Here is a 56,875-nt window from a genome sequence, read left to right as displayed (position 1 = left end):
CACGAGGCGCAGCAGCGCGCCACCCGCGCCCGCGAGCGCCGGGGCCTGCGCGTCGGTGAGCTCCTCCGGCCGTACGTCGTGCGCCACCGGCACGACGACCGCCACCGCCTTGCGGCGCGGGCTCAACCGCACCGGAAACCCGGCGACGCTGGTCCGGTAGGGAGGATTGGGGCCGGCCCCCAGACGAGGCCGGCCCAGCTCAGGTAGCGCTCGATCCGGGCGTGCAGCTCGGCCTCGGTGGCGCCGGGCAGGGTGCGCAGGGCAGGAGGGAGCGCGGCGCCGGCCGTGGCGGGCTGGATCCCGTCACGAGCGGGAGGCCGACGCGCGCTCATGCGGCGAACGTAGCGGCGGTGGCTGCCGTACGGTCGGGATGTTGCTTGTGAGTCCCGGCCGCGCAATCCGCCTCCGCTGAGGTGCTCAGGTCTCGACGCCCGCCGGCGCCAGGTCCGGGTGGCGGCACCACCAGCGCGCGACCGACCGCATCGTGGCGGGCAGCGACGGGTCTGCGGCCACGTCGCGCAGCATCCCGTGGTTCTGCGTGCTGCCGGCGGCGTACACGAGGTGGTCCAAAACCGCGGCCACGCCCGGCGACGGCATGCGGTGCCAGGCCGCCCGGTGGTGTGCCAGCGCGCGCCGCCAGAACGCGTCCGCGCTGCGGCCCGGCATGTGCGTCAGCGCCCGGGCGGCGCTCACCCGTACGCTCGCCGGCAGCCCGGGGGAGACGAGCAGCCGCTCGCCGAGCGGGCGCTCGGCGGGGCTGCCCAGGATCGTCAGCGCCTCCAGGTGCACCGGGGCGGTTACCTCGTCGCGCATCACCTCCGGCCGGCGCAACTCGGCGGCGAGCTGCCGGCCGAGCGGTCGCCCGTACGGGCTGAGCGCCAGCCACTGGGCGGCGAAGAACCGCCGGCTCACGTCCGGCTGGTGCAGCAGGTCTTCCACCAGCGCGCCCAGGACCGGGTCGCCGTCCGGCACGGTCGCCGCCGCCCGGCTCGCGTGCAGCCGCCCGGTACGCGACACCGCCGCGACCGAGCGGTGGGCGTCCGCGGCCCGGCGCAGCTGCTCCCGCGCGGCCCGGTGCGGGTGGGGCACGATCCGCAGCAGCTCGGCCGCCATCACCCGCAGCGTGCCGTGCAACTGCGGCAGCGTCACCAGCTCGGTGGCGTGCGTGACCAGCGTGTCCAGGTGCCGCCCGCGGAAGTGGCCGAGCTTGAGCTTCTGCAGGCTCACCACGGCGGCCCGGTGCTGCGCCTCGCCGCCGCTGGCCGCCTGGAACTGGCGCAGCACGAGCCCGCTGGCGCTCTCCTCCCGGACGCCGTCGAGGGTGAGCAGGATGTCGCCGCAACCGGGGTTGGTCGGGTCGGCCAGCAGCCCGGCGCAGGTCGCGATCGCGATCCGCCCGCCGCTCGGGTGGCCGAGCAGCCGGAAGAGCGCCTCCTGACGGCGCAGCCAGGCGTGGCCCTCGCTGACGTACAGCTCGGTGGCGAGGCGCCCGGTGAGCTGCTCCCAGTCCCGGTCGCGCAGGCACGGGTACCGCCAGCCGGACAGCAGCGCGGTCAGGTCGTCCCAGTCGCGGCTGTGCATCGGCGCGGGCGAGTCGGCGCGCTCCACGAGGTCGAGCAGCCGCCGCTGGCGTACCGCCTCGTCGGGCACCGCCGGACGGCCGAGCGGTGGCGCGCCGATGACGCCCTGCTCGAAGCGGACGGTGCTGTCGACGAGCGTGACCAGGCTGCGCCGGCCCAGACCCAGCAGCCGCTCGTAGCCGCGCAGCACGCGATAGGTGACCGGCGTCTGCCCGGTCTCCCAGCGCGTGACCTGGCTGGGGTTGATGCCGCCCGCGACCTCACCCTCGATCCCGCTGGGGAACGCCGCGGCGAACCGGCGCCCGTTGCGCAGCACGGGATCCTGCGCATGCCGTCGCAGCGAGCGCAGCAACCAGGCGATCCGGAACCGTGTGGACACTAAGGACACCGTATCCGTGTCGCCTTCCGCCCCCTTCCCCGGTTCGGAAAAGTCCTGGAGATTTGAGGTTAGGTTCAGGATCAGATTCTGAGCTACCGCGATGTCCGTCGTGGTCCGTGCCGTCGCTCCCGCGGCCTCACCCTGCGCGGTCCACAACCGACCCGGCAGGTGGTGCCGGTGGGTTCGCGGCGGCGTACGACGTGGGGTTCGGTCCCGAAGCGCTTTGCTCTGCTTCTCTGCAGGAAACACTTGAGCGGACCGCTATGCGGACGCCGGACCGCGTCGCGGCAGCTCAACATCTTTTGATTTCTTCACCCTCACCGCGAGACGTCTCACGCCAACTCTGCCTTGAAGCCCTGCCGCCACGACGGATAGCGCAGCGTCCAGCCGAGCTCCCGCTTGGCCTTGGCGTTGGAGAAGCCGCGCCCCTCGGTCATGACCGCCACCGCGACCTGCCCGGCCAGCGGCCGGGCCAGCCACGCGGGGACCCGCATCGGCGGCTTCGCCCCCGCACACTCCGCCAGGTAGGGCAGCCACTGGTTGGCCGGTGCCGGCTCGTCGTCGACGATATTGAACAGGCCCCGGGCCTGCTGCTCCACGGCCAGGACGGTGGCGCTGGCCGCGTCGTCGAGGTGCACGAACGAGGTGTGGCCGCGCCCGCCCCCGACGACCGGGAATTGCCGCTTGCGCACGGGCTCGACCAGGTCGTCGGTGGCGCCCGGCCCGTAGAGCCAGCCGTACCGCAGGACCGCGCCGTCCGCCTTGCCCACCACGTCCTCGAGGTGCCGGATCGCCACCATCCCGGGGTGCGCCGGCGTCCCTTCGTGCAGGTCCAGCGGGTCCTCCTCGGTCTTGACCCAACCGCCCTCGCGGATCCCGTTCCAGCCGGCGTAGCTCTGCGCGACGAAATGGGGCACGCCGGTCGCCTCGGCCGCGGCCAGCAGGTTGTCCGTCGCCTCGGTGCGCAGCCGGTTGGTGGTGGCGAACCACCGATCCATGTGCTTCATGTCCGCCTTGCCGGCGTGCGTCACGGAAATCGCGGTCATCTGGTGCACGATCACGTCCGGCCGGGCCGCGGCCACCGCCGCGCTGACCGACGCCGCGTCCAGCCCGTCCATCACGACGCCCTCCGCGCCCAACCGCGCCAGCAGGCCCAGCTTGGCCGCGCCCGTCGTCGTAGCCGTCACCTGGTGGCCCCGGTCCACCAGTTGCGGCACGAGCCGTTGCCCCAGGACCCCGGTTCCACCTGCCACGAATACCCGCATGACCAACACCTTCTCCGTCTCAAGAACTTGTCCTTCAGCTCTGAGACGAGGCAGCCCGGCCATCTGTGATGTGAGCCGGGCCACCCCTCCGTGATCAAGGCGTCCTTCAAGTCGCTAGAACGACTTGAAGGACGCCTTGATCACGGGTTAGGCGAGGCTGGCGACGCCGCGAGGCAGGAAGCGTTGGCCGGTCACTCGCTCGGACGTGCCGGTGCGGTCCAGGTACGGGGTGATGCCGCCCAGGTGGAACGGCCACCCGCCGCCCAGGATCAGGCACAGGTCGATGTCCTGCGCCTCGGCGACCACGCCCTCGTCGAGCATGAGCCGGATCTCCTGGGCGAGCGCGTCGAGCGCACGCTGGCGTACCTGCTCGGCGGTCGACGGCTGGTCGCCCACCGCGAGCAGCGCAGCGACCTCCTGGTCGACCTCGTTGTCGACCAGGAGGGGCCGGCCGGCCTCGGCGAGCCGCTTGAGGTTGTCGCTGACCGCGAACCGGTCCGGGAACGCGGCGTGCAGGATGCCGCCCACGTGGTACGCCACCGCCGGCCCGACGAGCTGGAGCAGCGGGAGCGGGCGCATGGGCAGGCCCAGCGGGTCGAGCGCCTCGTTCGCCACGTCCAGCGGGGTGCCCTCGTCCACGGCCGCGAAGATCTCGCCGAGGAAGCGGGTCAGCAGCCGGTTGAACACGAACGCGGGCGCGTCCTTGACCAGCACGCAGGACTTGCGCAGCTGCTTGCCCACCGCGAACGCGGTGGCCAGCGTGGCGTCGTCGGTGCGGTCGGCGCGGATGATCTCCAGCAGCGGCATGACCGCCACCGGGTTGAAGAAGTGGAACCCGACGACCCGCTCGGGGTGCTCCAGGTCGGCGGCCATCGCGGTCACCGAGAGCGAGGAGGTGTTGGTCGCCAGCACCGTCTCCGGCGAGACGATCTTTTCCACCTCGGCCCAGACCTGCTTCTTGACGCCGAGCTCCTCGAAGACCGCCTCGATCACCAGGTCGGCGTCGGCGAAGGCGCCCTTGTCCACCGAGCCGGTCACCAGGCCGCGCAGCTTGGCCGCCTTGCCCGCGTCCAGCCGGCCCTTGGAGGCGAGCTTGTCGATCTCGGCGTGCACGTACGCCACGCCCTTGTCGACCCGGGTCTGGTCCAGGTCGGTGAGGACGACCGGCACCTCGAGGCGGCGGGCGAAGAGCAGCCCGATCTGGCCCGCCATCAGCCCGGCGCCGACGACGCCGACCTTGGTCACGTCGCGGGCCAGCGCGGGCGACGGCGCACCGGCCGGTCGCTTCGCGCGCCGCTGGACCAGGTCGAAGGCGTACAGGCCGCTGCGCAGCTCCTCGCTCAGCACCAGGTCGGCCAGGGCCTCGTCCTCGGCGGCCGTGCCGTCGGCGAACGGCGCGTCCTTGGCGAGCGCGAGCAGGTCAAGCGCCCGGTACGCGGACGGCACCGCGCCGTGCAGCCGCTCGTCCAGCGTCTTGCGGGCGAAGAACAGCACGCCGTCCCACATGTCCTTGTCGACCTCGGGCCGGGTGACGGTCACCTCCCCGCGTACGACGCCGGCCGCCCACTCCAGGGACCGCTCCAGGAAGTCGGCCGCCTCGAGGAGCACGTCGGCGATGCCCAGCTCGGCCACCTGCGCCGGCCTGAGCATCTTGTTCTGCATCAGCGGGTTCTGGATGATCACCTGGGCCGCGGCCGGGATGCCGATCAGGTTGGGCAGCAGTTGGGTGCCGCCCCAGCCGGGCACCAGGCCGAGCAGGACCTCGGGCAGCCCGACCGCCGCGGCGCCGCCGGACACCGTCCGGTAGTGGCAGTGCAGCGCCAGCTCCAGGCCGCCGCCCATGGCCGCGCCGTTCACGAACGCGAACGTCGGCACCGCGCTGTCCTTCAGCCGCGCGAACACCTTGTGGCCGAGCCGGCCGACCTCCAGGGCCTGCTCGCGGTCGGTCACCAGCGGCAGGCCGGTGAGGTCCGCGCCGACACAGAAGATGTACGGCTTGCCGGTCACCGCGATGAACGCCGGGTTGGCGGCCAGCGCCTCGGTGATGGCGGCGTCCAGGCTGGCCAGCCCGCCCGGGCCGAAGGAGTTGGGCTTCTTGTGGTCGAAGCCGTTGTCCAATGTGATCAGTGCGGCCCGCTTGTCGAGGCCGGGCACGTCGACGAAGCGCAGGAGCGACTTGGTGACGACCTCGTTCGGAAACTCCGTGCTCACTTGCCCTCCCACGCCGGGTTCTCCCAGATGACCGTGCCGCCCATGCCGATGCCGATGCACATGGCCGTCAGGCCGTACCGCACCTCGGGGTGCTCGGCGAACTGCCGCGCGAGCTGGGTCATCAGCCGTACGCCGGAGGACGCCAGCGGGTGGCCGACCGAGATCGCGCCGCCCCACGGGTTGACCCGCGGGTCGTCGTCGGCGATGCCGAAGTGGTCGAGGAACGCCAGCACCTGCACGGCGAACGCCTCGTTCAGCTCGAAGAGGCCGATGTCCTCGATGGACAGCCCGGCGATGCGGAGCGCCTTCTCCGTCGACGGGATCGGGCCGTACCCCATGATCTCCGGCTCGACGCCGACGAAGCCGTACGACACCAGGCGCATCCCCACCGGCAGGCCCAGCTCGCGGGCGACGTCCTCGGCGGCGAGCAGGCTGGCGGTGGCGCCGTCGTTGAGGCCGGCGGCGTTGCCCGCGGTCACCTTGCCGTGCGCGCGGAACGGCGTCTTCAGCGTGGCCAGCTTTTCCAGGCTGGTCTCGCGGGGCGCCTCGTCGACGGTGGCGAGACCCCACCCGGTCTCCGGGTCGCGCACGGCCACCGTGACCAGGTCGGGCTGGATCTTGCCGTCGGCGTACGCCTTGGCGGTCCGCTCCTGCGACGCGAGGCCGAACGCGTCCGCGCGGGCCTTTGTGATCTGCGGCACCCGGTCGTGCAGGTTCTCCGCGGTGGCGCCCATGACGAGCGCGGAGGGGTCGACCAGCTTCTCGGTCAGGATGCGCGGGTTGGGGTCGACGCCCTCGCCCATCGGGTGCCGGCCCATGTGCTCGACGCCGCCCGCGATCGCCACGTCGTACGCGCCCATGGCGATGCCGCCGGCGACGGTGGTGACCGCGGTCATCGCGCCGGCGCACATCCGGTCGATGGCGTACCCGGGAACGGTCTTGGGCAGGCCGGCGAGCAGGGCCGCGGTGCGGCCGATGGTCAGCCCCTGGTCGCCGATCTGCGTGGTGGCCGCGATGGCCACCTCGTCGACGCGCTCGGGCGGGAGCTGGGGGTTGCGCCGCAGCAGCTCGCGGATGCAGCGGATGACCAGGTCGTCGGCGCGGGTGTTGGCGTACATGCCGCCCGCCTTGCCGAACGGGGTGCGGACGCCGTCGACGAAGACGACATCCCGGACTTGACGGGGCACGACGGGCCTCCTCGTGGGGTTTTACGTCTGCCCGGGATGCTACTCGTCGGTAACTAGGGTTGCGCTGTGGTACGGGTCACTCGGGGTCGCGGAGCGCTCCGGCCAGCTTTTCTCCGATCAGGCCCACCTGCCAGGCCCGCGCGCCGTAGCCGCGCAGCGTCGCGGAGACCGTCTCCGGGGAGATCTCCTCGGGCGGCGTCCAGGCGAGCCGCCGTACGGAGTCCGGCGTGATCAGGTTTTCCGGCGGCAAGGTGTACGCGCCGGCGGTCGTGGTGACCACCTCGCGGCACCGGGCCAGGCGCGCCGCCGCGATGGGATCCCGCTCGGCCCACCGGTGCGGGGGTGGCGGACCGTCGAGCGGCGGGTTGACCGGCAGGGCGTCGTCGGCCAGCGCACGGGCCTCGGCCAGCGCGTCGATCCAGGTGCGGGCCAGCCGGCGTACCGAGCGGCCACCGAACCCGGGCAGGGTCAGCAGCGTCCGCTCGTCCTTGGGATCCAACTCGGCGGCGGCGATGATCGCCGCGTCGGGCAGGACCCGGCCGGGTGCCGAGTCACGCCGGGAGGCGATCTCGTCCCGGGCGTACCACATCGCCCGTACCCGGGCCTGCGCCCGCGCCCCGCGGATGCGGTGGATGCCGGACGTGCGCCGCCAGGGGTCCGGGCGCGGCCGCGGCGGCTGCGCACCCCACGCCACCAGCGCGGCGAACTCCTCGGCCGCCCACTGGTCCTTGCCCTGCGCCGCGAGCTCGGCGGCGAGCTTGTCGCGCAGGTCGGCAAGGAGCTCCACGTCCAGCGCGGCGTACGTCAGCCACGACTCCGGCAGCGGCCGGCTGGACCAGTCCGCCGCCGAATGATGCTTTTCGAGGGTGTAGCCAAGTAGCTGTTCGGTCAGTGCCGCCAACCCGACTCGCTCGAATCCGGCTAGCCGAGCGGCCAATTCGGTGTCAAATAGGCGACGTGGTCGCAGGCCGAGATCGGCCAGGCAGGGCAGGTCCTGGCTGGCGGCGTGCAGCACCCATTCGGCGTCCGCGATGGCCTCGTCGAGCGTGCGCAGATCGCCGAGCGGCAAGGGGTCGATCAGCACGGTGCCGGCGCCGGCCCGGCGCAGCTGCACCAGGTACGCGCGCTGCGTGTACCGGTAGCCGGACGCGCGCTCGGCGTCCACCGCCACCGGCCCCGTGCCCGCGGCGAAACGCGCCACGACCTCGGCAAGCTCGTGCGGTGTCGCCACCGGTGTCGGGGTGCCGTCGCGGGGTGCGGTGAGCGGAACGGGCCCGCCAGGCGTTGGGTCGGGCCCCACGTTCTCGGGTGCCGGAAGCTGCCGGCTGTGTGGTCCGTCCCCTGCTTGGCGTTGCGCGGCCCGACGGCGCAGGGGTGGTTCGTCGGTCACCCGACAACCGTAGTGTGATCGCCGGCCGGCAACGAGCAGCCGGTGCCCGGCGCGTCTCCTGGGTCACGTGACAGCATGAAGGAGACAAATGTCGTTTCCGACGGGTACGGCCGCCGGGTTGTGTCGGGATGCGACCGTGGAACGCGTGTCTCAGGGGAGGGCGAGATCTCGATGGCCGCTGGGTATGACCCACTGTCCGCGCAGCCCGGAGCACCGCTGCCTGGACCACGCCACTCGGTCGACGACGTGATGAGCGTGTCACCGGGTACGGCCGGGCCGGCGTCGGGCCCACCCGACGACGCGATGTACCGGCCGGGCGGCGACACCATGTACCGGCCCGGGCCGTTGCCGCCCGTCGGGTCGCCCGTACCGTCCCCGGGCTATTCGCCCGCGGCGTTCCCCGCGCCCGCGTACCCCCTCTCGGCGCCGCCGATGTCCGCGCTGCCGGCGGAACCGTACGGCGGCCCGCCGCCGCGTGCCCGTGGCCGTGGCCGGTGGACCTGGCCCGGCCTCGCGGCGCTGGCCATGGTCGTCGTCCTCAGCGCCGTGGCCGGCTGGCAGGCGGTCCAGATCCGCGACCTGCAGGGCCGGGTCGTCGACGGCGAAAAGCAGGTGGCCGACGCGCAGGCCGCCGACAAGACCCGCATCGACTCCATCGAGGAGCGCACGACCGACCTGGAGACCGAGGCGGGCAAGGCGTTCAACCCGGAGGCGATCTCGTCCGAGGTGCTGCCCAGCGTCTTCCGCGTATCGGCCGGCCAGTTCACCGGTACGGCGTTCGCGGTCGGGAAGCAGACCGGGTCGACGACGAACCTCTTCACGAACTACCACGTCGTCGAGTCGGTCTGGGAGGCCGGCCAGCGCGAGGTCTTCATCGAGCGCAAGGACCAGCGGTGGCCCGCCACGATCGTCAAGGTCGACGAGGAGGACGACGTCGCCCAGCTGCGAACGAACAACAAGTTCACCGGGCTGACGATGGCGACCGAGGCGGTCAAGTCCGGCCAGCAGATCGTGGTGATCGGCGCCCCGCTCGGGCTGGAGGACACCGTGACCACCGGCGTCGTGAGCGCCATCCGCAAGGACGAGGACGGCACCGGCACGGTGATCCAGTTCGACGCGCCCATCAACCCCGGTAACTCGGGCGGCCCGGTGATCAACGCGGCCAAGCAGGTGGTCGGCATCGCGACCGCCAAGGCCCGGGACGCGGAGGGCATCGGCCTGGCGGTGCCGATCAAGACCGCTTGCGACGACTTCAAGATCTGCTGATTCGTGCCCCTCGCGCGTCGCTCCGGCGCGCGCCCACCTTCCGCGCCGCTCAGGCGTGGCACCTGGAGGAACGATGTCCTACCCCCCGAGCGCTCCGGGCGGTCCTTACCCGCCGCCGGGAAGCGTCCCGCCGGACCCGCCGACGCAGCCGATGCCGGCCGGCAACGAGCAGGCGTACACCATCCCGACGGGGTCGGTCCCCGCCGCGGCGTACCCGCCGCCGGACCCGACCGCCGCGTACCAGCAGCCGGAGCCCACCTCGGTCCCGCCCGCGCCGCAGCCCCCGTACGGCGTGCCCGCCCAACCGGCGCCCGCCTCTCCGGCTCCGGGGTACGCCACCGGCTACCCGCCCGCCGCTCCGGGGTACGCCCCGGCCGCTCCTGGGTACCCCCCGGCCGCCCCGGGGTACGCCCCGGCCGCCCCCGGATACGCCCCGGGCGCCGCCGCGATCCCGCAGCCCGCCGCGGCGCCGCCGGTCTCGGCCGCGCCGTACCCGCCGGCCGGCTACGACGCCACCCCGGGATACGCCGCCGCCCCCGGGTACGACCCGGCATCCGCCCCGCCGGCCGGACCGCCGCTGTCCGCGCCCCCGCTGTCCGGGGTGCCCTACTCCGGCCCGCCGATGTCCGGCTCGCCCTACGGCTCCCCGTACGGCGCCGTCACCCCGCCGCCCAAGCGGGGCCAGGCCACCCTGATCCTGGGCATCGTGGCCGTGCTGCTCTTCATCCTCGGCGGCGTCATGACCGGGCTGTTCATCAGCAAGTCCAGCGACCTGACCGCCACCGAAAAGACGATGAACGAGCAGGTCAGCACGCGTGACAGCGAGATCTCCGCGAAGACCACCGAGATCGACAACCTCAAGCGCGACCTGCAGGCGGCCCAGGACAAGGCGGGTCAGCTCGAAACCGACCTGACCGGCACCCAGAACGCCAAGGACCAGACCGAGAAGGAAAAGGCGGCGATCGCGAGCTGCCTCAACGCGGTCACGGCATTCCTCGACGCGCTGGCGTCCGGCAACACGGCGAGCGCCGAACGCGCCGCCAACGCCCTGGAAAAGCCTTGCAACGAGGCCGAAAAGTACCTCTAGCCCTTTTCCTCCCGTCCCTCCGGCCCGTCCCCTGACACGCCCGCTCGCGCTCCACATCGCCGCGCGCGCCGCTCTCCTCGTCGATCAACGCTTTGTGCGTCGATCAGGGGCAGGCCGCGTCGATCAAGGGCTGGTGCGTCGATCAAGGGCTGGCTCGTCGATCAAGGGCTGGTGCGTCGATCAAGGGCGAATGGTCGTGGTTTGATCTCCGATCCGCGGCCGTTTGCCCTTGATCGACGGGGAATTCCTTGATCGATGCCCGCGGTGGGCGGTGGTGCGGGCTCGGATAGGCCGTGCGCGACTGGGCAGCGCCGCTCGCGCGGCGGCCGTGCCACGGCCTTCGTACGGCCCAGGGTTTCTGCGCGCACGCCGCGCACGCCGCGCCTGTCCACGCACGTCGCGCACGTCGCGCGCGGGCGCGTCGATTAAGGCTTTGTGCGTCGATCAAGGGCGAATGGTCGTGCTTTGATCTCCGATCCACGACCGTTTGCCCTTGATCGACGCGAAGGTCCTTGATCGACGCCCGCGCCGGCTGGCGCCGGGCCGGCGTCCGTGCCGGGCCGGCGTCCGTGCCGGGCCGGCGTCCGCGCTGGGCTGGCGCGCGCGGGCAGGGCCGGGCGGGTGCGGGTAGGCGCGCGTGGGGGCGTGGAAGTTAGGCGGTGACGCGGCGTTCGTGGAGGGCGGTTACGCCGGGTGGTGGGAGGCCCGCGGTGGAGGCGAGCAGCGCGCACCACGCCAGCAGGTGGGCGCCGAGGTCGTCGCCGACGGGTGTCCAGGAGGCCCGGATCTCGATGTCGGCGGCCGCGGGCGGGCCGGCCAGGTCGCCGAACCGCGTCGAGGTGGTCTGGGTGATGGTGCCGCCGACCGCCGTGTACGTGGCGTCCTCGGCTTCGAGCGCGTCGGTGAGCCAGGTCCAGCCCACGGCGGGCAGCAGCGGGTCGGCCGCGAGGTCGGTCTCCAGTTCGGCGGTGACGTACGTGACCAGGCGCAACGTGCCGTCCCACGCCTCGTGGCCGGCCGGGTCGTGCAGCAGGATCAGCCGCCCGGTGGCGACCTCGTCGCCGTCCTTCATGACGAGCCCGCTCAGCGCGTAGGCGTACGGGGCGAGCCGCTGCGGGGCGGCCACCTCCTCCAGGAGGATCTCCGCGCGCGGCGTCACGGCCTTCAACCCGGCCACGGCCCGCGTGAAGGTCTCCGGATACCCGGTGGGGGACGCCATAGTTCGCAGCCTAAGCCGATCACGGCCAGCGCGGGGGACCGCCGCGCCGACGGGCCGGGTCGCCGTGGCACCATGGCCGACGATGACAACCACGAATCCAACCGAATCGGCGTTCGTCCGGGCCTGCCGCGGCGAGTCCGTGCCACACACGCCGGTGTGGTTCATGCGGCAGGCGGGACGGTCGTTGCCGGAGTACCGGAAGGTGCGGGCCGGCATCCCGATGCTCGAGTCGTGCCGCCGCCCGGACCTCGTGGCCGAGATCACCCTCCAGCCGGTACGCCGGCACGGCGTCGACGCCGCGATCCTCTTCAGCGACATCGTGGTGCCGGTGGCGGCGGCCGGTGTCGACCTCGACATCGTGCCGGGCACCGGGCCGGTGGTGGCCGATCCGATCCGTACCCCGGAAGATCTTGATCGGCTCCGTGCGATCACGGCGGCGGATGTCTCCTATGTGGACGAGGCGGTGCGGCTGCTGGTCGCCGAGCTGGGCGGCACGCCGCTGATCGGGTTCGCGGGGGCGCCGTTCACGCTGGCCAGCTATCTCGTCGAGGGCGGGCCGTCGCGCACGCACGCGAAGACCAAGACCATGATGTACGGCCAGCCGGAGCTCTGGCACGCCCTGTGCGCGCGGCTTGCCGAGATCACGCTGGAGTTCCTGCGGGTGCAGGTGGCCGCGGGCGTGTCCGCCGTGCAGCTGTTCGACTCGTGGGCCGGCGCGCTGTCCGAGGCCGACTACCGGCGCTACGTGCTGCCGCACTCGACGTACGTGTTGAACGGGCTGGCCGGCACCGTGCCGCGGATCCACTTCGGCGTGGGCACCGCGCAGCTGCTCGGCGCGATGGGCGAGGCCGGGGCCGACGTGGTGGGCGTGGACTGGCGTACCCCGCTGGATGCCGCGGTGCCGCTGATCGGGCCGGGCAGGTCGGTGCAGGGCAACCTGGACCCGTGCGCGCTCTTCGCGCCGTGGCCGGTGGTGGAGGCCGAGGTGCGGCGGGTGCTCGCCGAGGGCCGGGCCGCCTCCGGGCACATCTTCAACCTGGGCCACGGCGTGCTGCCGGAGACCGATCCGGACGTGTTGGGCCGGGTTGTGGACCTAATCCACGAGGCGAGCGCGGCTAGCCAGGCGTAGCGACTGCCAACTGCCGTCGGCGTGCCAGCCGCCGTCCACCGACAGGGCGGCACCGTTGATGAACGCCGCCCGCCCGGGATCGGCCAGGAAGGACACCGCCTGGGCGACGTCGTCCGGAGTGGCGAAGCGTCCCATGGGAACGTGGTCGGTGATGTCCGCGTCGCCGTACGCGCCCTCGGCCTGGGAGGCGACGTCCATCTCGGTCTTGACCCAGCCGGGGCAGACGGCGTTGACCCGTACGCCGCGCCCGCCCCACTCGGCGGCCAGCGTGCGGGTCAGCCCGATGAGGCCGTGCTTGCTGGCGTTGTACGCGGCGCGGTCGGCCACGCCGCGCAGCCCCGCCACCGAGGCGATGTTGACGATCGCGCCCGCGCCGGCGGCCAGCATCCGCCGGCCGAACTCCCGGCTGAGCAGGAACGGCCCGGTCAGGTTGACGTCGAGCACCGTGCGCCAGTCGTCGAGCGTGGTCTGCTCCAGCGGCGTGATGAACGCGACGCCGGCGTTGTTGACCAGCACGTCCACCCGCCCGAAGCGCTCATCGACCGCCGCGGCGAACGCGGTCACGTCGGCCTCGGAACTCACGTCTCCGGTCCAGGCGAGATCCGCGGTCACCGGCTGCCGGTCGAGGAGCGCCAGGGCGTACCCCTCGGCGGCCAGCACCTCCGCCACCCGCCGCCCGATCCCTCGTGCCGCCCCGGTCACCACCGCCACGCGTTGCTCAGTCACCCCCGAAGCCTAGGGTGGGCGGCGAAGAACGCCCAGATCAGATCCGTGGCGACCACGCCGGCGTCGGGGGCCGCGAGCTGCCCTTGGGTGGCGCCCGGCCAGCTGTGCCCCATGTCCGGCAGCCGGTAGACGACCACCTCGCTGCCGTCCTCGCAGGGCGCCGTGGTCCGCGAGGCCGTCGCCGAGCCGCGGACCGGGGCCGGGCGGGACGGCGTGCAGCCCACCCGTTCCTGCCACGCCTGGATGCCGCCGTCGAACTGGTCGGCGAACCGGTCCTGCGCGCCGATGAACGTCAGCACCGACACCGGGCTCTTCGGCGCGTAGCTCGCCTCCGTCGGTTTCGTGCCGATGAACCCGCCGCTGACCGGCGCGATCGCCGCGAAGGTGTCGGGCAGTTCGACGGCCAGCTTGAAGCTCATGTCGCCGCCGTTGGAGATGCCGGTCAGGTAGATCCGGTCCGGGTCGGCCTTCCAGACGGTCTTCAGCTCGTCCACCAGCGCCTTGACGAAGGCGACGTCGTCCTGGTCGCCGCAGCACACCAGCGCGTTGAAGCCGCCATTCACGCCGTCCGGGTAGGCGGTCAGAAAGCCCGCCTTGTCGGCCTGCGCGTCCAGGCCGATCATCTCCTGCAGCCCCTGGCCGTCGCCGGGGTAGAAGTGCAGGCCGATCACCACCGGAACGGGCCGGCTCGCGTCGTACCCAGCCGGGGCGTGTACCCGATATGTGCGCTCGATCCCGCCCGACGACAGCGTCAATCGATGGTCACCGGCCGTGGGTGTGAAGGACGGCTCGGGCGGGGGAGAAGGAGTGGGCGAGGAGCAGGCGGCGAGCAAAAAGACCATCAGAAAGAACACACCCCGTGTCATCGAGCGACCTTGGCATGTGCCGCGAACGTCACACAACGCCAGGCCCGGATGTCGATGCGCAGTCGAGACCTGACAGTGTGGAGCCGTGCACAAACCGCCACGCGTCGCCGTGGTAGGCGGCGGAATCGCCGGGTTGGCCGCCGCGCTCCGGCTGCGGGACCGCGCGCCCGCCGGCACGACCATCATCGTGTACGAGCAGAGCGGCGCCCTCGGTGGCAAGCTGCGCACCGGTTCGGTGGCGGGGTCGATCATCGAGTACGGCGCGGAAGCGTTCCTGGTCCGCGATCCCGAGGGTGGCGACTCGGCCGCCGTGACGCTCGCGCGCCGGGTGGGGCTGGCGCCGGACCTGGTCAACCCGGCTATCGGGCAGGCGGCGGTCGCGATCGACGGCACGCTCCTGCCCCTGCCGGGCGGGACCCTCCTCGGCGTACCAGGAGATCTAGATCGGCTGGACGCGGTGGCGCGGGCGGACGCGGACCGGGACCGGGACGGCGGCGGTCCGCTGCTGGGGCCGGAGGAGGACGTCGCCGTCGGCGCGCTGGTGCGGCGGCGGCTGGGCGGCGAGGTGGTCGACCGGTTGGTGGATCCGCTGCTCGGCGGGGTGTACGCGGGGCGGGCCGACGGGCTGTCGCTGGCGGCGACGATGCCCGGACTGGCGCGGGCGGCGCGGTCCGAGCACACGCTGACCGGGGCGGTGCGGGCGGCGCTGGCCGCGGCGCCGCGCCCGCCCGGCACGCCCGTCTTCGCGACCGTCACCGGCGGGGTGAGCCGGCTGGTGGCGGCGGTCGCGGCGGCGTCCGGTGCGGAGATCCGGCTGGACGCGCCGGTCCGCGAGCTGACCCGCAGCTCAGCCGGATGGCGGGTCGGAACGGACACAGTGGACGCGGTCATCCTCGCCCTGCCCGCCCGCCCGGCCGCCCGACTGCTCAATGTGGACGCGGTGGTGGACTACGCGAGCGTGGCGCTGGTGACGCTGGCCGTGCCGGCGCCGGAGCTGCCGCGGCTGTCCGGTTTTCTGGTCCCGGCGACCGAGGGCACGCTGACGAAGGCGGCGACCTTCTTCACGACGAAGTGGGCCCACATGCGGCGTGCGGACGGGGTGGCGCTGGTGCGCGCGTCGGTGGGCCGGTACGGCGAAGAGCCCGCCCTGCACCGCCCGGACGCGGAGCTGGCCGCCGCCGTCCACAGCGAACTGTCCACATTGGTAAGTGTCGACCTGCCGGCGCCGATCGGTGTACACGTGCAGCGGTGGGGCGGCGCGCTGCCGCAGTACGCGCCGGGGCACCTGGACCGGGTGGCCGCGCTGCGGGCGGCGCTCCCGCCCACGCTCGCGCTCGCCGGCGCCGGGTACGACGGCGTGGGCATCCCGGCGTGCGTGCGTTCCGGCGAGGCCGCCGCCGACGAGGTGATGAAAGGATGGGGCACATGAGCGAGACGAACGCGGGCCGGATCAAGGAGCTGAACGCCACGATCCGGTACACGATGTGGTCGGTGTTCCGCGCCGCCGCGCCGCTGCCGGCGCTGCGCGAGCCGTTGGCCGGCGAGGTGGACTCGCTCTTCGAGCAGCTCGCCGCCAAGGACGTGGTGGTGCGCGGCAGCTACGACGTGTCCGGCCTGCGCGCCGACGCCGACCTGATGGTGTGGTGGCACGCCTCGTCCGCCGACGCGCTCCAGGAGGCGTACGGGCTGTTGCGTCGCACCGCCCTCGGCCGCCACCTGGCCCCGGTGTGGTCGCAGATGGCGCTGCACCGGCCGGCGGAGTTCAACAAGAGCCACCTGCCCGCGTTCCTGGCCGGCGAGGAGGCGCGCGCGTACGTGTGCGTCTACCCGTTCGTACGCTCGTACGAGTGGTACCTGCTGCCGGACGAGGAGCGCCGCGAGATGCTCGCCGAGCACGGCCGGATGGCGCGCGGCTACCCGGACGTGCGGGCCAACACGGTGGCATCGTTCGCGCTGGGCGACTTCGAGTGGATGCTCGCGTTCGAGGCGGACGAGCTGCACCGGATCGTCGACCTGATGCGTGACCTGCGGGCCTCCCGGGCCCGGCGGCACGTCCGCGAGGAGGTCCCGTTCTTCACCGGTCGCCGCCGCTCGGTGGCCGAGCTGGTCGCGTCGCTGCCCTAGGGCGTTTCTGGTGGATCTTGTGGGTGCGAGACGAGGTCCAGGCGGCGGTCCGGTGGTGCCGGGCGGAAGGTCGCATACCGGTGTTGTATGTGGCCTTCCGCCCGGTGCCGCCGGTCGTCGTCTGGATCCGCCGCAGCCCCACAAAGATCCACCAGAAACGCCCTAGCCATCGGCACGTGGGGAATGCCGTCCTCGATGAACTCCGGGCCGGTGGGCCGGAAGCCGTAGCGCTCGTAGAAGCCCACCAGGTGGGACTGGGCGTCCAGCACGCAGGGGCGGTCGCCGACCACGTCGAGGGCGGCCGCCATCAGGCGACCGGCGGCGCCGGTGCCACGCTCGGCCGCGACCACCAGGACCCGGCCGATCCGTGCGACACCGCCGGGGTCGTCCAGGATCCGGAGGTACGCCGTTGGCGTCCCGCCCGACGAGAGCCAGACGTGCCGGGTCCCCGGCTCGGTGTCCCGCCCGTCCAGTTCGGGGTAGGCGCACTTCTGCTCGACGACGAACACGTCCACCCGCAGGCGCAGCAGCTCATACAGCGTGCGCCCGTCCAACTCGGCAAACTCCGCGACGTGAACCTCCACGCCCCGATCGTAGGCCGCCGCGCCCCGACCGAGAGTTGATCAGGGAGTGGCTCGGGCGTGTGGCCGCGTGTCCCAGGAGCGCGCCCCTGATCAACGCGATCATCGGGCACACGGCGCGGAGGGCGCGCGGCGCGGAGGGCGCGGAGGGCGCGCGGACGTGACGCGGGGCTGCCTGCGCGGTTCGTCGATCAAGGGATTCCGCGTCGATCAAGGGCAAACGGTCGTGGATCGGAGATCAAACCGCGGCCGTATGCCCTTGATCGACGCGGAAAGCCTTGATCGGCACGCGCGACCAGGCGCGGCGGGGGACAGGCGAGGGGCTAGCCCGGGTGGACGCCGACGGCGTCCTGGATTTTGAAGCCGTGCTCGGTGTCGGCCGAGCGGGCGCAGTGCGCGCAGCAGTAGAACCGGCCGGACACCTCCACGCCGTGCCCGACGATCTTGCATTGGCAGTGCTCGCACACCGGGGCCAGCCGGTGGATCGCGCATTCGAACGAGTCGAACACGTGCGTGTCGCCGCTGATCGTCCGTATCTCGAACGCCAGCCAGTAGTCGTTGCCGCAGACTTCGCAGATCGCCATGGTGACAAACACCTCCAAACGGGAGCTTTGCCCATCGCGCCCGAGTCGGCAACCGGAACACCAAGATCAGGTTGGGTGCGGCTCTTCGACAAGCCGACGGCGATTCTCAACAGCACATCGCTGGGGCGCATTGGCCGGCGCGCGATTCCTTCTCACGTTACTTCTAAAAGTCACGGTGTGTCGCTTCCGGCTGGCGGGTCGTGGCCGGGCAAAGCTCGATACCGGCGAACCTGAAAAACGCCGGAGGAGCAACGTGATCAAGAGAAACAAGCTGTTCGGTACGAAGACCCGAGTGACGTTCTGCCTGCCCAAGGACGCGCCCGCAGGCTCGGTGAGCGTGGTGGGCTGTTTCAACCAGTGGGAGCCGGGCCGGCACGAACTGGTGCCGCGCAAGGACGGCACCCGTACGGTGACGGTCAAGCTCGAACCCGGCCGGTACCGGTTTCGCTACCTGGCGACCGGTGGTGTGTGGCTGGACGACGAGCACGCCGACCGCGTCGACCACGAGGGCGGCGAAATCATCCTGTGAACCCGTGAACCGGCAGGGCGTTCCTCACGTAGTACGAGCAATCGCCGTGAGGAACGCCCTGGCCACGAGGTCATAGCCGGCAAAACCGGCACAGCCCCACCCCGGGCTGGTCTGAGTGGACAAATGGCGTTACCTTCGGGTCGCGATGTATGGCGCATGGACAGTCATGCGTCCCAAGGGGAGGCTCCCCTGGGCGGGGGCATTACAGAGGAGCGGGGTGAGTCCGCCTTGACGGGTACTCCAGGCGTCGGCAATGTGCACGCCACACAGGACCAGCTCAACAAGATGGCCGAGCGCTGCCAGACCGTCCGTGAGCGCCTGGCTACCGGCATGGCGCAGTTGCTCGACCAGGTCACCGATCTGAGCGGCACCGGCATGAGCGGTTCGGCCAACGCGGCGCTGCAGAACGTGTCCAGCGACCTGAACAACGGCCTTACGAAGGTCCTGAACGCGCTAGACGAGCTGTCCGGCAAGATCAGCAATGCCTCGACGGAATACGGCGTCAACGACGAGGACGCGGCACAGACCATCCGGCAGGCAGCGGCGGAGACCGGCGACGGTGCCGTCATCAGCGCCCTGCGTGGCTGACGTTCTTATCCGTAGTCGAGACACTCGAGAGGCGACACTGCAATGACTGACATCCCAATCAGCTACAACTTCGCCGCCATCGGCGACGTGGCGACCGCGATCGGCACGTACTCCGGCAACCTGGACGTCGAGCTGGGCGATCTGTACAACGACTTCAAGACCCTCTTCGCCCAGGACTGGCAGGGCGCCGCCGGCCAGGCGTGCGAGGACGCCCAGCGCCAGTGGAACGACGGGGCCAACGAGATCAAGTCGGCGCTGATGCGCCTGGGCCAGGCTCTCGGGGCATCCTCCGAGCGCATGCAGAGCGTCGACCAGAAGATCTCGGCCGGCTTCTGACGGACACGGGTGTCCCGGCGAAGCGCGGTGGCGCCTTCGCCGGGACCCGTCGTCTGTGGCACTGGGCAGCGCGTAATACCGTTCGATCAGGATCGGGGGAGGCACGATGGCGATTCCGGACGAGGATAGCGGCAGCTCGACCTACACCTACGAGTCCTTCGCGGACCCGGAGGACGTCAAGGTCAAGGTCACGGACCTGGTCACGTACTACCAGGAGATGTCGAAGCTGTCCGGTGACGCCGCCGGGGCGGCGAGCAAGGCGATGTCCGAGATGAGCATGCTCGTGCAGGACGCGCTGAATACGCCATTGGAGGGCCAGATCCTCCCGGAGGGCCAGCAGGCCGCCCGGTTCCTGCGCGGCCGGATCAGTGACTTCCGGCACTTCGTCGGTGACGTGACCATCGGTGTCGTCAACATCGGTGGGGCAGCCGCCGTCGTGGCGGAGATGTACGCCAACACCGACAACGCGAACGGCGCGAACGTCAACGACATCGGCTTCGTCTTCGGTGACACCGACGCGAACGGGCCGCGCGGCTTCCGCAAGACCGAGACGTTCCAGGAGATGCAGCAGCGGCTGGCCGCGGAGGCCGGCACGAACGCGATGTCCCTGACGGCCGACAACTCCATGGCCACCAGCACCGCCCCGTACCCGTACGGTGCCTACTACACGTTCGCGGACGGCTCCCAGAAGCACGTCCACTCGAGCACCGAGATCAACGCGAACGGCGACGTCGTCTACGTGACCACCACCACGATCTACGCGGCGGACGGCAAGACGATTCTCTCCACCCAGACCGACAAGCGCGGCACGACCAGCGACGGCCGGCAGACCACCAGCACGACCAGCACGACCGGCTCGGGCGCCGACCAGCGGTCGACCACCAACACCACGACGGAGAACAGCGACGGCAGCGTCACGGTCGTCAACGAGACCAAGACCGGAGACGCGAAGCCGGACGTCACCGAGACGACGGTCCGGCGCGACAGCCACGAGGACGGCGAGGTCGAGACGCCCGTCGAGGACGCGGCCGAGACGCTCGACTCCGATGGCCAGCAGCACACCGTCAACGACTACGGCATGGCGTAGGGGTCGGTCATGGCGGGCGAAGGCGACTACTTCGGGTACACCCCATCGCAAAACGAAGACCTGATGGAGAACCGGCGGATGGCGCGCCGGATGGGCGAGGACATCTCGCACTACCCGCCGCCGCAGGGCGACGACCAGTACATCGATCCGACGCCCAACTTCGAGAAGCAGTTCGGGGACAGCCTGAAGCCGGGCGACGAGACGCGCGCCTACTACGCGAACGGCATCGAGGATATCTACAAGCGGATCATGAGTCAGGACCCGGTCGTGCTGCACCGGCTCGCCGACCAGTGGTGGCAGCTGCACGACGTTCTCCAGGATCTGCGCAGCCGGGTCCTGAACGCCGCCAAGAACCTCAAGGAGGGCGGCGACGGCGAAGGCGGCAAGGGTGGCTGGACCGGCGCCGGCGCCGACGCGTTCCTGGCTCGCGGCCCGGGCGCCACGCTCAAGTCGATCGACGACTGGGAGCAGGCCGCCTTCAACAACTGGATGGGCACGCTCGCGCTGGCCAGCGCCATGAGCCAGCGCCGGGGCGAGATGGAGCGGCTGTACCAGCAGTACAAGGACTCGATGGTCTCGATGAGCAGCATGTGGCTGGACAACCCGCAGAACGCCGACATCGACGGCAAGAAGTACTCCTCCATCAACGCGATCCCGAAGGGCAGCTACCAGGCGGACAACTACATCACCTGGATGCGCAACGCCCAGCTCGGCTGGCACTACAAGGCCCAGAAGATCCAGTACGACATGGCGCAGGACTACTGGCGCACGATGAGCGAGGACTACGCCGGCGGCCGGGCCACGGTCTACGAGGGGCCGGGCGACGCGGTCCTGCCCAACCCGGAGTTCATCGCCAGGTACGGCATGCCGAACTTCGGCCCGCCGCCGAAGATCCAGACGCCCACCAACATCAACCCCAACATCACCGCGCTGAACGACAAGAAGCCCGACGTCAGCGGGTTGAAGGACAAGCTCGGCAACGTCGACCCGGACATCAAGGCGCCGACCACCGACGACATCACGAAGCCGGACATCGACACGCCGACCGCGACCCCGCCGAGCATCACCACGCCGACCGTGACGCCTCCGGTTGGCCAGCTGCCCGTGGTGCCGCCGGTCGTTCCGCCGGGACTGCCGCCCGGTGGCCCGGGCAAGCTGCCCGCCCTGGGCCCGGGTGGGCTGCCGACCGCGCCCGCCACCAGCGGCCTGCTGAAGAACCTGGGCGGTGCCGGGCCCGGCGTGCTGCGCGCCGGGATGACGCCGCCGTCGCCGGAAGGTGGTCTGCCGCCGGGCATGCCACAGCGCGGCACGCAGGCGCCGCCACCGCCGACGATCAAGGGCCGGGGGCCGGGCTCCGGCACGCCGCACCCGCCGCAGGGCAAGCGCGGCACGGACGGGCCCGAGCAGGCAAAGCCGGGTACGCCCGGCACGCCCGGCGTCAGCGACCAGTTCGGCGGTCCGCCCGGCACGCCCGCCTCGCCGGTGCTGCGCAACCCGCACGCGAACCCGCCAGCGCCGTCCCGAGGTGGTGGCAACCCGCGCCGCGGCACGCCCGGCGTGAGCGGCGGCCAGAACCCGGGCGGCAGCGGCCCACCGTTGCACCCCGGCGCCACCACACCGCCGGTGCTGAGCCGGCCGCAGCAGCGCAGCCCGCAGGCCGAGCCGCCGGCGCGTCCGGGCACGGCGCCGCCCGTACCCAATGCGCCGCTGAACCCGCTGGCTCCGCCGCCGCGGCCGACGGCGAGCCCGGTGGTCGGACGCTCCGCCCGGCTCGACCCCGGCGCGCCGCCGCCGCCGGAGCCGACCGCCGGCGTCATGCGCGGCAAGCGCAACGACGGCATCGCCGGGTACGAGGGCGAGATCGGCTCGCGCAAGCGGTCCGCCCAGGAGCCGCAGGTCTCGGTCGACGATGAGTTCGACAACATCCGCCGGATCCTCGACCGGGAGGGCGCGTGGACCGTGGACACGCCGGGCGGTGGTGTCCTGGACAGCGGACCGGCTCGTTCCGCCGCGCCGTCGGCGGAGCCCAAGCCGACCCTCGGCGCATGAGGCCGGCCACACTCGCCGCCGCACTGCTCCTGGCGTTCGTGGCCGGCTGCTCCGGCGGCGGCGACGCCAACACGCCTGGTGACGGTGAGATCCCGTTGCCGCCGCTCGCGTCGGACAGCCCCGCCACGTCCGCGCCGGCCGCGGCCGGCGTCGTCTACACGCTCTCCGGCGAGCTGTGCGAAAAGGCCGACCAGAGCCCGCTCGTCGACCTCTACCCCAAGGAGGACGCCGCGCGGCTCGTCAACACCGAAAAGCTGTGCGTGACCCGGCGTACGTCGACCGAGCGCAGCGTCAGCCTCACCATCGACGCCGACCTGCTGCAGACCGAGGCGGCCGCGAAGCTCTTCGTGGAGACCGGCCGGCGGCTCGCGAAGCGGCCGTACACCGACGTCGACGGCGCCGGCACTGACGCGTTCTGGAGCAGCGACAAGGACGACGTGAAGCTGACCAGCTACCACGGCAACCTGGTGCTGGAGGTCGAGGCGGCCGTGAACGTCGCCGACGGCATGCCAGCCGACATCGTGCCGCGGCTGGTCCGGATCGCCGCCGGCACATACGCCAAACTGGCACCATGACCGCCGCCGACCCGCCGGACCTGGCCCCGGGAGCGCGCTTCGCGATGAGCGTGATCCACCCCGGGTCGCCGACGCTGCAGGTCCGGTACCGGCAAGGCGTGCTGGTCACCCCGTACGGCTTTCCGGACTGGCCGCTGTGCGCGCGGGCGGTCGTCGAGCTGCCGCCGCCCGACGCCGGGCTGACCCGGGACGAGCAGCGCGTGGTGGACGTGCTGGCGGCCAACGAGGCGATGGCCCGCGCCGCCGCCGAGCCGGCCGGCGATCCACTGTGGACGGCAGCCACGACGCCGGTCGGCTGGTGCTGGGCGCACGTGGGCGCGCCCGACCCGCCCCGGCGGTTAGCGCTGGTGCCGGCCGAGCTGCACGCGGCGTTCCGGCACGCGGGCGGGGTGCGGCTGCTGCCCTCGGCCGGGCGAGGGCTGCGCGTCGACCCCGAGCCGGCATCCGCGCGGCGGGCGCCGGGCGAGCCCGTACCCGATGATCTGCTCGACCTGCTGGAGAGCGCGCTCGGCTGGCCGTTGCCGCCGGCATACCGGCGGTTTTTGGCCGAGACCAACGGTGCCGGGCCCGCGGCGCCCGGCGTCCTTTCCGGGTACGGCTTGGTCGCCGACCAGCCGTTCTTCGGGATCGCCCGGGACGACCGGCACCAGGATCTGTCCTATGTGGTGGAATGGGTGCGCGACCGGCTCACCGTCGACTTCCTGCCGATCGGGTACGTCCAGGGCGGCCTGCTCGCGGTCAAGGTGTCCGGCGGCGACCTCGACTCGATCTGGTACTGGGACGACGACGATCCCCGCGACCGCGACGCGTACGACGCCGAGCACATCTGCGCCCACCTGCTGTACCGGTGCGCGGACAGCATCGACGACCTGTGGACCGCGCTGGCCCGCCCGGCGGAGGCGCTGTTGCGGCTGGCCGGGGAGTGGGCCGAGCGCGGCCAGGTCACCCAGGTACGCGACGAGGCGGTCGGCGCCGGGCTCCCCGCACGTGCCCGGGCCCCGTGGCAGCCGGCGCCGGTGTCCGGCCAGGACCCGCTGACCTCCCTCTTCGAGGCGCGATGACCACCCCGTGGACCCCCGCCAACGACGTGGAGCGCCGGCTGCACGACGCGGTACGCGCCGGCGACCAGGCCCAGGTGATGCGGATCCTCGCGGTCAGTCCCTTGGTGGTGCCCGGCTTTGCGTCCGCTGCCTCGTCCGATCCGCAGCAGCGGTTGCTCACCCGGGAGCGGGACGGCGTGCCGTACCTGCTGGTCTTCACCTCGCCGGAGGCGATGCAGCGGGCGGTCGAGTCGGACGGGTGGCGGCAGACCAGCCTGCAGGAGGTCGTGCAGCGCACGCCCGCCGGGTGGGGGCTGGCGATCAACCCGGTCACGCCGATCGGGGTGCTGGTCAACCCGGACGACCTGCCCACGCTGGTGCCCACGCAGGCGACCGTGGCCGGCTTCGTACCGGCCAACGAGGTGGAGCGCCTGCTGCGCGACGCACTGGTCGCGCCGGACCCGGACGTCTTCCTCGACGTCCTGGTGACGGCGCGGGTGATCGTGCCGACCCGGGCGCTGGACCTGGACGGCGCGCCGACCGTGCCGGTCTTCACCTCCCCGGAGCGGTACGAGGAGTGCCTGGGCGACGCCGGCGTGCCGACCAGGACCATGGACTTCGTCGCGATGCTCCAGCAGTGGCCCGGTACGGAGTACCGCCTCGCGGTCAACTTCGGCTCGCCCATCGCCGTCATGCTGCACGGTGAGCAGATCCCGGAGCTGCTCGCGCACGCCGTAGAACTGGCCCGCCGGTTCGACGGCCCCACGTCGACCGTCGTTCCGGTGGTGGTCCCGTTTCCCGACGACGACATCGACCCGCCGGTGCCGCTGCCCCCGGGCGACATCGGGGATCTGCTGCGCGGCCAGGGTTGATACTGTCGAATGAGCCGACGGGGAGGTGAGGCGTGGAGCGTCCGCAGTGGTCAGCGATCCGTGGGGTGATCGACCAGCTTCAGCACTCCCTGGAAAGCGCGGCGCAGACCCGGCAGCAGGTCATGGAGGTCACCGGCACCGCCTGGTCCGACGACAAGTTGATCAAGGCGGTCGTGGGCCCGCGGGGCCAGCTCATCGAGCTGGAGATCGACCCGCGCGTGTACCGCACCCCCAACTCGAAGGCGCTGTCCGCGACGATCCTGTCCACGGTCCGCGCCGCGGTCGAAGACGCCAACAAGAAGACCCGCGAGATCGTCGACAAGATCATGCCCAAAGACCCGGGACCCGGCCTGATCGGAAAGACGGATTTCGACGTACTGATGGAAAGTCACGACGCCGATCTGCCGCACGCGTTGAAGAAGAACGAGGAGGACGGCCGTGGGTACGTATCTTAATATCGACGACGATCCCAACGAGGTCGGCGGCCGGGGCGCGATCCTGCGGTCGATGGCCACGTCCTTCAACAGCAAGGCCCAGGCCATCGCCGGCGAGATCGAGACGATCGAGGCCGAGCAGCCGTGGGGCGCCGACAGCTACGGCACCGCCTTCTACGAGACGTACAACGTGACGCCGGAGGGCAGCGAAGGGCCGCTCCGCGAGGCCATCGTGGACAACCTCAACGAGGCCGGCGAGCGCCTGACCAAGGTCGGCGACGGCACCATCCTCGCGATGTCGGAGTACCAGGGCACCGACGACGACAATCGCAACCAGATCAACCGGACCAAAATCGTCTGACATGGCCCATCCGATCGTCCGTACCGTGGCCGCGCTGTGCCTGGCGGCGGCGACCTGCGCCATCGGGGCGACCCCCGCGGCCGCCGCCCAACGGGCGCCGAACTGCGCCGACCCCGGCCAGGTGATCGACACGGTGCCCTGGGCGCAGCGGATGCTCGGGCCCGAGAGGGTCTGGCCGTTCACCCGTGGGGGCGGCGCGACCGTCGCGGTGCTGAGCACCGGCGTCGACGCCGGCCAGGACCAGCTGGGCAACCAGGTGACCGAGGGCTTCGACGCGGTGGCCGGCAGCGGCCCGGCAAACGACGACTGCCTTGGCCTGGGCACCCAGGTGGCCGGCGTCATCGCCGCGCAGCAGACCAACGCGATCGGGTTCGCCGGGCTGGCGCCGCGGGTCACGATCGTGCCCATCCGGGTGGTCGACACCGTCTCCAGCCTCAGCGTCATCGACCCGGGGCTGATCGCCAAGGGCATCGACGCCGCCGTGGCACGGGGCGTGCACGTGATCGCGGTGCCGGTCGTCACGTACACCGACAGCGCTGCGCTGCAGGACGCCGTCGACCGGGCGCTGGCCAGCGGCGCGGTCGTCGTCGCGGCGGTCGGTGACCAGGGCAACCGGCAAGGTGGCAGCGGCAAGCCGTACCCGGCGAGCTACGACGGCGTGGTCGGCGTCGGCGCCATCCAGGAGGACGGCGCCCGGTGGGCCAACTCCCAGCAGGGCGACTTCGTCGACATCGTGGCGCCGGGCGCCGGCGTCGTCACCCTGCAGACCGGCCGCGGCATGACGGTGGTCAACAGCACCGGCGTCGCCTGCGGCTTCGTCGCCGCCACGGCCGCCATGATCCACGCCCGGCAGTCCAGCCTGCGCGGCGACCAGGTCACGCGCCAACTCCTTGGTACGGCGACCCCGGCGGCTGGCGGTTCCGCGTACGGCCGCGGCGTGGTCAACCCGTACGCGGCGGTCACCGAACGCCTCGTCAACGGCTCGCCGGCACCACTGCCCGCCCTGGCGCCGCAGTCCGGTTCGGAGTCGCCCGCGTGGGCCCGCAGCCGCGAGCTGGCGCTGGCCGGGGCGGGGCTCGCCGTACTGGCCACACTGGCCGTACTGGTCGTCGCCGTGGTCCTGCCCGCGGCCGCCGCCGCTTCTGGCGCTCCGCCGTCGCCCCCATGCCCGCCCCCCGCACCGAACCCGAAGAGCCCGGCCCCCCATCCAACTCTTCCCCCGCCCCTAACACCGCCCCCGCTCGCCCGCGCCCCTCCCTGCGCTGCGTCGCCCTGCGCTGCGTCGATCAAGGGCATATGGTCGTGGTTCGATCTCTAAACCATGGCCGTATGCCCTTGATCGACGCAAAAGTCCTTGATCGACGCGGTGGAAGGGCTGGGTGGGTGGCGGCGAGGGCTACGCGGAGCGTCTGGCGCGAGGGCATGGGCTAGCGCCCGTCCGACTTGTCAGCTTTGTGAAGGCGTCGTCGTAGATGTTGACGCTCTTCTGCTGCCCCAACGACAGCAAGTCGTCAACATCCGCGACGCAGGACCTCTGCCCGTGCGTAGGGCGCGCCCTCCCGGTCTGGACGGACTGGTCGACGCGGTGCCTCGCCGATCAAGGGAAGGTGCGTCGATCAAGGGCATATGGCCGTGGATTTGAGATCGAACCACGACCATATGCCCTTGATCGACGGGAAGGTCCTTGATCGACGCGGCGGGCCGGCGGGCGGGCGAGCGCGGGCGGGCGGACTAGGGCGGGCGGACTAGGGCGGGCGGGGCGGGCGGGCTGGGAGCGGGCGGAGGAGCGCGGGCGGGGGCCGCTTCGGTCCGTGCGGTCTGGGTGGCGCTGGCCCCGTCGATCAAGGACTTCTGCGCCGATCAAGGGCGAATGGTCGTGGATTAGAGATCGAACCACGGCCGTATGCCCTTGATCGACGGGAAGGTCCGGGGGCGCAGCGACGCACGCGACGGGCGGCGTAACGGCGTAACGGGGGTTAGGGGATGGTTGCGGGTTGGCCGGCGCGTACGGGGTCCAGGGTGGGGCCGCTCGGGATGCGGCTGACCAGGGCGGCCGGTACGTTGACGGCCTCCTGGGGCGGGTATCCCAGCAGCGTGAGCACCTGCTCGTCGGCCGCGGCGTATTTGATGCCCACGTCGGTGACCAGGTAGTACGGGCCCGCCTCGGCGGTTGGTGCGCCCAGTACGCGTACCACCGCGATCCGGCCGGCCGGGACCAGTACGCGGTCGGCGAGCGCGACCCCGCCGTCGCCCCGGGCGCGGGTCGGGGTGGCTGTTTCCAGGCCCGCCACCGTGCCGCCCACCCGGATGGCGGCCGTGGACTGGGCGTCGGCGGTGACCGCGCACAGTTGCTCGTTGCCGCTGGCCTGGACGAGCGTGGGCACCGAGGTCGGCGGGGCGATGTCGCCCTGGACGGGGCGTAGCCGGGCGCTCTGCTTGTCCTGCGGGGTGACCACGGAGAGCGGCACCTCGACCGGACGTACCTCGTATTCGGCGCCGAGGACGGCGAGTTGGAGCGGGGTGATCGCCGCGACGCCGTCGTCGAAGACCAGGTAGTGCTGGGGGCCGGAGCCGGTCTGGGCGATCAGTACGTCGCCGATGGCGCGGTCCGGGAACGCCGTCGACGGGTTGCCGCGGTCGTCGATCGTGATCCGGGTGATGTCGGCGCCGGCGGTCAGCGAGTTGAGCCAGGCGGTGCCGGCCAGGGCCGGGGTGGCGGTGCCGAAGAGGGCGGGCACGAGGCGGTCCGGCGACGCGATCCCGTGCCGGTGGCCGTGCCAGACGAGGTACGTCTCACCGCGCTGGATGTCGCGGACCAGGATGCCCTCGTCGGCGCCGACCGCGCGGCCGCCGGTCGGTGCGCCCGCCACCACGAGCGTGACGGTGCTGGTCGGGCTGCCGGAGGTGTCGGTGCCCGGCGTGGCGCAGACCGTCCACGGTAGACCGACGCGGCGCTTGGCGCTGGGCAGCGAGTCCGGCGCGCCCGGGATGCCGACGGTGGTGCCGCGGGGCACCTCACGCAGCGAGTTGCTCGACACCCGGAACGGCTTTGTGCTGGGGCGGCCGGAGGCGAGCACCGCGGACGTGTAGTTGAGCGTGGGGCGCAGCACGCCCTGGGCGTACACGAAGCTGGCGCCGGTCTCCTTCTCGATCACGACCGCGCCGTCGGTCTTCCAGCCGTCGCTGCCGATCTTGGTGATGATGCCGTAGATGCCGAAGCCGGCGGCCACCAGGACGGCGATCATCACGCCGCCGAAGACCGCGCCGACGCCGCGCCGCAGCGGGGACTGCGCCGGGTCGGTCTCCCGCATCACGAACGCGGAGATGACGCGCTGGGTCAGGAACTGGTACGAGTGGAGCTGGTCGCGCCGGGTCGCCATGAGTCCTCACCCGCCGATCGAGGCGAACAGTCCCTGGATGGCGCCGAACAGGCCGATGACCCCGCACGCCAAGGGAATCAGCGCCATGATGGCGAGCACGTCGATGATGTCGGCCGCGCGGCCCAGGTACGGCGACGGGCTGCGCCGGCTGTACACCAGGCCCGCCGCCAGCACCGCCGCCGCGACCACCACGACGACGGCGAGCACGAGCAGCCGCCCGCCCGCCGAGTCGGCGTCGACCGCGAAGCTGAACAGCAGCAGCCCCAGGCCGATGATCCCGCTGACCAGCAACGGGACCCGCTGCTGGGGCAGGGCGAAGAGGCGGGCGCGCAGCAGCATGGCCACGGCGGCCGAGAAGACCAGCAGGTTGCCGGCGGTCGTGCCGTCCTCGGCGACCAGGAACGCGATGGTGACCACGCCGGTGACCGCCGCGGCCAGGTTGAGCCCGGTGAGCAGCTCGGTGGCGCGGGCGACCGCGGCGAAGACGTCGGACCGCTTGGGGACCGGGCGGTCCTCCAGGATGGCCTCCGGCCGGTCGGGCAGCTCGGGCACCGGCAGGCGGCCGAGCGAGCTGGAAATCAGCGGGTAGCTGGGCAGCAGGCCGATGACCGTGGTCAAGGTCACCGCCGCCGCGCCCGCGGGGGAGGCGCCCGCGAAGCAGATCAGCGCGCCGAGCAGGCCGGCCAGGCTGGTCGCCAGCCCCGCCATGAAGAGGCGCTGGACGGCTGCTACGCCGGCGTACCCGATGATGCTGAAGACCAAGAGGGCAGCCGACCCGAGCAGCAAGCTCGGCGAGCCGAGGCGCGACAGCGCGATGTCGCTCGGCGCCGCCAGCAAGGCGCCGCCGGCGAACGCGTAGGGCAGGCCGGAGGCGGCCACGACGGCGCCGGCGCCGGCGTCGGACAGGGCCCGGGACAGCAGGATGCCGAGGACCGCGAGGACGGTCGCGACGCCCAGCGCCACGCCGGCGGGTCCGGGCCACGACGGGCCTGACATCACGAGTACGACGAGTCCGGCGCCCAGGATCGCGCTGGTGACCGCCAGTCCACATCGGCGGGTGGCGGCCTCGCCCCAGGAGTGGCCGGCCCGCCGGGCGCCGCTGGCGATGACCTCGACCACGTCGTCGTACGCCAGCTCGGGCCAGTCGTCGCGGCGCGGCGCGAGGTGCAGCAGTTCGCCGTCGCGCACGCCCTGTACGGAGAGGTTGCGCGTGGGTTCGAGGATGGCACCGGTGGCGCGACGCAGCACCCAGCCGCCGTGCCGTTCGCCGGTGTCGCCGAGGTCGTCGCCGGCATGCCGCAGCAGATGCGGCAGCAACTCGGCGACGATGAGGTTGTCGGGCAGCGCGACGTCCATGCGTCGCTTCGGCGCTGCGACCGTTACCCTGGCCAGACTGAGACCGCCCGGGGCCGTCACGCTGGTCACCTCCCCGTCACCCGCCCGATAGCGGGCCCAACCTAACATGTTGGCGCTTCTATAGGATTGACCAGCCAGCAGTGTGGGGAGGACGTGCGGTGACATCGGTGATTGTCAAGCGGCCGCCGCGCCGTGCCGCGCCGCCGCTCCCGACCGGCGAGGTCGTCCTCGACCCGCCACCCGAGGTGCCGCAGGCGTCCGGCAAGGCGTGGACCAGGATGCTCATGATCCTGCCCATGGCGGCCGGCGGTGCGGCCATGGGCCTGATGATGGCCGGCCAGCGCGGCGGTGGCGGCCCGCTGACGTACGTGGCGGGCGGCATGTTCGGCATCTCCATCCTCGGGATGATGGGGATGATGATGATGAATCAGTCGGGTCCGGGCAAAAAGGAAATGATCGAGTCCCGCCGGCAGTACATGCGCCGCCTCGCTCAGCTCCGTGCCCAGATCCGCGCCACCATCCGGCAGCAGCGCGAGGCCATCCACTACCGGCACCCCGACCCGGACGCGCTGTGGTCGTCGGCGAGCGGCGGCCGGCTGTGGGAGCGGCGGCGCAGCGACGCCGACTTCACCGTGGTACGCATCGGGCTGGGCGCGCAGGAGGTCGCCACCCCGCTCGTACCGCCGCAGACCCGCCCGGTCGACGAGCTCGAACCGCTGTGCGCCATGGCACTGCGCAAGTTCGTCGCGACGTACTCCGTCGTGCCGGACCTCCCGGTCGCGATCGCGCTGCGTGATTTCTCGCACGTCTACCTGCGCGGCCCGGAGGGCGCGGTCCGCGACCTGGTGCGGGCCACGCTGGCCCAGGTGGCGACGTTCCACGCGCCGGACGACCTGCTCGTCGGCCTGTGCGCGCAGGAGGTGCACCGGCCGCACTGGGAGTGGGCCAAGTGGCTGCCGCACGCGCAGCACCCGGCCAAGCTCGACGCGGTTGGCCCGATCCGGCTCTTCGCGCCGTCGGTCACCGCGCTGGAGGCCATGCTGGACGACGTGCTGGCCAACCGGCCGCGCTTCGACCCGACAGCGGCCAGCTCGTTCCCCGGGCCGCACGTGGTGGTCGTCATCGACGGCGGTTCCACGGCCGGCTCGGACCACCTGATGACCGACGGCGGCGTGCAGGGCGTCACGATCCTCGACCTGTCCAACCCGCCGCCGCGGCTGCTGGACGACACGTCGGTCGTGCTGGACATCGCCGAGGACGGCACCATTTCGGGTACGACGATGGACGGCACCACGCAGGTGGGCCGGGCGGACGCCTTGGGCGCTCACCAGGCCGAGGTGCTCGCCCGGGAGATGGCGCCGCTGCGGCTGTCCGCCACGTCGTACGCGGATCAGCCGTCCGGCGCGACCATCGACCTGGGCCTTTCCGAGCTGCTCGACCTGGGCTCGCCGCGCGACTTCGACCTGGCGATGACGTGGGCCAGCCGGCCCAACCGGGACCGGCTGCGGGTGCCGATCGGCGTCGGCCCGGACGGGCGGCCGATCGAGCTCGACCTCAAGGAGTCCGCGCAGGACGGCATGGGCCCGCACGGCCTGCTTGTCGGTGCCACCGGGTCCGGCAAGAGCGAGCTGCTGCGTACGCTCGTGCTGGCGCTCGCGGTCACGCACAGCTCGGAGATCCTCAACTTCGTGCTGGTCGACTTCAAGGGCGGCGCGACGTTCACCGCGCTCGACCGGTTGCCGCACACCAGCGCGGTCATCACCAACCTCTCCGAGGAGCTGTCCCTTGTGGACCGCATGCTCGGCGCCATCCAGGGCGAGCTGGTACGCCGCCAGGAGCTGCTCCGCAAGGCCGGCAACTACGCGTCCCAGCGGGACTACGAGCGGGCCCGCGCCGCCGGCGTACCGCTCGCGCCGCTGCCGAGCCTGCTGGTCATCGTCGACGAGTTCAGCGAGCTGCTGACCGCCCGGCCGGACTTCATCGACATGTTCGTCCAGATCGGACGGTTGGGCCGGTCGCTGGGCATCCACCTGCTGCTCGCCTCGCAGCGCCTCGAAGAGGGCCGGCTGCGCGGCCTGGAGACGCACCTGTCGTACCGGGTGGGCCTGCGGACGTTCTCCTCCATGGACAGCCGTGCGGTGCTGGGTGTGCCGGACGCGTACGAGCTGCCCCGCGCGCCCGGTCACGGCTACCTGCGTACCGGCACCGAGGGCCTGATCCGCTTCCGCGCCGCGTACGTCTCCGGCGTGGTCCGGGGCGACGGCTCCCGGCCCACCTCCGGCGGCCGGGTGATCGACCCGGTGCGCGAGTACACGACGTACTACGTGGCACCGCAGCGCGACGACAAGCCCGAGCCGAACGCCCCGATCGAGCCGGAGGAGAGCGCGGTCGGCGAGACGCTCCTCGACGTACTCGTGGAGCGGATGGAGGGCCAGGGCCCGCCGGCGCACCAGGTGTGGCTGCCGCCGCTGGACGAGCCGGTCACGCTGGGGCAGATGCTGGCGCCGATCGTGCAGTCGCCGGAGCGCGGCCTGACCACCCAGACGCTGCCGCCGGAGCGGGCGCTGCACGGCCTGGCCGGCATCATCGACAAGCCGTTCGAGCAGCTGCGCGAGCCGATGTGGCTGGACCTGTCGGGCGCGGCCGGCAACGTGATGATCGTCGGCGGACCGCAGACCGGTAAGACCAACTTCCTGCGTACGCTCGTCGGCAGCCTCGTCCTGCGGCACACGCCGCGCGAGGTGCAGTTCTACGGTCTCGACTTCGGCGGCGGCGGGCTCACCGCGCTGTCCGGCCTGCCGCACATGGGCGGCGTGGCGAACAGGCGCGACGTCGACAAGGTGCGCCGCACGATCGCCGAGATGCACGGGCTGATGCAGGCGCGTGAGGCGCTCTTCGCCGCGCACGGCGTCGAGGGCATCTCGGCGTACCGGCGGGCCAAGAAGCAGGGCCGGTTCACCGAGGACGCGTTCGGCGACGTGTTCCTGGTGGTGGACGGCTGGGCGACGCTGCGCGCCGAGTTCGAAGACCTCGAACCGAAGATCAACGAGCTGGCCAACCGGGGCCTGGGCTACGGCATCCACCTGCTCGCCGCCACCAACCGCTGGATGGACGTACGGCCGGCGGTGCGGGACATGTTCGGCACCAAGCTGGAGCTGCGGCTGGGCGAGCCGAGCGATTCGGTCATCAACCGGCGGGCCGCGGTCAACGTGCCCGAGCAGACGCCCGGCCGTGGCCTCACCCCGGACGGCTTCCACTTCCTGGCCGGCCTGCCGCGCCTCGACGGGGAGCAGCGGGTCGACGACCTGGCCGACGCGGTCGCCGAGTTCGTCAAGCTCGCCCAGACGTACTGGACGGCGGCGCCCGCGCCGGCCGTCCGCCTGCTGCCCGCCGAGCTGCCGTACGCCGCGCTGCCCATGCCGGTCAGCGGCCGCATCCCGATCGGCATCGCCGAGGCCGACCTGCAGGCGGTGCACCTCGACTTCGACGCGGAGCCGCACGTCGTGCTCTTCGGCGACATCGAGTCCGGCAAGAGCTCGTTCCTGCGCAGCCTGGCCAAGATGGTCACCACCGGCTACGACCCCAGCCAGGCCCGGCTCATGCTGATCGACTACCGGCGCAGCCTGCTCGGCTGCGTCGACACCGCACACCTGATCGGGTACGGGACGTCGCAGCAGACCACCACCGACCTGATCAAGCAGGTGGCCACGGTCATGAAGGAGCGGCTGCCCGGGCCGGAGGTCACGCCGGACCAGTTGCGCAACCGCAGCTGGTGGAAGGGCCCCGAGCTGTACGTCCTGGTCGACGACTACGACCTGGTGGCCAGCTCGACCAACAACCCGCTCGCGCCGTTGCTGGAGTTCCTGCCTCAGGCCCGCGACATCGGGCTGCACCTCGTGATCACCCGCCGGATCGGTGGCGCCGGCCGGGCCATGTTCGACCCGGTGATCGGCCGCATCCGCGAGCTGGCCTCGCCGGGCATCATGATGTCCGGCCCGCGGGAGGAAGGCGCCCTCTTCGGCAACATGAAGCCCCAGCTCCTGCCCCCGGGACGGGCCTGGCTCTTCACCCGGCGGCACGGCGCCCGCCTGGTCCAGCTGGCCTGGACGCCCCCCGCGACCTGACCGGTTTACCGGCGGGGGCGCCGGCGTACTGGCGCTCGACGTCGGTCTGCGACAGCCAGATGTAGCGGTCGGCGCCGTCGCCCACCAGGGCGATCATGTCGTCGGCCATCACCTGGAGAAACTGGGTGCTCGGGGCGGGCAGGCGCAGCGCCGCGCCGGCGAGGGCGGACTCCGCGCTGCCGAGTCGCTGCAGCATCACCAGGTCACAGTCCTGGATGGACGGTACGCCGGTCTGGTCGAGCTGGCGCAGCACGGTGAGCTGGGTCTGCCACGGCCCGAGCGACTGCGGCGCGTTCGGCCCGGCCAGCCCGAGGTCGTAGATGACGAGGACCGGCTGCTGCGCGGTGGCGGCCAGGGCCAGCGGCTGCTCGACCGGAAACACGGCCACCCGGTCGCCCCGCCCGGTGGCCCGCTCCCCGAAGCCGTGCCAGGTACGGGGATCCGCCGTGATCACCGCCACCCGGGCGCCGAGCGCGAGCGCCCGGAACGCCACGAGCTGGCCCGCCCACGCCCCGCCGACCAGGCCGATGCGGGTCGGCTCGGACCGGAAGAAGCGCACGGAGACCGGCTTTTGCTGCCGGTCGGCGCCGAGGATCAGGCCGGTGCCGGGCGAGGAGAGCCGCAGCAGCGCCAGGGCCGAGCGGGAGATCGTGTGCGAGCCGACGCGCAGCCGGGCGAGCTTGCCGGACAGCCCTTCGCGGCCACCGCCACCGCCGTTCGGCGGGCGGCGGCTGTCGTACACGGTGCCGGGTGGCTCCTGCTGGCCGATGTCGGGCAGCGCGCGCGCGGCGGTGCGCCGCGCGGCGGTGGAGGTGCCGGCGGCCGCGGCCTGCGCCGCCTGCTGGGTGGCCGTGCCCGCCGCCGGGGCGGCCTGCGACGGCACGGCCTGCACGGCGGGGAGGACAGCGTCGGGTCCCGGCCGATCACCATGCCGCCGGGCGGCAGCTGCGGCGTCGGCGGCGCGGGCAGCGTCCGTGGCGGTGGTGGCGCCTGCTGGGCGGCGTACTGCCCGGGTAGTGGCGGCGGCGGGACGCTGACGTGCGCCTTGCCGACGGCGGGTGACTGCTCGTCGCCGTTTCTGGGGTGCGTCATCGTGCGCCACCGCCCGTCGGTGCGGAGGCGTAGACCGCCGGTCCCTGCTCGCCGTCGAGCGGGAAGAGACCGGCCCGCGCCTGCTGGGCGCCGCGCTTGATGGCCTGGCAGACCTGGTTCAGCTCCTCGGCCGGAGCCGCGACGCGGATCAGGCCACGCAGGTCGATCATCCGGGTGTCCTCGTCCGGCGCCATGATCAACGCCAGGCTGGTCATCGCCGCCGGCGCCGTGGACAGCCAGTCCAGCAGCGCCGCGGCCTGCTCCACCGGCGGCCAGTCGCGGATCCAGTACGACCGGTGCGCCAGCCGCGACGAGTGCCACTCCGACCAGCTCTCCCGCGGCTGTACCGGCTCGGCGCTCTCCGTCGTGGGCTCCAGATCGGTGGAGCGCAGCAGCACGTCGAGCAGCTCGTCGGCGTCGAGCAACCGGTGGGTGACCCCGACCCGGCGCAGCGACTTGGCGACCCGGCGGACCAGCGCCGCCACCACCGCGGGCGCCGTGTCCAGGTCGGCGTCGCGGTCCGCGACGGCCTCGGCGAGGGTACGGGCGTCCAGTCGCACCGCGATCCAGATGGTCCGGTCGGCGGGCACCGGCACCGTGCCGAACCGCGCCAGCAGCTGCCGGTACGACTGGCCGGCCGCCGACGACGGGTGCATGTCGATGCTGGGCGCCGGCACGGTCTGCGTCACCACCTGCAGGACGGCGCCCGGCTGGTCGGCCTCGGCGAGCGCCCCCGCCAAGGCGTCCAGCGGGATCAGGCCCGGGTCGTCGCGCATCGGCGCGCTCGGCGTGACCGCGGCTACCGCGTACCAGCCGGCGTCGTCGCGGGCCACGCCCACGTGCGCGCCGTCCGCCACGGAGACGTTCTCCACGGTCAGCCCGGGCGCCAGCCGGCGCAGCGCGCCCAGCCGCGCGTCATCGCCGTACGGCGTCGCGGTGGCGGTCTGCCGGCGGCGCCGGTAGCGCCGGGTCATCAGCCGCCGCTCCAACCACCACCGCCCGTTGCGGCGGCCGAGCGTGACCAGCAGCAGGAGTACGCCGGCGAGCGCCACCCCGGCGATGACCGCCACGATCTCGCTGGCGAGGCTGGCGAGCACGCCGACGACGACCACCTCGGCCAGCAGGAGCTGCGTGATGTGCAGCGGGCCGAGATGGCCTGGCCGGCGGCGGGGAGCAGGATCGCCGGCCCCGCCTGCTCCGAGTCGCTGCTGACCCGCGCGACGGCGCGAACCTGGTGTGGCGACGTGGTCTGCGGCGACACCGTCATGCCGTCAGCTACCCCCTGCCTCGCTCGGTGCCCGCGCCTTCGCCGGACGCTTCACCATCATAGGTACGAATGTCAGCGGGTGGCTCCGAGCAGGTCGTCCAGGACGAGCGTACGCAGGTCGTCCCGGCTGGGCATCCGGCCCAGGCCGCGCAGCCGTCCGGACTGCACCTTGCGCATGCCCTCCAGGAGCTTGCGCGCCTCGCGGGCGTTGCCGAAGTTCTGGTCCCGCTCGATCGTCCCGAACCACTCCAGCAGCGCCTCGTCCAGGCCCAGCCCCAGCAGGTAGTCGTCGTTGCGCGCGATCCGCTTGACGATGAGGACCAGCTCGTCGGGGGAGTAGTTCTCGAACTCGAGCGTCTTGGCGAACCGGGACGCCAGACCGGCGTTCGCGTCCAGGAAGTTGGCCATGTCGTCGGTGTAGCCGGCCACGATGACCGCCACCTGGTCGCGGTGGTCTTCCATCAGCTTGACCAGCGTGTCGATGGCCTCCTGGCCGAAGTCGGCGCTGGCGCCCGCGGACCGGGACAGCGTGTACGCCTCGTCGATGAACAGGACACCACCGAGCGCGCTCTCGAACACCGAGGTGGTCTTCTCCGCCGTGTGCCCGATGTACTGGCCGACCAGGTCGCGCCGCGAGACCTCCTTGAAGTCACCGCCCGGGAGCACGCCCAGCGCCTTGAGCAGCTGGCCGTACAGGCGGGCGATGGTGGTCTTGCCGGTGCCCGGTGCGCCCGTGAAGACCAGGTGGTTGCTGGCCGCGCCGACCGCCAGGCCCGCGCTGCGCCGCCACTCGTTGACCTGGATCTCGTCGATGAGCGCGCGCACCTCGCCCTTGACGCCGGCCAGGCCGATCATCGAGTCGAGCTCGGCGAGCAGCTTCTCGACCTTCTGGGCGTCCTGCTGGGTCGCGCCCTCGATCGCGCTGACTCCGACCTTGGGCTGGTGTGCGCCGCTGTCGGCCGCGTGGATGGTGGGCGTGGCACCCTCCTCCACGTCGATGCCGGGCGCGGCGGTGTCCTCCACCCGCGTACCCTCGACCAGCCCGCCGCAGCCGCGGCCGAACGCGATGCCGACGCCCTGCGTGTCGTGCACCCAGCTGTCGGTGATGGTCGGCGTGCTCTGGTGCGCGACCGAGATCCCCGCGTCGCCGGTGCTGGAGATGTCGCACCGCTCGATCGTCGGCCGGCCCGCCTGGTAGACGTAGACGCCCCGGTACCCGCACCCGGCGATCGTCGAGTTCCGGATGGTCGGGTTCGCGCCCAGCCGTACGATGATGCCGTCGTCCGTGACGCCGCGGACCTCGCACTTGTCGATCAGGCCGCCCGCGTCTTCGATGACGAAGCCGTACTGCCCCGCGGTGACCTTCGAGTCGGCCGCGGACAGGTGCGCGCCGTCGGTCACCGACACCCCCGCCGCGAACCCGGCGGTCGCCTCGCACTTCTCGATCGTGATCCGGCCGCCGTACGCGCTGACCGCCGGGTAGTCGCCGGACTTGAGCACCAGCCCCTGCAGCGTGACCTCGCCACCCGACGACGCGACCGCGGACCCGCCCGCGTCGCTCGCGTCGATCGTCACCGAGCCGGGCTCCTTCGCCGCGACCAGGCTGACGCGGCGGCCGGACAGGCGGATCGACTCCGCGTACACGCCGGGCTCGATGGAGATGACCGTGCCGTCCGAGGCGACCTCGAGCGCGTCCCGGATGCTCGGATAGGCCCCCGCCCGCTGCGAAGAAACGGTCAGTGTGCGCGCCATGTCGTCCTCCCCGTACACCCTTGGTTGGCGATCGTAGCGACTGGACACCCACCCCTGAAGCCGGCAGAGCGCTCACGCTAGACGTACGTCACGTACCTCCCGCCTTTCCACGTCGATCAAGGGCAAATGGTCGTGCTTTGATCTCCAAACCACGACCAATTGCCCTTGATCGGCGTGGAAGTCCTTGATCGGCGCGGGACTAGGGGATGCCTGCGTGCTGGAGGGCGGCGGCGATTTCGGGTACGTCCCGGCCGCCGGCCGCCACGCTCATCGTCAACTCGTACGCCTCGTCGTTGGTCATCCGCAGCTCGTACCCGTTGAGGCCGACGAAGGCGATGACTCCGGCGAGCGCGAGCCGCTTGTTGCCGTCGATCAGGGCATGGTTCTGGCAGATCGAGTGCATCAGGGCGGCCGCCTGCTCGGCCAGGGTCGGATAGGCCACGACGCCGAACGCGACCGTCTGCGGGCGAGCCAGTGCGGAGTTGAGCAGGCCCATGTCGCGTACCTTCGCGGGGCCGCCCAAGACCCGCTCGGCCACGTACAGCAGGTCCTCGAGGTCGAGGTAGATCATTCGCCCAGCCGGCGCAGGGCGTCCTCGAAGCGGGGCAACTGGGTGTCGAGGACGCGGTCGAGCATGGCGCGCTTGGTGTGGCGCGCGACGTACTCGTCGATGGCCGCCAGGATGACGGCGTGCATGGAGCGTCCCTCGGCGGCCGCGATCGAGCGCAGCGCTTCGGTCTGCTCGGGGCTGGGGCGGAGGTTGACGGCCACGACGGCTATGGTACCACTTTGGTACCATGTTGTCGGCCTGGCAACTCAGGGGCATAATTCTGTACATGACGACGACCCTGCCGCTTGCCGATGTACGTGAACGCCTCTCGCCGATCGTCAACTCGGTCGAGACGACTCATGAGCGTGTCGTCATCACAAAGAACGGTCGTCCGTCTGCCGTACTCATGTCCTATGAGGATCTTGCATCGCTTGAGGAAACCCTGGAGATCCTGTCCGACCGCGGCGCGGCGCAGGCGATCCGCGAGTCGCTGTCCGATCCCGAGCGGTTCAGCGTCGATGAAATCCGCCGGGACCTGGAGGCGCGCAGCGGAGGCGACGGACCAGCGGCATGACCTACCGGGTCGAGTTCACCGGGGCCGCCCGCCGCGACATCGCGAAGCTTCCTGAACGGGTCGCCTGGGCCGTCTTAGAGTTTTGCGCCGGACCGTTGGCGGAGAACCCCACCGAGTGGGTAAGCCGCTGATCGGTGACCTGACCGGACTTCACTCCGCTCGCCGTGGCGAGTACCGCGTCATCTACGCCATCCACGATGACAGGGTCATCGTCGAGGTGGCCTACGTTCAGCGGCGCACGGATGTCTACCGACCACGCTGACGCTACTCGGTGGCGGGCTCCAGGGTAAGGCTGATGGAGTTGATGCAGTAGCGCTGGTCGGTCGGGTCGGGTAGCCCTCGCCTTCGAAGACGTGGCCCAGGTGCGAGTCGCAGCGGGCGCAGCGCACCTCCGTACGGACCATGCCGAGCGTGCTGTCCACGATGTAGCGCACCCGGTCCTCCGCCAGCGGCGTAAAGAACGACGGCCAGCCGCAGTGCGAGTCGAACTTCGTGTCGCTGGAGAACAGTTCCGCGCCGCACGCCCGGCAGCGGTAGACGCCCTTGGTCTTCGAGTCGACGTACTCGCCGGTCCAGGGTGCCTCGGTGCCCGCCTCGCGCAGCACCCGGTACTCGTCGGGCGACAGCCGGACCCGCCACTCGTCTTCGGTCGTGGGCACGGTCATCTCGTCAGCAGCCATGCCCTCAACGGTACGACCGCGCCGGAGTGACCCGTGATTACCAACCACGAACGGTCTCGTTGACGAGTCATGGTGATCAGTTTCCGGCCGACGTGGCGGCAGGCGGTCGGGCGTGGGGTGTACGCGGGGGTGGCGTGCGCCGTCGCCGCGTACCTCGTCGGGCTGGTGCTGCCGGGCGAGCCGCACCCGGCGGCGGTGCTGGTGCCGTCGCTGCTGGCCGCCCTGGTCGTGGCGGTCGTGGGCCGCCGTGGCGGCACGGAGGTCGACGAGTACGGCATCCGCCACACCCCACCCGGCGGCGTCGCGTCGTGGAAGCGCGTGGTGGACATCCGCGCCGAGCGCCGGCGCCGGCGTACGGTCGTCGTGGTCTACCTGGACTCGGGGGAGACCCTGCGGCTGCGCGCGCCCTACGACGGTGACTGGCTGGGGCGGGACCCGTTCTTCGAGCGGCGCCTCTTCATGCTGGTCCACCTGTGGGAGACGCACCGTGATTGGAGCATCCACAGTTAGGGTGGCGGGCATGAGCCCAAAGGCGAGCGCCGTCGAGGTCGAGGTCGCCGGCCATGCGGTACGGCTGAGCAGCCCCGACAAGGTCTACTTCCCGGAACGGGGCTTCACCAAGCGGGACGTGTTCGAGTATTACCTCTCGGTCGGCGACGGCATCGTGCGCGCGCTGCACGACCGCCCGACGACGTTGCAGCGCTTCCCGGACGGCATCGACGGGGAGATGTTCTTCCAGAAGCGCGTCCCGACGCGGGGCGTGCCGCCGTGGGTGCAGACGGCGCAGATCCGGTTTCCGAGCGGGCGGCCGGCCGACGAGCTGTGCCCGGCGGACCTCGCGCACGTGGCGTGGGCGGCCCAGCTCGGCACGGTGGTCTTCCACGCGTGGCCGGTGCGCAAGGCCGACGTGGACCATCCGGACGAGCTGCGCATCGACGTCGACCCGCAGCCGGGCACCGACTTCGGCCACGCCGTCGAGGCGGCCGGGGTGGTGCGCGAGGTGCTCGAAGGGGTGGGCGCGACCGCCTACCCCAAGACGTCCGGCGGCCGGGGGGTGCACGTCTACGTGCGGATCCGCCCCGAGTGGGACTTCGTCGGCGTACGGCGGGCGGTGATCGCACTCGCCCGCGAGGTGGAGCGGCGCCGTCCCGACCTGGTCACCAGCTCGTGGTGGAAGGAGGAGCGCGGGGAGCGGGTGTTCATCGACTTCAACCAGATGGCCCGGGACCGCACGATCGCCTGCGCGTACTCGCTGCGGGCCAACCGCCGCGCGACCGTCTCGACGCCGGTGACCTGGGACGAGCTGGCCGAGGTGGAGCCGGACGACTTCGACCTGCGTACGGTGCCGGAGCGCTTCGCCAAGGTGGGTGACCCGCACGCGTCGATCGACGACGAGCCGTTCGACATCACGCCGCTGCTGGAGTGGTCGGCGCGGGACGATCGGGACGGGCTGGGCGACATGCCGTACCCCCCGGACCACCCCAAGATGCCCGGCGAGCCGAAGCGGGTGCAGCCGTCCAAGGACCGCGACCGCAAGGCTTAAACAGCCTGGGGGCGGCGCACGGCCTCGCCGCCGACGCGCTGGCCGAGGCGGATCAGGCCGCGTCCGGTCCGTGCCCGCAGGGAGTCATCGCTGGTCAGGGCCGCCGCGCGGCGCGCGTCGCGGGCCTCGTCGCGGAGATCCTCTTCGTACGCCTTGAGCCACATCGAGGCGATGAGCGGATGCATGAGAGCCGTCCCTCCGACACTAGTGAACGCGCTTTGCTGGTGTTGCTTTGACGGTAGTACGATCGGTGTTACGGGTCAAGGAGGTTTACTGGTGTCGGAGATTCCGGGTCAGCTCGCGTTGGTGGGTGCGTTCGTCAACACCCTCGACGTCGAAGAGGGCACGGACGAGCTGGCTCAGTGGCTGGCCGCGCGCGGTCCCGTCGAGCCGGGCGACGCCGACCTGGCGCTCGCCCTGCGTACGGCGCTGCGGGCCGAGCTCACCGACCACGACGGCGCGGTGCGGGCCGAGCTCGACCGGCTCGCCGCCGGCCTGCCGTTGCGGGCCCGCTTCACCGCGGACGGCGTGGAACTGGCCGCGGTGGGCGCAGGCGTACGCGGCGCGCTGGCGAGCGTGGTCGCCGAGGTGGTGCTCGCTGAGCGCGAGGGCGCGTGGACCCGGCTCAAGATATGTCGCGAGGACACCTGCCAGTACGCGTTCTACGACTGGTCCAAGAACTCCTCGAAGACCTGGTGCGGCGCCTCGTGCGGCAACCGCAACAAGACCCGCGCGTACCGCCAGCGCCGGATCGTGGGCCCGGCCCGCGCCTAGAGCACCAGCTTCATGCCCTCGTGGGACGCCGCGAAGCCCAGGCCGGCGTAGAAGCGGTGGGCGTCCACCCGGGACTTGTGGGTGGTCAGCTGGGCGGTGCGGCAGCCTCTGCCGCGCCCCTGCTCCAGGGCCCAGGTGATCATCTCGCGGCCCAATCCCTGGCCGCGGAGGTCGGAGCGTACCCGGACGGCTTCGATCTGAAGGCGCTCGGCGCCGTTGTGGCTGAGGCCCGGGATGAAGGTCAGCTGCATCGTGCCGACCAGCTCGCCGTCCCGGTCGGCGACGACCAGCGCGTTGCGCGGGTCCGCGTCGATGGCCTCGAAGGCCCGCAGGTAGGCGGCCTGGTCGGGGCTCTCGCGGGTGGCGCCGAGGGCGTCGTCGGCCAGCAGGGCCACGATCCCGGGTACGTCGGCGTGGGTGGCCGGGCGGAAGACGGTGTCGCTCACCCGGCCAGCCTATGGCAGGGGCCCGCCGGCACCGGGCATCATCATGCGGCATGAAGCTGCTGTTCTGGCCGCTGCACCAGGTCTATCGCGGCATCGTGTGGCTGGCCAACTCGCCGCGCACGCTGATACTCGCGTACCTCGGGATGATCGTCATCAGCGGTTCGCTCTACAGCCTCGCCGAGAAGAAGAGCGTCGGCGACTCCGTGTGGTGGGCGGTCGTGACGGCGTCCACGGTCGGGTACGGCGACACGTACCCGACGACGTGGCAAGGGCGCGTCCTGGCCGGCCTGTTGATCTCCACGATGGTGCTGCTGGTGATCCCGCTGATCACCGCCCACTTCGCGAGCCGGCTGATCGTCGACGCGGACGCGTTCCGGCACGAGGAGCAGGAGGAGATCAAGCAGAACCTGCGCGCCATCCGGGCGATGGTCGAGCAGCTCAACGGGGTGGGCAGCGCCGACCGGCCGGGGCACCTCCAGCGAGATGAAGTAGTTGTCGACCGTCTCGGTGACGCAGGAGGTCTGCGGGTACGCGGTGTGGCCCTCGCCCTCCCAGGTCAGCACGACGCCGACGCCCAGCATGTCGGCGAGCTTGGCCGTCTGCTCGTACGGCGTGGCCGGGTCGCCGGTCGTGCCGACCACCAGGATCGGCGGCGCGCCCTTGGCCTCTCCCGTCGGGTACGGGTCGCGCTCGGCCGGCCAGTACGCGCAGGTGAGCATCCCGACCGCCAGCGGCGCCCCGAAGAGCGGGTACTTGGCCCGCCACTGGGACTGCAGCGACCTGATCTGCGCCACCGACGGCTTCTTGGCGTTGTCGGCACAGTTCACCGCCGCGTTGGCGTCGAAGAGGTTGGAGTACTGCCCGTCGGCGTCCCGCTCGGCGTACGAGTCGGCCAGCTCGAACACGCCGCTCGCGTCGCCGGCCTGCAGGTCGTCGATCGCCTTGGCCAGCTGCTCCCAGCCCTGCTCGGTGTAGAGCGAGGAGATCACCGCGTAGAACACCCAGCCCGCGGTGGCCTCGCGCGAACCCGAGCGCACCGGCGAGACGCGTGCCTTGTCGATGGCGGCGGTGACCGCGCCCTTCGCGTCCGGCGCGATCGGGCAGCGGCCGGCGTTCTGCGTGCACCAAGTGGCGAAGTTGCCGAACGCCCGCTCGAACCCCTTCGCCTGGCCCTCCGACCCGGCGACGAAGTCCTGGCCCGGGTCGACCGCGCCGTCGAGCACGAACGCGCGGATCTTGTTCGGGAAAAGCTGGGCGTACGTGGCGCCGAGCAGCGTCCCGTACGAGTACCCCAGGTAGGTCAGCTTCTCGTCGCCCACCGCGGCGCGTACCGCGTCCATGTCGCGGGCCGCCTGCTCCGTCGCGAACAGGCGCAGGTCGGCGCCGTACTTCGTGCCGCAGCTCTGGCCGATCCGCTGGTTGAGCCCGGCGTACGCGTCGAACTCCGCCTGCGTGTCCGGATCCGGGTCGGCGCCGAACGTGGCGTCGAGGTCGGCGTCCGAGATGCACTCCACCGGGGACGACCGGGCCACGCCGCGCGGGTCGAAGCCGACGATGTCGAACCGGTCGGTGATCTCGGCGGGCAGGCCGCCGAACCGCGCCCGAACGACAGGTAGACCGCCGTGTCGATGCCGGAGCCGCCGGGCCCGCCCGGGTTGACCACGAGCGATCCGATCCGGTCCTTCTGCTGGTCGGACCGGGCCCGCAGCAACGCGATCTGGAACGTCTCGCCGTTGCCCGGGCTGGCCCAGTCCTCGGGCACGGCGATGGTCGTGCACTCGTACGTCATGCCGTCCGCGGTGCGCCCCACCAGGTCTTCCGGGATGTCCGAGCAGGGCCGCCACCGCACCGTCTCGCCGCTGGCCGCGGGCGCCGGCGTGCCGGGCGCGGCGTTGTCGTCGCCGTCGGTGTTCGGCGCGTACACCGGAAGGGTGCAGCCGGCGGCGATGAGCGCCCCGACGACGATGCCGGTCAGAACCCGGCGTTGGGTGCGAGCCACCCGGCCAGGCTACCCGCGCCCGCTCAGTAGACCGTCAGGGCGTACGCCGCGAACGCCATCGCCACCGCGCCCGCGAGCATCCGGTGGGCGTCCGTGAGCGCCTCGATCCGCCGGGCCAGCGCCACCAGCCCGGCCAGCACGGCCGCCAGCACCGGCAGCCAGGCGGCGCGGGCCAGCACCCAGGAATGGGCAGCCGGCCGGTCGGTCAGGCCGTGCGCACGCACCGCGAGGCAGAGCACCACCACCGCGGTCAGGTGCCAGCAGAACACCCGCATCGCGTTCAGGTTGACGGCCGCGACCGCCGCCCACAGCCGGGCCCGCCGGCGCAGCAGCGCGTCGAACCGCTCGCGCAGCAGCAGTGCGGCGCCGGCCTGGACCGCGGCCAGCGCCGGCACCAGCAGCGACGGCGGGCTCGAGTTGGACCGGTCCGCGCCCGGCACGCCCACCATGCTCGCCGGGTAGTCCAGCCAGCCCAGCAGCGCGGCGAAGAGTGCGGCGCCGCCGCCCAGCAGCCCCCACGCGGCCCGCCGGCCGAGCCGGCCGCGCGCCCACGCCACCCCGAGCTGGTAGGTGAAAAGCCACGCCGGCAGCACGGTCAGGTAACCCAGGCTCGCCGGCACAGCGTCCGCCCACGGCCCGTACCGGAACAGGTCGACGACGGCCACCGCCGCGGCGAAAGGCAGCGCGGCGAGCGCGCCCAGTCGCTGGTCCAGCCGCATCGTGTACGGCGTAAGGGCGGTCACCGCAGCGTAAACGGCGATGAACCACAGTGGCTGGACAAACAGGACGGTCCAGGTGCGCAGCGTCCCGCCCGGCACCCCGGCGAGCGCCGCCACCGCGAGTGCGGCGGTGAGCGCGGTGGTGGCGGCGAGCACCGGCGCACCCAGGCGCACCAGCCGCCGGCGTACCCAGAGACTCGAGTGCGTGGACGCGGACCTGGCAGCGGCGAACCCACCGACGAGAAAGAAGAGCCCGAGCGTCTGCAGGAGCCAGCTCGCGGGCGCGAGCCCGCCGAGATAGCGCAGCGGGCTGTCGATGCGCAGGCTGCCGTCGGGGCGGGCGGTGAGCGCGGTGACCAGCCAGTGGCCGCCGACGACGCCGAGGATCGCGAGGGCGCGCAGTCCGTCGACGGCGCGGTCGCGGGTGTCCGGCGTCGCCTCGGCGACTCGCTGGGTGAACCCAGGCATGCATCGACGGTAGGGAATGCCGGCAACCCGGGGATCCGCCTGTGTACTCAGTCAGCTAGGGCGCCCTACTCAGGCGTCGGCGGTGGCCTTCTCGCGCTCGGGTTCTAGCGGCGCGGTGAGCGCGTCGGTGCCGCCGCGGCGGCTGCGCAGGATGAGCCAGCCGCCCGCCACGCCCAGTCCCAGGCCGGCGAGCAGCCCGGCCGCGAGGATGCCGTACGCGCCGCCGCCATCGTCGGACGCCGTCGCCGCGGGCTGGATGGCCTGCTGCTCGGTGCCGCCGCCGTGGTGGTTGCCTCCGCCGGCCACGGGCGCCCCGGTCAGGCGTACGACGACGGCCGGGTGGGCGCCGCCGGCCGGGTCGGCCCAGCGGACCACCGTGCCGTCCGAATACGTCTGCACGAGCGTGAACACGACCTCGTCGCCCTGGGTGGGCATCGGTCCCATGGAGACGGTCAGCTCCGGCGCCTGCCCGGCCTTGGGCGCGCCGGACACCCGGGTCCACGTGATCGTCGCCGTCACCTCGGAGACCGGCATGCCGTGGAGCCCGTCCACCGCCTGGTTCGCCTTCCGCATGGTGGTGGCGGGGGCCCAGTCGTTCTGCGACATCGGGTAGATCTCGGCGACCACGTTCGTCTCGGGCGCCAAGAGTTGGACCTTCGTCGTGTACGCCCCGGGCCGGTCCTCGGTAAGCCGGAACGTCACCTTGGTGCCGTCGCCGCGGATGGCCTCAGACGGGGTCGCGGTCACGTCCGCCGCCGCGGGCGACGCGAACGCCAAGGCGCCGAAGATGGCGGCCCCCACCGCCACGACAGCGGTACGCCGGTTGCGAAGCATGAAGAGCCTCCTAGCTGCGCAGGGGGCACGGACCAGGTGGTCCGTGCCCCGTACGCGTGTCTGCCGCTATCGGACCTGGACGCGGACCGCGTCGAAGGCGGGTTGTTGGTTGGCTCGTTGCATCATGGGGATGCGGTGTGAGGCGTCGCCGGCCCAGGAGGCGCATTGGAAGGTGCCGCGTTGGGCGAGGCCGGGTACCCGGATTTCGATGGTGTCGGGTTGGGCGTTGCCGCCGCCGTCTTCGGTGGCGACGAAGAACGCGGGTGCGGGTGCGGGGTCGGGGGCGTTGTTGGTGTTGTTGAGCAGTCGGCAGCTGGTGTGGAAGTGGCCGCGGACCAGGCCCTGGGCGTTGAGGATGGACATGTCGACGTAGTAGCCGCCTTGTCCGGCGGGCAGGAACCGGTCGCGGACCAGGTTGCGGGTGCTGACCCGGATGACGAATGGTTCGTTGACGCCGACGTTGCGGGGTGCGCTGGTGATCAGTAGGGAGGGGTTGGTGTCGGCGTTGCCGACTTCGCCCATTTCGGTGTCGACGCAGCGGTTGCCGTTTTGGAAGCCGTCGTGGATTTGCAGGCCGTTGCCTTCGGAGCACTCGTCCGGGCCGAAGTCCAGGGGCGGCGGTGCGGTCGTCGGCGCGGTCGTCGCGGGCTGGTTGTTGCCCCCACCGTTGTTGCCGCCGTTGTTGTTCCCGCCGTTGTTGGTGCCCGACGTGGTCGTCGCACCCGGCGTCGGGTTGCCGGTGCCGGTGCACGCCTGGCCGTCACCCCAGTAGTTGCGGACGGTGCGGCCGTTCTGGCGGCTCGTCGTGACGTTCTGCTGCCCTTGCGGCGCGGTGCCGTTGGGCGCCGGGCGGCACGCGGCGGCCGGGGCACGCCCGCGGTTGCGTTCCCGCCGGCTCTCCGCGGAAGAGACCTGCGTCACGGTGATGATGCCGCCGAACACCACGAGCGTCGCAAGCACGGCAATGATGCGCTTGTTTCGCCCGCTGGTGGTCGATCTGCGCCGTTGTGCCGACCTGTACATGTGGGGTCCTTCTCCTTCTCGTCAAGGGCGGCGCGGTGGGCAGGCGTCGTCCGTTGAGGGATTGCCTCGCTGTAGTACGTGCCGGAGGCGGGTGCCGATTAACGTCCGAGGCTCCAAACGCGACGAGTACGCACCACGTCTATCCGCAGACCAAACCTAAAAGCGGCCGTCGATTAGTGTCAAGCGACGAAGAAGGAATTAAGGTTCCGGCCGGTTCTTTAATTGAGATTTATGCTAGGCGCTTCATCGCGCCAGCATCGTCCGATCGGTTGATCCCGGCGGTTCAACGATCTTGGAACTTTTTTGAAATCCCTGGTCAGCGCCCTGAGCAGGGCCGATGCCGTCCGCCCTCGATCGCTGACGGAGAGTGGTCAGAACCGGGCGAAAGAACGGATCGGCATGCGCGGGCCAAAACGCGGCGCCGCAATTCCGGCCGCTTCCAAGAGTACGCACACTCGGCCCCGATGACCGCTAAACGGCTCAAGCAAAGTCAACATCCGCGCGTCGTCTCCACGCGCTTCTCCGGCAAGCGCCCACGCCACCGTGTTGGGAATGTGATAGTCGCCGACACTTACCGCGTCGGCGTCGCCGTACACGGTCCTGACGACCTCGGCGGCGGTCCAGGGCCCGATTCCCGCGATGGCCGTGAGGCGCCTGGTGGCCTCCTGGCTGTCGGCACACGCCTCCAGGCGGGCGGCGACCGCGGCCGCGCGGCGCAGCGTGTCCGCGCGGCGCTGCTCGACGCCGAACGGATGGAAGACCCAGTACGGCGTGGCCGCGACCGCCTCGGCGGGCGGCGGCAGCAGCAACCGCTCGACCGGACCCGGCGCCGGCTCGCCGAAGTGCCGGGCCGTGGCCGCGTACGCCCGGTACGCCTCCTTGCCGGTCACCTTCTGCTCGAAGATCGCCCGCAGCAGGCGCGGGAACACCTGACCGGTCGCCGGCAGCCGTACGCCGCGGTGGGCGCGGGCCAGCTGGGCGACGACGGGGTGAGCGGCGGCGAGTGCGGGGAAGCCGGTGACGTCGTCGTCCAGCCCGGCGATCGCGCCGGCCCGGTCGATCAGCCAGCTCGCGCCGGGACCGTAGGCGGTGGCGGTCAACGCGGCGCCGTCCCGGCTCAACGCGAGGGTGCCGGGACCGTCCGGAGTGCGGCTGGCGTACCAGAAAACGCCCTCGACGAACCGTGCGCATGGATCGTGCCGGCCCATCGGCAGCAGCCCCACCGAGCCGGCGAGGTGGTAGTCATCCGGCGGATCCAGTACCCGGCGCACCTGCACACTGTGCCATGCGGGGTAGGGTGGCTGAGACGGCGAGCACCGGGACACGGACGGGGTGTCCCGGTGCTGCCCTTTCCGGAGCGTTTCGCGAGGCCCGGCGGTCGTACCCTGACCTCTCCCTTCGCGCTGGGGTCTCCAGGCCCTTCCCGTGGGGCGCCTCGTTTGGGGGAACTTGGCGCCACCGCCCGCTGGCTGGTGCGCGACCTGCGTCTACATCGTGGGCTCTCCGACACGATGTCGACTGGCCGGTGGGCGGGTGTGCGATCCGCTCTAGAAAGTCTTCTTATTTACTTTGGGTTGTTCCGCTCTGCTCACTACCGAGGGCGGAACAGTCGGAACGTCGTCGCCCCGCCGGCCACCAGGGCCACCAGGAGCACTACCCAGATCACCGCCGGGTCGACCCCGCCGATCTGGGACCGGGCCTGCGCGCTGTTGAGGATCCCGCTCGCCGCTTGCGCGTTGGCGGGCTCGGGGGGCAGCGGCAGCTCCGAGTACTTCACCAGGCCGGTGCTTTCCAGCAGGGTCAGGTGGTTCATGACGAAGCCGTTGGTGTCCTGCGCGAGCTTGCGGACCACGTCGTTGCGCGTACCGGTGCGGACGCCGGCGATGACCGGGAAGATCTTGCCGTGCGCGGCCCGCAGCCGGTCGACGAAGACCTGGTCGAAGTCGGTGCCAGCCTTGGCCTCTTCCATTTCGGCCAGCCACTTCTGCTGGTCCTGGTTCGGCTCGTTGGGAAGCTGGTAGTTCAGCTTGTTCGCCGCGTCCACCACGAGCCGGTCGAGCTGGGCGTGCTGCTTGGCGATCTCCTCGCCAACCTGGCGGACCCGGACGCGCCCGCCCTTCTCCACGGCCATGTTGCCGGCCGGCATCTCCCAGAGGCCGGCGAGCCGTACCGCCGACAGCAGGTTCTTGTCGGCAGCGGTGAGGGGCGTGTCCGGGGCGGCCTGCGCGGCCATCGGTACGGCCAGCGAGCCGAGCATGCCGATGACCAGGCCGGCAAGGACGGCTGCCGCCCGGCGCGATGCGGGTGCCGCGAGTCGTCCCCTGTACATCTATTCAACCTCCAACGTCGAAGCTGGGAGAAACGGTATTGCGACCTCAAGGAATCGTCAATCTGGCGGGGCCAGAAATAGGGATTTCTTAGGTGACATTTAAAGCGAACTTATGGCGGCGGGATTCATCTTGGGGGCATCGGCCGTTCGGCTGATGTCGGCGGTTCAACCGCTGGCCAAGGTCGTGGTCCTGTCATTTCCCAAGTTTGACCATACTGGCTCACGGCACCGGGCGGAATAGCTGCTCAAACGCGATTCACGGCGTACTTTCCGCGCTGGCTCGCCCCCGGGTCGGAGGCATCGTGCTGCGCGGCGACAGGCCCTCTTGGGGACGGCCAAACGGCGGCGGCCGGTCGTACCCACGAGGGTTACGACCGGCCGCCGCCATTGCGCGCGTGCTTAGTAGCTGTAGTCCGAGCTGCCGCTCTCCTTGTCGTCGCTGTCCGCCGGCGGCGCGACGGCCTTCGGCGTACCGGTCGGCAAGCAGGTCAGGTTGCGCTTGCCGTCGGGGGCGACCACGAACCAGGTGCCGCCGACGCCCTGGCCCTTCCACTGGCCCGGCTTCTTGTCGCCGATGTAGCGGTACAGGGCCCATCCGCCCAGCGTGAGCTGCTTGGTGCCGTCCGAACGGGTGAGCACACCGACCTTGTCCTCGTCGATGCCCTCGAGCTCGGGCTTGCCGTCGTCGGTGTATGACGGCGGCCAGACCGCTGCGCACTTGTCCTCGCAGTTGCTCGCCGCCGGGTTGACCGTGTCCTTGTCGAACCGGTACAGGATCCAGCCGTCCTGGTCGAGGACCACCTTCCCCATCCGGGGCAGGGTCTTCGCGGTCAGCTTCGTCGTGATCGGGACGTCCTTGGTGGCCTCGTCGCCGGTCTCCTCGGCGTCCTCGGCGGCGTCTGGGGTGGCGTCGGGCGTGGGAGTCGCCTCCGCCGCCGCAGCCGCCTGGTTGGCAACCTCAACCTGGTCGCCGTCGGCCTGGTCGTAGCCAGCCGGAGCACAACCTTGCAGGGCGAGTGCCACACCTGCCAGAGCGCCTGCGAGGATAGCGGTTCGCTTTCCCGGTATCACTTGCCCTCCCTGATGCTTTCGTCCACATGGGCCTTGTCGACAGTGAGTACGGGAGAACGGTCGGGAAGGATGAATGATCGACCGAGAACAATTTCACAGGCAGACCTTGAACCAGGGCTGGTCAGCGTGCGTGTGCAGGTATGCGAGGGGTGTGTACACCCCGAATTCTTAAGAGAAGTTAAGGGGTGTGGACGCCGATTCCGGCGGCCACACCCCTAATTCTTAACTAATCCTTAAACGGGGATGGTAACCAGCGACTCGACAACGCCCGCGTCGCTTACCGCCTGCACCTGGAGGCGGTCGATCTCGTTGCGTGGCGTGGCGGTGCTGCCCTGGAGCACCAGCGGCTGCGGCTCGTCCTTCGTGCCGTAACCGGACGTGGGGACCGTCCAGCTGCTCACGATCTCGCTCTTCCCGTTCTCGTGGAAGACCATCAGCCGGCACTGGCGGGGCCCGCTCAGCTTGGTCAGCTGGAACGACACCTGGGTGCCCCAGATCTTCGTCTCCAGCACCAGCTTGGCGTCCACCCCGGTCTGCACGTCGGTGGCGCTGAACTCCTCGCCGTCCTCGCTCAGCCCGCCGGGGCCACCGATGCCGGGGCCGTTCGTGTCCGGGTCGGCAGGGGTGGCCGGCGCGCTCGTCGACGGGGTGTTGTTGCTCTGCGCGACGACATCGCGGGGCGTGCTGCTCTCGCCGAAGAGGCGACCGCCGGCGAAGAGCGACAGCCCGGTCGCCAACGCGAGGACCACGACTGCGGCCGCGGCGGCGAGGAGTTGGCGGCTGCGGGCGCGGCGCCGGTGTGCGCCGACCTCGACGATCATCCGGTCGAGCAGGTGACCGTCCGATCTGGACTGCTCCGCGGTGACGAGGCTCTCACTGTCCACCTCGGACAGGAGGTTGACGACGGGCAGCATCGACTCCAGCTCGCCCGCGCACGCCCAGCAACCGGCGAGGTGCTCCTCGAAGCGCTCCGCCTCTTTCGCGTCGAGCACGCCGAGGGCGTACGCAGCGACGTCCCAATGCGCTGCCCGGCTCATCCGGTCACACCCCGTTGCTGTAGCGCGCTCCGTAATGCACGGAGCGCATAATAGACCCGCGACTTGGCCGTACCCAACGGGAGCCCCAGTGTCTCGGCGGCCTCGGGCACGGTCTTACCTCGAAAGTACGTCTCCAGGATGATCTCCCGATGCGGCTGGCTGAGCGTACGCAGCGCGTCCGTCACTGTCATCAGCCGCAGCACGCGCTCGGTCTCGTCCGGCTCGGAGAAGCTCTCCAGATCCCGTCCGTACGTCTCCGGTGGCCGCGCGTTCTCGCTGCGGTGGTCGTCGATCGCGATCCGCCGGGCCACGGTGACCAGCCACGGGCGCAACGACGACTGGCCCTGCGCGCCGAGTCGGTGGGCGTTGCGCCACGCGCGGAGCAGCGTCTCCTGCACGATGTCTTCGGCTCGCTGGCGGTCGCCGCCGGTCAGGCGCAGCACGAACATCAGGAGCGGACCGGCGTGCTCCTCGTACAGCTCGCGAACCAGAGCGTCGTCGTGGTTCGGTGCCGTAGACCCGGCATGGTGGCGCCCGGGGGCGGGGCGTGGCGTCACGGCCTCATCATGGCGTGCTGCCGCGCCTCCGTCGATAGCCTGCCAACGATTCGCCGAGCGCTGCGGTGGCACGGCGGACACCCGGTCCGTCGCCCGGCTTCCGCGCCACTCGGCGGCTACCGCGTACATAGGCTCTCCAGCGGCGTCAGCATGCAGTCCTCCATCGGGCATCGCAGGTTCGAGATCCTCGGACCATGCTCTGGTACGGCTATAGATGCCCCACGGATCAACCGCGGCCGAAACTGGCCGGGGAGGGTTGGACGGCTGGGCGCGGGCGTCATCGACAACCCGAATACCCGTGACGAACCGGTCTAATTCGCTCCCGTGTACGACCCGTCCGGGGAACCAGTCGCCAGCCACCCGCCGCGCCAGATCGCCGATCGGCGGCTCGGTCCGGCCGGCCACCATCACAAGGTTGCCATACCGCCGGCCGTTCAGGACCGCTGAGTCCGCGATCATGCAGGCGTGCGGCAGCGCCGCGCGCACGGTGGCGACCTGCCCGCGGGCGTACGCCAGCGGAGGCCCGTCGGCGACGTTGACCAGATAGGCGCCGCCGGGCGCGAGCACGCGGGCCACCTCGCCCGCGAACTCCACGGACGTCAGATGAGCCGGGGTACGCGCACCGGCGAACACGTCGGTGACAACCAGGTCAAAATGGGCATCTTGGAACGCCCCGAGGGCCGCCCGCGCGTCGGCGACCCGCACCCGCAACCGGGGATCCCGCGGCCACGGCAACTCCCGCCGCACGAACTCGACCAGCGCCCCGTCCACCTCCACGACCCGCTGGAGCGACCCGGGCCGGGTCGCCGCGACGTACCGGGGAAGGGTCAGCGCGCCCCCACCCAGGTGCAGCACCCGCAGCGGCTGCCCATCCGGCGCGGCCAGGTCGATGGCGATCGCCATCCGTCGCACGTACTCAAAGTCCAGGTACCTCGGGTCGTCGAGGTCGACGTGTGACTGTGGCGCCCCGTCGAGCAGCAGCGTGTACGACCGCGCCCGGTCAGGGTCGGGAACCAGCTCAACACAGCCCGAGTCGACCTGTGCCGAGATCCGCCCCGCCGCCCGCCGCCCACGCCCCACGCGCGCAAGTATCCCCGCCCACTCTCCACCCAACGCCCACCCCGCGCCCGCCTCGCCCCGCGCCCGCGCCCGCGCGCCCGGCGCCGCGCGCCCGCGCCTTGTGCGCGTCGATCAAGGACTTTTGCGTCGATCAAGGGCGAATGGTCGTGCTTTGATCTCCGATCCACGGCCGTTTGCCCTTGATCGACGCAGAAATCCTTGATCGACGCGGTGGGCGAGGTGGGGCGGCGCTGGGCTGGCGAGCCTCAAAAGGGGACCCTTGTTGGGCGCTCGGGCGTGAGTGGGGCGCCCCTGTACCCGCTATGCCGTGAGTGGGGGCGCCCCACTCACGGCCCGTCCCCAGGAGGGGACCCCTACTCGCGGGTAACACCTCGCACCGAGCCCCGGGCCCCACCCGCCGGCGTCCGCCGCCAAGTGGGCAACCTCCCCGTGCCCCCACCGCGCCGATCAAGGACTTCCGCGTCGATCAAGGGCAAACGGCCGTGGTTTGGAGATCAAAGCACGGCCGTATGCCCTTGATCGACGCAAAAGTCCTTGATCGACGCGCGGCCCGCGCAACGGCCCGCGCTGGCCCGCGCGGCGTGGGCTGCGGAGCGGAAGCCGAGGTGAAGGGGAGCGGGGCGTTACGTTGTGCGGGATGCGGCCAGCGTGAGCGCGCGGTGCAGCAGACGGGCATCGCCGAGCAGCCCGCGCAGCCGCCGTTCCAGCCCGGCGATCGGGATCAGGTTTTGCGGCGCACGCGGATCCTTGTACGGCGTCGACGCGAACCGGGGCAGCGTCACCAGCGACAAATGCGCCAGCTCGACCGCCTGCGCCACGGTCAGGTCGGGGGAGCACTCCACCCGGACGATGCCGGCCCACGGGGCACCGCCCGAGCCGGGCAGCCGCAGGTACCAGGACCAGCCGCCCCAGGCCGTACCCAGCGCGAAGACCGGTGAACGCTGCCCCGCCCGCAGCGAGGTGACCACAGCGGACAGTGTCGCCGGCAGGTACTGGCTGTGCTGAGTCTTGACGTAGCCCAGCGTGCGCGGGAGGTGCCGGCGGTTGCGCAAGGGGCCGTCGACCACCAGGAGGTCGCCGTCGGTGCGCGCGGCGCCCGAGACCTCGACCTCCAGGGCGGTCAGCGGGCCCTGGACGGAGGCGGGCAGCTTGCTCAGCTCGCCGGAGCCGCTGACCTTGTGCAGCGCGTACCGGATCTGGCCGGCGACGACGTCCCGAGCGGACGGGCTGGCGGTGAACAGACCGCGCGCGACCTGCTTGCCGACCAGTTCGGCGGCACCGCGGGCCAGGTCGCAACGCACCACGCCGGCCGCGTACGAGGCGGCCAGCCCCGCGTACGACGCGCCGTCCTCCTCCTCGGTCCACAGGCCCGCGTCGATGCGGCGCACCCCGTCGACCAGCAGTACGACGTCCGGCGGGCGCAGGTCGGGCGGGGCCGTCAGCGGGCGCCACTCGGCGGCGGGCAGCTCCGCGTCGGTGTCGACCTGGGCGGTGCTCGGCGTGGCCGGCCCACCACCGGTGTCCCCTTCGAACGACGCCCCGTACGCCGGGTCCCACGTGTCCACGAACAGCCGGGTCATGGGCCTGCCCGATTCGCGAGCGCAGCGGCGCCGAAAGGCGCCGTCTTACCAACGGCGGCGGTGCCCGTCGGGGTGGGGCATTCGCGACGCCGTTGGTAAAACGGCGCCGCGCCGCTGAGCCAGCCGGCTCGCGGGCGCCGAGGCGCAGGATGGCGGTGCCTTCCCAACGGCGGCGGTGTCCGTGCGCCGTCGGTTCGCGGCGCCGCTGGGAAGGCACCGCCGCGCCTCGGCGCCCACTCGCTGTGCTCGCTCATAGGCCGGTCCGTTCGACCCGTGCCGTGCGCGTGTCCTTGCGCACCTCGAAGCGGACCGGCACCCGCTCGGCCAGCGACGGCACGTGGGTTACCACGCCGACCATCCGGTCGCCGCGCGCGGCCAGGCCCTCCAGCGTCGCCGCGACGGTGTCGAGCGTGGCCGTGTCGAGCGTGCCGAAGCCCTCGTCCAGCACGATCGACTCCAGGCTGGCCGCGGTGGTCGACATGCCGGCGAGCTGCTCGGACAGCGCCAGCGCGAGGGCCAGCGACGCCTGGAACGTCTCGCCGCCGGACAGTGTCCGCACGCCCCGGCGCAGCCCCGCGTCGTGATGGTCGATCACGAAGAACTCGCCCTTGTCGTGCACCAGCTCGTACTGCCCGCTGGTCAGCTCGCGCATGATCCGGGAAGCGCCGTCGACGAGCAGGTCGAGCGCCTCTTCGAGCAGCCAGCGCTCGAAGTTGTTGGCCCGCAGGTGACCGGCCAGCGCCTTGGCGACCTGGCCGTCGCGCTCGTGCTCGGTCCGCTGCTCGCGCAGCTGCTCGGCCTGCTCGCGGCGCTCCACGATGCGCTGGTGGGCGGCCTCGATGCGGGCCACCGCGACCACCGCCGTGCGGCTGAACCCCTCGCCGTCCGATCGCTCCGGGACCTGTAGGTGGGCGCCGGTGAAGAGCGCGGTCAGCCGCTTCTGGACGGTCTCGACCGCCGCGCGGGCCGCCTTCAGCCGGCCGTCCGCCTCTTCGCGCCAGACCGCCCGCTCCGCGCGTTGCTCCGCCGCCCAGGCCGACAGCGCCGCCCACGCCACCGCCAGGTCGTCGCGGTCGGCGGCCGGCGGGGCCAGCCGCCCGACCCGGTCGCGGGCCAGATCGAACCGGATCCACGCCCCCCGCAGCTCCTTGTCTGCGGCGTCGGCCGTGGACCGG

52 protein-coding genes and 5 pseudogenes (2 of these 57 only partly in view) are annotated in these 56,875 nt (G+C 71.8%); 23 read left to right on the top strand and 34 right to left on the bottom strand.

Annotated features, from left to right (window positions below):
* The 7 genes from Prum_RS11325 to Prum_RS11295 all read right to left on the bottom strand — a co-directional run.
* Positions 1 to 132, bottom strand: partial view of a hypothetical protein gene (locus Prum_RS11325; RefSeq protein ID WP_173076268.1) — the start only. 597 nt of this gene lie to the left of the window's left edge; 132 of the gene's 729 nt are visible here — the first part of the coding sequence; it begins with the start codon at positions 130 to 132; its stop codon lies off the left edge, out of view.
* Positions 123 to 332 (bottom strand): hypothetical protein, encoded by a 210-nt coding sequence (locus Prum_RS11320; RefSeq protein ID WP_173076267.1) that lies wholly within the window; start codon positions 330 to 332, stop codon positions 123 to 125. The genes Prum_RS11325 and Prum_RS11320 overlap by 10 nt, the downstream gene beginning before the upstream one ends.
* A gap of 85 nt (positions 333 to 417) precedes the next feature.
* Positions 418 to 1,959 carry a hypothetical protein gene (locus Prum_RS11315; RefSeq protein WP_173076265.1) on the bottom strand — a complete coding sequence of 514 codons (1,542 nt, stop codon included), beginning with the start codon at positions 1,957 to 1,959 and terminating at the stop codon, positions 418 to 420.
* Between the two features lie 332 nt (positions 1,960 to 2,291).
* Positions 2,292 to 3,224 carry an NAD-dependent epimerase/dehydratase family protein gene (locus Prum_RS11310; RefSeq protein WP_173076263.1) on the bottom strand — a complete coding sequence of 311 codons (933 nt, stop codon included), beginning with the start codon at positions 3,222 to 3,224 and terminating at the stop codon, positions 2,292 to 2,294.
* 147 nt (positions 3,225 to 3,371) lie between these two features.
* Positions 3,372 to 5,435, bottom strand: a complete 2,064-nt coding sequence (locus tag Prum_RS11305; RefSeq protein WP_173076261.1) for a 3-hydroxyacyl-CoA dehydrogenase NAD-binding domain-containing protein — start codon at positions 5,433 to 5,435, stop codon at positions 3,372 to 3,374.
* Entirely contained in the window at positions 5,432 to 6,622 is a 1,191-nt protein-coding gene (locus Prum_RS11300) for a thiolase family protein (RefSeq protein ID WP_173076260.1), read from the bottom strand. Before Prum_RS11300 ends, Prum_RS11305 begins: the two co-directional genes overlap by 4 nt.
* Positions 6,623 to 6,698: 76 nt before the next feature.
* Complete coding sequence (locus Prum_RS11295; protein WP_173076258.1) at positions 6,699 to 8,012, bottom strand: HRDC domain-containing protein; 1,314 nt, start codon at positions 8,010 to 8,012, stop codon at positions 6,699 to 6,701.
* A gap of 171 nt (positions 8,013 to 8,183) precedes the next feature.
* Here Prum_RS11295 and Prum_RS11290 point away from each other — a divergent pair, with 171 nt between their 5' ends.
* Positions 8,184 to 9,278, top strand: coding sequence for a S1C family serine protease (locus tag Prum_RS11290; protein WP_246277815.1), 1,095 nt, complete (start codon positions 8,184 to 8,186; stop codon positions 9,276 to 9,278).
* Between the two features lie 73 nt (positions 9,279 to 9,351).
* The gene (locus Prum_RS48785; RefSeq protein WP_178132644.1) at positions 9,352 to 10,365 is read left to right on the top strand and encodes a hypothetical protein; all 1,014 of its coding nucleotides are present in this window, start codon (positions 9,352 to 9,354) and stop codon (positions 10,363 to 10,365) included.
* A gap of 652 nt (positions 10,366 to 11,017) precedes the next feature.
* Here the strand turns inward: Prum_RS48785 and Prum_RS11280 are convergent.
* On the bottom strand, positions 11,018 to 11,584 hold the full coding sequence (locus Prum_RS11280) for a DUF3000 domain-containing protein (RefSeq protein WP_173076254.1): 567 nt from the start codon (positions 11,582 to 11,584) through the stop codon (positions 11,018 to 11,020).
* Positions 11,585 to 11,666: 82 nt separating this feature from the next.
* Here Prum_RS11280 and hemE point away from each other — a divergent pair, with 82 nt between their 5' ends.
* Positions 11,667 to 12,713, top strand: a complete 1,047-nt coding sequence (gene hemE / locus Prum_RS11275; RefSeq protein ID WP_173076252.1) for a uroporphyrinogen decarboxylase — start codon at positions 11,667 to 11,669, stop codon at positions 12,711 to 12,713.
* Here hemE and Prum_RS11270 read toward each other — a convergent pair.
* Complete coding sequence (locus tag Prum_RS11270; protein ID WP_173076250.1) at positions 12,678 to 13,439, bottom strand: SDR family NAD(P)-dependent oxidoreductase; 762 nt, start codon at positions 13,437 to 13,439, stop codon at positions 12,678 to 12,680. The two genes, hemE and Prum_RS11270, sit on opposite strands and share 36 nt — an antisense overlap.
* A complete protein-coding gene (locus Prum_RS11265) occupies positions 13,436 to 14,305 on the bottom strand; it encodes a CE1 family esterase (RefSeq protein WP_246277814.1) in 870 nt (289 codons plus the stop codon). The genes Prum_RS11270 and Prum_RS11265 overlap by 4 nt, the downstream gene beginning before the upstream one ends.
* Before the next feature lie 85 nt (positions 14,306 to 14,390).
* Here Prum_RS11265 and Prum_RS11260 point away from each other — a divergent pair, with 85 nt between their 5' ends.
* Complete coding sequence (locus tag Prum_RS11260; RefSeq protein ID WP_173076248.1) at positions 14,391 to 15,734, top strand: protoporphyrinogen/coproporphyrinogen oxidase; 1,344 nt, start codon at positions 14,391 to 14,393, stop codon at positions 15,732 to 15,734.
* A complete protein-coding gene (gene hemQ / locus Prum_RS11255; RefSeq protein WP_173076246.1) occupies positions 15,731 to 16,429 on the top strand; it encodes a hydrogen peroxide-dependent heme synthase in 699 nt (232 codons plus the stop codon). The genes Prum_RS11260 and hemQ overlap by 4 nt, the downstream gene beginning before the upstream one ends.
* Before the next feature lie 161 nt (positions 16,430 to 16,590).
* On the opposite strand, the pseudogene Prum_RS11250 reads toward hemQ, so the two are convergent.
* A pseudogene (locus tag Prum_RS11250) lies at positions 16,591 to 17,013 on the bottom strand (GNAT family N-acetyltransferase); the annotation flags it as partial.
* A gap of 320 nt (positions 17,014 to 17,333) precedes the next feature.
* The gene (locus Prum_RS11245) at positions 17,334 to 17,594 is read right to left on the bottom strand and encodes a metallothionein (RefSeq protein ID WP_173076242.1); all 261 of its coding nucleotides are present in this window, start codon (positions 17,592 to 17,594) and stop codon (positions 17,334 to 17,336) included.
* Between the two features lie 253 nt (positions 17,595 to 17,847).
* Between Prum_RS11245 and Prum_RS11240 the strand changes: the two genes are divergently transcribed.
* The 11 genes from Prum_RS11240 to Prum_RS11190 all read left to right on the top strand — a co-directional run bounded on the left by Prum_RS11240 (position 17,848) and on the right by Prum_RS11190 (position 26,783).
* Positions 17,848 to 18,123, top strand: coding sequence for an isoamylase early set domain-containing protein (locus Prum_RS11240; protein ID WP_173076241.1), 276 nt, complete (start codon positions 17,848 to 17,850; stop codon positions 18,121 to 18,123).
* 228 nt (positions 18,124 to 18,351) lie between these two features.
* Positions 18,352 to 18,711 (top strand): WXG100 family type VII secretion target, encoded by a 360-nt coding sequence (locus Prum_RS11235; protein ID WP_246277813.1) that lies wholly within the window; start codon positions 18,352 to 18,354, stop codon positions 18,709 to 18,711.
* A 42-nt stretch (positions 18,712 to 18,753) separates the two neighbouring features.
* A complete protein-coding gene (locus Prum_RS11230; RefSeq protein WP_246277812.1) occupies positions 18,754 to 19,047 on the top strand; it encodes a WXG100 family type VII secretion target in 294 nt (97 codons plus the stop codon).
* Positions 19,048 to 19,153: 106 nt separating this feature from the next.
* Positions 19,154 to 20,134: a hypothetical protein gene (locus Prum_RS11225; protein WP_173076237.1), complete on the top strand. Its 981-nt coding sequence runs from the start codon at positions 19,154 to 19,156 to the stop codon at positions 20,132 to 20,134.
* Between the two features lie 9 nt (positions 20,135 to 20,143).
* Positions 20,144 to 22,183, top strand: coding sequence for a hypothetical protein (locus Prum_RS11220; RefSeq protein ID WP_173076235.1), 2,040 nt, complete (start codon positions 20,144 to 20,146; stop codon positions 22,181 to 22,183).
* Positions 22,180 to 22,758, top strand: coding sequence for a hypothetical protein (locus Prum_RS11215; RefSeq protein ID WP_173076233.1), 579 nt, complete (start codon positions 22,180 to 22,182; stop codon positions 22,756 to 22,758). Before Prum_RS11220 ends, Prum_RS11215 begins: the two co-directional genes overlap by 4 nt.
* Positions 22,755 to 23,819: an SMI1/KNR4 family protein gene (locus Prum_RS11210; protein WP_246277811.1), complete on the top strand. Its 1,065-nt coding sequence runs from the start codon at positions 22,755 to 22,757 to the stop codon at positions 23,817 to 23,819. The genes Prum_RS11215 and Prum_RS11210 overlap by 4 nt, the downstream gene beginning before the upstream one ends.
* Complete coding sequence (locus Prum_RS11205; RefSeq protein ID WP_173076231.1) at positions 23,816 to 24,670, top strand: SseB family protein; 855 nt, start codon at positions 23,816 to 23,818, stop codon at positions 24,668 to 24,670. Before Prum_RS11210 ends, Prum_RS11205 begins: the two co-directional genes overlap by 4 nt.
* Positions 24,671 to 24,702: 32 nt before the next feature.
* Positions 24,703 to 25,125, top strand: a complete 423-nt coding sequence (locus Prum_RS11200) for a YbaB/EbfC family nucleoid-associated protein (protein WP_173076230.1) — start codon at positions 24,703 to 24,705, stop codon at positions 25,123 to 25,125.
* Entirely contained in the window at positions 25,109 to 25,465 is a 357-nt protein-coding gene (locus Prum_RS11195; RefSeq protein WP_173076228.1) for a hypothetical protein, read from the top strand. Before Prum_RS11200 ends, Prum_RS11195 begins: the two co-directional genes overlap by 17 nt.
* 1 nt (position 25,466) lies before the next feature.
* The gene (locus Prum_RS11190) at positions 25,467 to 26,783 is read left to right on the top strand and encodes a S8 family serine peptidase (RefSeq protein ID WP_173076226.1); all 1,317 of its coding nucleotides are present in this window, start codon (positions 25,467 to 25,469) and stop codon (positions 26,781 to 26,783) included.
* A 658-nt stretch (positions 26,784 to 27,441) separates the two neighbouring features.
* On the opposite strand, the gene eccB is transcribed toward Prum_RS11190, so the two are convergent.
* Together eccB and eccD are read right to left on the bottom strand one after the other, a co-directional pair.
* Positions 27,442 to 28,845: a type VII secretion protein EccB gene (eccB, locus tag Prum_RS11185; RefSeq protein WP_173076224.1), complete on the bottom strand. Its 1,404-nt coding sequence runs from the start codon at positions 28,843 to 28,845 to the stop codon at positions 27,442 to 27,444.
* Positions 28,846 to 28,851: 6 nt separating this feature from the next.
* Positions 28,852 to 30,309: a type VII secretion integral membrane protein EccD gene (gene eccD, locus Prum_RS11180; protein WP_281368889.1), complete on the bottom strand. Its 1,458-nt coding sequence runs from the start codon at positions 30,307 to 30,309 to the stop codon at positions 28,852 to 28,854.
* A 50-nt stretch (positions 30,310 to 30,359) separates the two neighbouring features.
* On the opposite strand from eccD, the gene eccCa reads away from it, so the two are divergent.
* Entirely contained in the window at positions 30,360 to 34,325 is a 3,966-nt protein-coding gene (eccCa, locus tag Prum_RS11175; protein WP_173076220.1) for a type VII secretion protein EccCa, read from the top strand.
* Here the strand turns inward: eccCa and Prum_RS11170 are convergent.
* The 5 genes from Prum_RS11170 to Prum_RS11150 form a co-directional block, all read right to left on the bottom strand.
* The gene (locus tag Prum_RS11170; RefSeq protein ID WP_173076218.1) at positions 34,267 to 35,217 is read right to left on the bottom strand and encodes a hypothetical protein; all 951 of its coding nucleotides are present in this window, start codon (positions 35,215 to 35,217) and stop codon (positions 34,267 to 34,269) included. The two genes, eccCa and Prum_RS11170, sit on opposite strands and share 59 nt — an antisense overlap.
* Before the next feature lie 196 nt (positions 35,218 to 35,413).
* Positions 35,414 to 36,538, bottom strand: coding sequence for a type VII secretion protein EccE (gene eccE / locus Prum_RS11165; RefSeq protein WP_281369119.1), 1,125 nt, complete (start codon positions 36,536 to 36,538; stop codon positions 35,414 to 35,416).
* A 218-nt stretch (positions 36,539 to 36,756) separates the two neighbouring features.
* On the bottom strand, positions 36,757 to 38,436 hold the full coding sequence (locus Prum_RS11160; protein WP_173076214.1) for a right-handed parallel beta-helix repeat-containing protein: 1,680 nt from the start codon (positions 38,434 to 38,436) through the stop codon (positions 36,757 to 36,759).
* A gap of 199 nt (positions 38,437 to 38,635) precedes the next feature.
* Entirely contained in the window at positions 38,636 to 39,007 is a 372-nt protein-coding gene (locus tag Prum_RS11155) for a type II toxin-antitoxin system death-on-curing family toxin (RefSeq protein ID WP_173076212.1), read from the bottom strand.
* Positions 39,004 to 39,207, bottom strand: coding sequence for a ribbon-helix-helix protein, CopG family (locus Prum_RS11150; RefSeq protein ID WP_173076210.1), 204 nt, complete (start codon positions 39,205 to 39,207; stop codon positions 39,004 to 39,006). Before Prum_RS11150 ends, Prum_RS11155 begins: the two co-directional genes overlap by 4 nt.
* Before the next feature lie 65 nt (positions 39,208 to 39,272).
* Between Prum_RS11150 and Prum_RS11145 the strand changes: the two genes are divergently transcribed.
* A complete protein-coding gene (locus tag Prum_RS11145) occupies positions 39,273 to 39,560 on the top strand; it encodes a type II toxin-antitoxin system Phd/YefM family antitoxin (RefSeq protein WP_173076208.1) in 288 nt (95 codons plus the stop codon).
* Complete coding sequence (locus tag Prum_RS53710; protein ID WP_281368888.1) at positions 39,557 to 39,691, top strand: type II toxin-antitoxin system RelE family toxin; 135 nt, start codon at positions 39,557 to 39,559, stop codon at positions 39,689 to 39,691. The genes Prum_RS11145 and Prum_RS53710 overlap by 4 nt, the downstream gene beginning before the upstream one ends.
* Positions 39,692 to 39,824: 133 nt before the next feature.
* On the opposite strand, the pseudogene msrB reads toward Prum_RS53710, so the two are convergent.
* Positions 39,825 to 40,240: pseudogene (gene msrB, locus Prum_RS11140) on the bottom strand (peptide-methionine (R)-S-oxide reductase MsrB).
* 69 nt (positions 40,241 to 40,309) lie between these two features.
* Here msrB and Prum_RS11135 point away from each other — a divergent pair.
* On the top strand, positions 40,310 to 40,750 hold the full coding sequence (locus tag Prum_RS11135) for a hypothetical protein (protein ID WP_173076206.1): 441 nt from the start codon (positions 40,310 to 40,312) through the stop codon (positions 40,748 to 40,750).
* A 10-nt stretch (positions 40,751 to 40,760) separates the two neighbouring features.
* Positions 40,761 to 41,783 (top strand): non-homologous end-joining DNA ligase, encoded by a 1,023-nt coding sequence (ligD, locus tag Prum_RS11130; protein ID WP_173076204.1) that lies wholly within the window; start codon positions 40,761 to 40,763, stop codon positions 41,781 to 41,783.
* On the opposite strand, the gene Prum_RS11125 is transcribed toward ligD, so the two are convergent.
* On the bottom strand, positions 41,780 to 41,968 hold the full coding sequence (locus Prum_RS11125; RefSeq protein ID WP_173076202.1) for a hypothetical protein: 189 nt from the start codon (positions 41,966 to 41,968) through the stop codon (positions 41,780 to 41,782). The two genes, ligD and Prum_RS11125, sit on opposite strands and share 4 nt — an antisense overlap.
* Positions 41,969 to 42,059: 91 nt before the next feature.
* On the opposite strand from Prum_RS11125, the gene Prum_RS11120 reads away from it, so the two are divergent.
* Complete coding sequence (locus Prum_RS11120; protein WP_246277809.1) at positions 42,060 to 42,557, top strand: CGNR zinc finger domain-containing protein; 498 nt, start codon at positions 42,060 to 42,062, stop codon at positions 42,555 to 42,557.
* Here Prum_RS11120 and Prum_RS11115 read toward each other — a convergent pair.
* On the bottom strand, positions 42,554 to 43,003 hold the full coding sequence (locus Prum_RS11115; protein WP_173076198.1) for a GNAT family N-acetyltransferase: 450 nt from the start codon (positions 43,001 to 43,003) through the stop codon (positions 42,554 to 42,556). The genes Prum_RS11120 and Prum_RS11115 overlap by 4 nt on opposite strands.
* A gap of 11 nt (positions 43,004 to 43,014) precedes the next feature.
* Here Prum_RS11115 and Prum_RS54465 point away from each other — a divergent pair.
* Positions 43,015 to 43,275: pseudogene (locus Prum_RS54465) on the top strand (potassium channel family protein); the annotation flags it as partial.
* Between the two features lie 166 nt (positions 43,276 to 43,441).
* Here Prum_RS54465 and Prum_RS11110 read toward each other — a convergent pair.
* The 12 genes and pseudogenes from Prum_RS11110 to Prum_RS11055 all read right to left on the bottom strand — a co-directional run.
* Positions 43,442 to 45,002 (bottom strand): annotated as a pseudogene (locus Prum_RS11110) (alpha/beta hydrolase).
* A gap of 23 nt (positions 45,003 to 45,025) precedes the next feature.
* Positions 45,026 to 46,189 (bottom strand): acyltransferase family protein, encoded by a 1,164-nt coding sequence (locus Prum_RS11105; protein ID WP_173076196.1) that lies wholly within the window; start codon positions 46,187 to 46,189, stop codon positions 45,026 to 45,028.
* 69 nt (positions 46,190 to 46,258) lie between these two features.
* Positions 46,259 to 47,023 (bottom strand): DUF1775 domain-containing protein, encoded by a 765-nt coding sequence (locus Prum_RS11100; protein WP_173076194.1) that lies wholly within the window; start codon positions 47,021 to 47,023, stop codon positions 46,259 to 46,261.
* 66 nt (positions 47,024 to 47,089) lie between these two features.
* On the bottom strand, positions 47,090 to 47,983 hold the full coding sequence (locus Prum_RS11095) for a Pecanex-like protein 1 (protein ID WP_308785349.1): 894 nt from the start codon (positions 47,981 to 47,983) through the stop codon (positions 47,090 to 47,092).
* 434 nt (positions 47,984 to 48,417) lie between these two features.
* On the bottom strand, positions 48,418 to 49,323 hold the full coding sequence (locus tag Prum_RS11090) for a DNA-3-methyladenine glycosylase family protein (RefSeq protein WP_173076190.1): 906 nt from the start codon (positions 49,321 to 49,323) through the stop codon (positions 48,418 to 48,420).
* Positions 49,324 to 49,637: 314 nt separating this feature from the next.
* Positions 49,638 to 50,375, bottom strand: a complete 738-nt coding sequence (locus tag Prum_RS11085) for a DUF4142 domain-containing protein (RefSeq protein WP_173076188.1) — start codon at positions 50,373 to 50,375, stop codon at positions 49,638 to 49,640.
* Between the two features lie 399 nt (positions 50,376 to 50,774).
* Positions 50,775 to 51,398, bottom strand: coding sequence for a hypothetical protein (locus Prum_RS11080; RefSeq protein WP_246277807.1), 624 nt, complete (start codon positions 51,396 to 51,398; stop codon positions 50,775 to 50,777).
* A gap of 281 nt (positions 51,399 to 51,679) precedes the next feature.
* Positions 51,680 to 52,483, bottom strand: a complete 804-nt coding sequence (locus tag Prum_RS11075; protein WP_173076184.1) for an anti-sigma factor family protein — start codon at positions 52,481 to 52,483, stop codon at positions 51,680 to 51,682.
* Positions 52,480 to 53,169 (bottom strand): sigma-70 family RNA polymerase sigma factor, encoded by a 690-nt coding sequence (locus Prum_RS11070; RefSeq protein WP_173083633.1) that lies wholly within the window; start codon positions 53,167 to 53,169, stop codon positions 52,480 to 52,482. Before Prum_RS11070 ends, Prum_RS11075 begins: the two co-directional genes overlap by 4 nt.
* A gap of 69 nt (positions 53,170 to 53,238) precedes the next feature.
* A pseudogene (locus tag Prum_RS11065) lies at positions 53,239 to 54,120 on the bottom strand (spermidine synthase); the annotation flags it as partial.
* 623 nt (positions 54,121 to 54,743) lie between these two features.
* Positions 54,744 to 55,700, bottom strand: a complete 957-nt coding sequence (locus Prum_RS11060) for a hypothetical protein (protein WP_173076182.1) — start codon at positions 55,698 to 55,700, stop codon at positions 54,744 to 54,746.
* A gap of 250 nt (positions 55,701 to 55,950) precedes the next feature.
* Positions 55,951 to 56,875: the final stretch of an AAA family ATPase gene (locus tag Prum_RS11055; protein ID WP_173076181.1), read on the bottom strand. It continues 1,562 nt past the right edge of the window; the window shows 925 of its 2,487 coding nt (coding positions 1,563-2,487); its start codon lies off the right edge, out of view — the gene reads right to left on this strand; the stop codon is at positions 55,951 to 55,953.

This window comes from Phytohabitans rumicis (assembly GCF_011764445.1).
GTDB classification, from domain to species: domain Bacteria; phylum Actinomycetota; class Actinomycetes; order Mycobacteriales; family Micromonosporaceae; genus Phytohabitans; species Phytohabitans rumicis.
This window is presented reverse-complemented; position numbering and strand designations above follow the sequence as displayed.

Bases quoted from the DNA above. Each gene is read 5' to 3' on its own strand.
- Prum_RS11320 (WP_173076267.1), bottom strand. From the start codon at position 332: ATGAGCGCGCGTCGGCCTCCCGCTCGTGACGGGATCCAGCCCGCCACG.
- Prum_RS11310 (WP_173076263.1), bottom strand. From the start codon at position 3,224: ATGCGGGTATTCGTGGCAGGTGGAACCGGGGTCCTGGGGCAACGGCTC.
- Prum_RS11290 (WP_246277815.1), top strand. From the start codon at position 8,184: ATGGCCGCTGGGTATGACCCACTGTCCGCGCAGCCCGGAGCACCGCTG.
- Prum_RS48785 (WP_178132644.1), top strand. From the start codon at position 9,352: ATGTCCTACCCCCCGAGCGCTCCGGGCGGTCCTTACCCGCCGCCGGGA.
- Prum_RS11280 (WP_173076254.1), bottom strand. From the start codon at position 11,584: ATGGCGTCCCCCACCGGGTATCCGGAGACCTTCACGCGGGCCGTGGCC.
- hemE (WP_173076252.1), top strand. From the start codon at position 11,667: ATGACAACCACGAATCCAACCGAATCGGCGTTCGTCCGGGCCTGCCGC.
- Prum_RS11265 (WP_246277814.1), bottom strand. From the start codon at position 14,305: ATGACACGGGGTGTGTTCTTTCTGATGGTCTTTTTGCTCGCCGCCTGC.
- hemQ (WP_173076246.1), top strand. From the start codon at position 15,731: ATGAGCGAGACGAACGCGGGCCGGATCAAGGAGCTGAACGCCACGATC.
- Prum_RS11245 (WP_173076242.1), bottom strand. From the start codon at position 17,594: ATGGCGATCTGCGAAGTCTGCGGCAACGACTACTGGCTGGCGTTCGAG.
- Prum_RS11230 (WP_246277812.1), top strand. From the start codon at position 18,754: ATGACTGACATCCCAATCAGCTACAACTTCGCCGCCATCGGCGACGTG.
- Prum_RS11225 (WP_173076237.1), top strand. From the start codon at position 19,154: ATGGCGATTCCGGACGAGGATAGCGGCAGCTCGACCTACACCTACGAG.
- Prum_RS11220 (WP_173076235.1), top strand. From the start codon at position 20,144: ATGGCGGGCGAAGGCGACTACTTCGGGTACACCCCATCGCAAAACGAA.
- Prum_RS11215 (WP_173076233.1), top strand. From the start codon at position 22,180: ATGAGGCCGGCCACACTCGCCGCCGCACTGCTCCTGGCGTTCGTGGCC.
- Prum_RS11210 (WP_246277811.1), top strand. From the start codon at position 22,755: ATGACCGCCGCCGACCCGCCGGACCTGGCCCCGGGAGCGCGCTTCGCG.
- Prum_RS11205 (WP_173076231.1), top strand. From the start codon at position 23,816: ATGACCACCCCGTGGACCCCCGCCAACGACGTGGAGCGCCGGCTGCAC.
- Prum_RS11190 (WP_173076226.1), top strand. From the start codon at position 25,467: ATGGCCCATCCGATCGTCCGTACCGTGGCCGCGCTGTGCCTGGCGGCG.
- eccB (WP_173076224.1), bottom strand. From the start codon at position 28,845: ATGGCGACCCGGCGCGACCAGCTCCACTCGTACCAGTTCCTGACCCAG.
- eccD (WP_281368889.1), bottom strand. From the start codon at position 30,309: ATGTTAGGTTGGGCCCGCTATCGGGCGGGTGACGGGGAGGTGACCAGC.
- Prum_RS11160 (WP_173076214.1), bottom strand. From the start codon at position 38,436: ATGGCGCGCACACTGACCGTTTCTTCGCAGCGGGCGGGGGCCTATCCG.
- Prum_RS11155 (WP_173076212.1), bottom strand. From the start codon at position 39,007: ATGATCTACCTCGACCTCGAGGACCTGCTGTACGTGGCCGAGCGGGTC.
- Prum_RS11145 (WP_173076208.1), top strand. From the start codon at position 39,273: ATGACGACGACCCTGCCGCTTGCCGATGTACGTGAACGCCTCTCGCCG.
- Prum_RS53710 (WP_281368888.1), top strand. From the start codon at position 39,557: ATGACCTACCGGGTCGAGTTCACCGGGGCCGCCCGCCGCGACATCGCG.
- Prum_RS11135 (WP_173076206.1), top strand. From the start codon at position 40,310: ATGGTGATCAGTTTCCGGCCGACGTGGCGGCAGGCGGTCGGGCGTGGG.
- ligD (WP_173076204.1), top strand. From the start codon at position 40,761: ATGAGCCCAAAGGCGAGCGCCGTCGAGGTCGAGGTCGCCGGCCATGCG.
- Prum_RS11125 (WP_173076202.1), bottom strand. From the start codon at position 41,968: ATGCATCCGCTCATCGCCTCGATGTGGCTCAAGGCGTACGAAGAGGAT.
- Prum_RS11105 (WP_173076196.1), bottom strand. From the start codon at position 46,189: ATGCCTGGGTTCACCCAGCGAGTCGCCGAGGCGACGCCGGACACCCGC.
- Prum_RS11100 (WP_173076194.1), bottom strand. From the start codon at position 47,023: ATGCTTCGCAACCGGCGTACCGCTGTCGTGGCGGTGGGGGCCGCCATC.
- Prum_RS11085 (WP_173076188.1), bottom strand. From the start codon at position 50,375: ATGTACAGGGGACGACTCGCGGCACCCGCATCGCGCCGGGCGGCAGCC.
- Prum_RS11075 (WP_173076184.1), bottom strand. From the start codon at position 52,483: ATGAGCCGGGCAGCGCATTGGGACGTCGCTGCGTACGCCCTCGGCGTG.
- Prum_RS11070 (WP_173083633.1), bottom strand. From the start codon at position 53,169: ATGTACGCGGTAGCCGCCGAGTGGCGCGGAAGCCGGGCGACGGACCGG.
- Prum_RS11060 (WP_173076182.1), bottom strand. From the start codon at position 55,700: ATGACCCGGCTGTTCGTGGACACGTGGGACCCGGCGTACGGGGCGTCG.